Here is a 56298-nt window from a genome sequence, read left to right as displayed (position 1 = left end):
GGCCCGAGGTGCGCGCGGCCACCGTGCTCGTCCCGCTGGGGGCGTTCGAGCAACACGGTCCGCACCTGCCGCTGGACACCGACGCCCGCATCGCCGGGGCCGTCGCCCGCAGGGCCGCCGCCGACGACGCGGAGCTGCTGGTCGCGCCGCCGCTGGTCTACGGCGCGTCGGGCGAGCACGAGGGCTTCCCCGGCACGCTGTCGATCGGGCACGAGGCGCTGCGGGCGGTCCTCGTGGAGCTCGGGCGCTCGGCGTCGCGGTGGGCGTCGCGGCTGGTGTTCGTGAACGGGCACGGTGGCAACCTCCCGACCGTGCCCGACGCCGTCGCGCAGCTGCGCGACGAGGGACGCGACGCCGCCTGGTCCCCGTGCGTGGTGACCGGCGGCGATGCGCACGCCGGGCGCACCGAGACGTCGATCCTGCTCGCGCTCGACCCCGCGGCGGTCCGGCTCGAGGCCGCCGAACCCGGGGCCACGGCGCCGCTCGCCGAGCTGCTCCCGGCCCTGCGCGCCGGCGGGGTCGCGGCGGTGAGCCCCAACGGCGTCCTCGGCGACCCCACCGGCGCGACGGCGCAGGAGGGCGAACACCTCCTGGCCGAGATGACCGAGGCCCTCCGAGCCGGCCTGAACCGCTGGCACCCCGACCGCACGGGCCGCCTGACCTGAGCCCTCCGCCCGCACACCGATAGCTGCGCTCCCACACCGACTGCAGTCGGTGCGTCGGCACCGGATTCGGTGTGTGACCGTCGATCGGCGACTCGCGCAGGCGGCCTCCGGGAGCGAGGGAGGTCCGCCGCCGCGGCCACGCACCGAAAGCTGTGCTCCCACACCGACTGCAGCCGGTGTACGAGACCAGAAGTCGGTGTTTGACCGGTGGCGAACGCGCGGGCGCCACGGTGCGAGGGCCATGGCGTCGGAGAGCTCGCCTCCGCACCCGCGACGCTCACACACCGATTGCTGCGTTCGCACACCGACTGCAGTCGGTGTACGAGACCGGAAGTCGGTGTGCGACGGGTCAGGGGGTGGTCGTGACCTCCGGGGCAGCCGCCGTCCAGGTGCAGGTCGTGCGCGCGCCGTCGGCCCAGGTCACCGCGACCTGCGTGCCGTCGACGCCGACCTGCGGCGCGGCGGGTGCGGGAGCCGAGGTGAGGGTCGAGGCGCTCACCAGCAGCTCCCCGCGCTCGGCCGTGCCACGGAGGGTGGGCACGAGCGCCCAGGCGCCGTAGGCCGTGCCCTGCGGGGCCCGCTCGACGCCCGCCGCGTCGAAACCGTGGCAGCCGACGAGGCGGGTGGCGGTCTCCTCCGTGCTCAGTGCGACGGCGACGCCCTCGACCTGCTCGTCGAGCTCCCGGGGCGTGGCGGCGGCGAGCGCCCATCCCGTCACCGTGACGGGAACGCCGGCCGGCACCGCGCGCAGCCGGTGGACGTGCACCTCCCAGGCGCCGCGGGCCACGACCAGGCTCTCGATGCGCGACTGGGGCAGCACCGGCCCACCCGCGACGGGCGGGCCGCCGGGGAAGGCGGGCGGACCGGGGAACTGCGGTTGGTGCCACGAGGCCACCCAGTCGGGCCCGCTGCCGATCGGGTGGATGCGGCGCCGGACGCTGTCGCGGCCCCGCACGTGCAGGGCGATGTGGTTGTCGGCCGCGTTGCGCACGGCGGTGGGGCCGGTGCGGGTGGAGTAGGCGAGCCGCGCGTAGAGCGGGTCGGGGTGGCCGCCGTCTGCGTCCCACGGGTTCACGTGGTCGCTGCCGTGGTTGTGCACGCGGACGAGGCCGTCGGCCTGCGTGGTCTGCACGAGCCAGCCGACCGATCCGATGGCGAGCGTGCGGTCCGGCCCCGCGGACGGCGGCGGCTCCTCGATCGCGGTCCACAGCGGCGCCGACGCCGGGAGCAGCAGCCCGACGAAGCCCTTGCTCGCCCAGTACGGCGAGGCCGGGCCGGAGTAGTCCTGCAGGCTCGCGTCGTGCGGCCCGTGCCAGCCGCGGGAGAAGATCCCGTCGGTCAGCGCCCCGCGGTCGAGGAAGTAGCGCAGGCCGGCCGAGAGGATCCGCCGGGTCTGCCCGGGCCGCAGCGGCGTCCACCCGACGACCTCGCCGAGCGCGACGGCCGACAGCGTCGCGGTGCGGTAGGTGAGGGAGCGGCCCTGGTACAGCGGGGCGCCGTCGACGTCGAACGTGGCGGCGAACGAGCCGAGGAACTCCCGCAGCCGTGGCCCGAGGTGCTCCAGGCGCACGGTGTCGCCGCGCAGGTGCGCCACCAGCACCGGGTAGAGGTGCATGGCCCAGCCGATGTAGTGGTCGAACGCGCGCCCGTCGCCGTCGCTGTACCAGCCGTCGCCGCGGTACCAGCCCTCCAGCATGTCGGACGCGCGGTCCAGCGCGCGGGCGGTCTCGTCGTCACCGCGGCCGACCTCGTCGAGGAACGCCGCCACCGCCATCGGGAACAGGTACCAGTTGTTCGGCGCCGGCTCGTTCCGCAGCGCCCCGCGCAGCCACTCCTCGAGCCGGTCCTGCGCGTCCCCGTCGAGCCGGTCCCAGGTGTGGGCCCGGGCGGCGAGCATGCCCAGGGCCACCGACGCCGACTCCACCATCGGCTGCCCACCGGGCCCGTGCGAGCCGATCGGCGGCCACGCGTCGGGCCCGTCCGGTCCCGGCCCGCAGGCCAGACCCTCGACGTACGGCGCGAGCGGCGCGGCGTCGTCGTCCCCGGCGGCGCGGAACGCCGCGAGCAGGAACGTGCGGGCGAAGCCCTCCAGCCCGTCGGAGACGACGCCGGCCTTGGCGGGCGCGCCGGGCAGGTCGATGCGCCCACCGCGGGGTGAGCGGTACCGCTGCACCGCGGCGAGCAGGTCGTCGGCCACGGCGGTCCAGTGCTGCCGGGTCCAGCCGGTCTCCGGGCTCAGGGTGCGGTCCTCGGCGGGAATCGGGGCCTCCTCGATCAGGCGGTCAGGGGGAGCAGCTCGCGACGGACGGGGTGGGCGAACGGTCGCCCCGCCGCCCAGCGCTGCACCTCGTCGGCAGCGGCGTCGGCGAGGCGGCGCAGCTCGTTGCCCTTCGAGCCGGCGACGTGCGGGGTGAGCAGGACGGCGTCGCAGTCCCAGAGCGGCGAATCCGGCGGCAACGGTTCCGGTGTCGTCACGTCGAGGATCGCGCGCAGCCGCCCGGACAGCAGCTCGCGCTCCAGCGCGGCGGGCTCGACGATCCCGCCGCGTGCGGTGTTGAGCAGCGTGGCGCCGTCGCGCATCAGCCCGAGCAGCCGGGCGTCGACCATCCCCCGCGTGCTCGGCAGGAGCGGCGCGTGCAGCGACACCACGCCGCCGCGGGCGAACAGCTCGTCCAGGCCCACCGGCGCGGCGCCGAGCGCCCGGACCTCGTCGTCGGCCACGTACGGGTCGTGCAGCAGGACCTCGAGGTCGAACGGCCGCAGCAGGTCGGCGACCCGCCGCCCGATCAGCGAGGCCCCGAGCAGCCCGACGGTGGCGCCGTAGTTGCCGGCGTCGGGGTGGAGAGCGTTCCAGTCGCGTTGCGCCCGCGCGGCCCGGAACTCCCGCGCGATGTCGGGCACCCGCTTGCCGGCGAGCACGATCATCGCGACCGCGTACTCGGCCACCGGCACGGCGTTGGCCGCGGCCGCCGAGCTGACCGCGATCCCGCGCTCCCAGCACGCGTCCGTGACGTGCTGGCGCACGGTCCCCGCGGTGTGCACGATCGCCCGCAGCCGCGGCGCGGCGGCGAGCACGTCCGCGGTGACGGGCGGGCAGCCCCAGCCGGTGATCAGCAGCTCGAGGTCGGCGAGATCGGCGCGGGCGAACCCGTCGAGCACGACGTCCGGGTGGATGTCGACCGCGGCCGCGATGCGCGCGACGGCAGCGGGGTGCAGCACCTGGCGGGCGGTCGCCGCCGCCATGGCGAAGGCCGCGCGCGCCACTACTTCACGCTCCCCGCGGTCAGGCCGGAGCGCCAGTACCGCTGCAGCATCAGGAAGGCCACGACGAGCGGGACCAGCGCGAGCAGCGATCCGATGACGACCAGCGGGTAGTAGTCCGGGAACGTCGTTGCCGCGCTGTTCCAGGTGTAGAGGCCGAGGCTGATCGGATAGAGCTTCTCGTCCGACAGCATCACGAGCGGCAGGAAGAAGTTGTTCCAGATCGCGGTGAGCTGGAACAGGAACACGGTGACGAACCCCGGTCCCAGCATGCGCAGCCCGATGCGGAAGAAGATGTGCAGCTCCGACGCCCCGTCGACGCGCGCGGCCTCCAGCACCTCGCCGGGGACGTAGCCGGTGGCGAACATGCGGGCGAGGTACACGCCGAACGGGTTGAACAGCACCGCGATGAACACGGCCCACATCGTGTTGGCCAGCCCGAGCCGCGACGCGATCAGGTACATCGGCAGCGCCAGCACCGTGCCCGGGATCATCACGCTGATCAGGACGAGCGCGTAGGCCTGCTTCTTGCCGCGGAACTCGTACTTGTCGAACACGTACCCGGCCGCGGTGCTGATCAGCGCTCCGAAGCCGGCGCCGACCACTGCGTACAGCAGGCTGTTGGCGTACCAGCGCAGGTAGATGCCGTCGTCCTCGGCGAGCAGTGCGCGGACGTTGCCGACGAGGTCGAAGTTGCCCAGGTCGAGCAGCCGGCTGCTGAACAGGGCCTGCGTGTCCTTGGTGGCCGCGAGCAGCAGCCACAGCAGCGGCAGCAGCGCGTACAGCGTGGCGGCCGCGACCACCACGTTCGTCGTGATCGAGCCGGCGCGGGTGCCCTGTCGGACCCTGCGGTCGACGGTGGTGGTCATTCCGGCGCTCATGACTTGGCCCCTCGCGAGCTGAAGCGCGCCACCGCGTAGGACAGCAGGCAGCACAGGACGAGCAGCAGCACCGACGCCGCCGAGGCGAGGCCGTAGTTGCTGCGGTTGAAGGCCGCGTCGAAGATGTACATGTTCGGCGTGAACCGGGAGCCGACCAGCGGCGTGGCCTGCGCGAGCAGCATCGGCTCGGTGAACAGCTGCAGCGAGCCCACCAGCGTGAACATCGCGACCGTCACCACCGAGGCGCGCACCATCGGCACCTTCACGCGCAGCGCGGTGCGCACGGCGCCCGCGCCGTCCACCGCGGCGGCCTCCATCACCTCGCGCGGCACGGCCTGCAGCGCCGCGTAGAAGATCACGGTGTTGTAGCCGAGCCCGCCCCAGAGCGCGATGTTCACCAGCGAGGGGATGAGCAGCGTCTGGCCGAGCAGGTCGATCCGGATGTCCAGGCCCGCCAGCGTGGTGAGCACCGGGCTGATGCCGGGCGTGTAGAGGTACAGCCAGATGATCGCGGCGATGATTCCCGGGATCGCGTGCGGCAGGAACAGCACCGTCTGCGCGAACCGCCGTCCCCGGGCGAGCCCGGAGTCCAGCAGCAGCGCCATCAGCAGCGAACCCACGACGATCAGCGGGATGAACACCACGATGTAGGCGAGCGTGACGCCGATGCTGCGCAGGAAGCTCGGGTCGGTGAGCACCACGACGAAGTTGCGGAAGCCCACGAACACCGTGCGCGCGTTGCCGAAGCCGAGCCCGGAATGCGACGTCGAGAAGAAGCTCAGGTAGATCGCGTAGACCGCGGGCACGATGAACACGGCCAGGCAGAGCAGGCCGAACGGGGCGAGGAGCGCGGCTACCGCGCCGCGCTGTCCCGGCACCCGGCCGGCGCGGCGTGGACGGTGCGTCCCCCGCGCGGCGTCCCGGGCGGCGGGCGGGGTCTCGAGGGTGGTGGTCATCGCGAGGCCACCGCCAGTCCGAGCGCACGCATGTCGGGCAACGACTCCTCCTGGGCCTGCGCCAGCGACTCGACGACGGTGCCGTCGTACCGGATCCGGGCCAGCCCTTCCTGGATCAGCTGGTTGGTGGCGGTCATCCGAGGGCCCCAGACCCAGCCCTCGGGCACCTTCGCGGCCTCCTCGCGGAACAGCGCGTAGATGTCCTGCCCGCCGAAGTAGCTGCGGTCGAAGCCCTCGTCGGCGACGCCGACCAGACCGGGAGCGGCCGGGTACTGGCTGCTGGCACCGCTGGACAGGCGCGCCTGGAACGCCGCCGGGTCGGTGACCATCCAACGGATGAACTCCATCGCCTCGTCCGGGTGCGCGCTGCCCGAGCCGACGGTGAACACCGACCCACCCTTGACGCCCACGCGCGGCTGCGCCGGGTCCCACTGGGGCAGCGGCGCCACCGCCCACGTGCCCGCGCCGTCGGGGGCGGACCGCATGAGGGCTGCGGCCGCCCACGCCCCGTCGATGTACGTGGCGACGGACCCGTTGTTGATCGCGGCGTTCCACTGCTGGCTGCTGCCGGGGGCGACCTGCACGAGGTCCTCGTCCGCCAGCCGCTGCCAGTACCCGGCGACGCGCGTGGTCCCCGGGTCGGTGAAGTCGAGGTTCCAGCGGCCGCCCTCGGTGGAGAACCACCGCCCGCCGGCCTGGTCGGCGAGCCCGGCCAGGTGTGGCGCGCTGTTGGTGAAGAACGTGGTGAGCCGGACGTCGGGTGCGGCGGCCTTGAGGTCGCGGGCGGCCTGCTCGAACTCGGCCCAGGTCGTCGGCACCGCGATGCCGTGCTGCTCGAGCAGATCGCGGCGGTAGAACAGGACCATCGGCTCGATGTCGAGCGGGATCGCGTAGACGCGTCCGTCGAACGTGGTCTGGTCCCAGGCCTGCGGCAGCAGGGCCGTGCGGAACTCCTCGTCGACCCGGTCGGTCACGTCGAGCACCGCGCTGTCGAGGGCGAACGCAGGCAGGGCGTTGTACTCCAGCGTGGCGACGTCGGGGGCGTTGCCGGCGCGCGTGGCGTTGCTGAGCTTGGCGTTCGTGCCGCCGGTGCCGGTCGGGGTGACCTCGAGGTCGACCTGGATCTCGGTGTGCGTGGCGTTGAACGCGTCGACGACCGGCTGGGTACCTCGCAGCGAGGACCAGAAGGTGACCACCGTCGGCCCGCCGTCCGCGGGCGCCGGGGCCGCGCTCGAGCACGCGGAGAGCGTGAGCGCGGCGGCGGTCGCCGCGCAGGCCAGCACGCGGGATCTGTGGGGCATGGGTCGTTCCCCTCGTCATCGAGAGAGCGCTTTCCCTCACGATTGCCGAGCGATCGATCCATGTCAAGGTCGAACGATCAAAATGATCGAACGATCAAATTCAGGTGATCTCGCGCGTCGAACCACGATCCACGAGCGCCGGCAGCAGCTCGACGTGCCGCACCGGCCCGCCCCGCTCCACACGGTCCTGCAGCAGCGTGAGCGCCTCCCTCCCGACCTCGCGCTTGGGTGGCGCCACCACCGTCAGCTCGAGTCCGCCCAGGCCCGAGACCATGTCGTCGTAGGCGACCACCGAGAGGTCGTCGGGCACCCGCAGCCCGGCGGCGTGCAGCTGCGTGACGAGGTTGAGCGCGTCGACGTCGCTGTGCGCGACGAGCGCGGTCGCGCCGGTCCTCCGCACGACGTCGGGCAGGTAGGGCATCGGCGTGGCGGGGTCGGGCGCCGCGCCCGGGGCGCTGAGCAGCGGCTCGGCGATCAGCGGCAGCCCGAGCTCGGGCACGAGGCCCAGGTACGCCGACCGGATGGTCCGGCCCGTCGGGCTGTCGTCGCGCGCCGCGAGCAGGATCCGCGTGTGCCCGCGCTCGCGCAGGTGGCGCAGGGCGAGCAGCACCCCGCGGGTGTGGTCGGTCCGTACGGCGTCGAGCTCGGCGAGCACGCTGCCCACCGGCGGGAAGCGCTCGAGGAGCACCGCGTGGACGGACGGCGCCGCGTCGTCGACGGGTTCCGCCTCCTCGGCGGCGACGGTGGTGATCGAACGCCAGCGGGGGATGATCAGAGCCCCGAGCACGTCCGGCACCGCGGCGGCCCGGCGCATCGCCGAGCGCGTGGGTTCCGTCTCCTCGACGCCGAGGAGCTCCCAGCGCAGGCCCTGCTGCTCCGCCGCCTCCCGCGCCCCGGTGAGGATCTGGCCCAGGTAGGTGTTGTGCAGCGGGGCCATCAGCACCACGACGTCCGCGGCGGGTCGCCGGGACCGGTCGGTGCGCCGCGTCGAGGGCAGGCGGACGATCCCGTGCCCGCGCACCACCTGCTCGTCGCGGGCCAGCGCCTCGACGTCGCGACGCATGGTGATCGGCGAGACGTCGAACTCCTGTGCCAATGCGGCGACCCGCGCCTGCCCTCGCGAACGCAGGATCGCGAGGATGCGCTCCTGGCGCGCCGACGGCTTGCTCAACGCACGGCCTCGCTAGCGCTCGGCCGGCGCTTCGCGCGGGCGCTGTGCTGATGATTCGCTCGCTGACGCTCGCTCAACGCACGGCCTCGCTAGCGCTCGGCCGGCGCTTCGCGCGGGCGCTGTGCTGATGATTCGCTCGCTGACGCTCGCTCAACGCACGCCCTCGCCGGCGCTGTGCTGATGACGCTCACCCACCGAGGTCCACCTCCGGCGGGGAACGCTACCGGCGCGCGGCGCCGGGGCCGGTCAGGCCACGAGCTCCAGCCGCCCGGCCGTGGTGACGACGGCCGGCAGCCGCTCGCCGACGGACGCGTCGGAGACGGGGGCGATCAGCCCGGCCCGGACGAGCCGGTGCACGGCGTTCTGGTCGCAGCAGAACCGCCCGTCCAGGTACAGGTCCGGCTCGGAGCCCCAGACGATCTCGGCGCGCCCACCGACCACGGCGCGCAGGATCGACCGGTCACGGGCTGTCAGCTCGACGTCGATGACGAGCTCCATGGCGCATCCCCCCGATTCGAAAGCTTCCCCGACCGAGGGTGGGGGATCCCCGGGCTGCGGGCCAGGGAATTGAGCTACATCTGAGGTTGCGGACAGAGGGGGAAAACCGCGGTGCGTCGGACGGGAGCGGTGGGGCAGGATCATCACAGTGCCTGCCGTACCCGCCGACACTGCCGTGATGCGGCCTCCGCCGCAGATCCGTCGGGCGAGGGCCGCGGTCGCCGCCCTGTTCTTCGCCAACGGGGCGCTGTTCGCCAACGTCGTTCCGCGCTACCCCGACCTGAAGGCCGCGCTCGACCTCTCGAACACCGCGCTCGGCACGGCGGTCGGCGCCGCGGCGCTGGGCGGCCTGCTCGCGGGTCCGGTGGCCGGCGCGCTCGTGGCCCGGTTCGGCTCGGTCCGTGTGGCGCCGATCAGCACGTTCTGCCTGGCCGGGAGCGTGGCGCTGATGGGCGTCGCGCCGTCGTGGGCGGCGCTGGTGGCCGTCCTGTTCCTCATGGGCGCCGTCGATTCCGCCGCCGACCTCGCCGTCAACGCGCACGGCCTGCGGGTCGAGCGACGCTACGGCCGTTCGATCCTGAACTCGATGCACGGGATCTGGAGCGTCGGGGCCGTCCTCGGTGGGGCGACGGGCGCCGCGGCCACCGGGCTCGGGGTGCCGCTGCCGTGGCACCTGGCGGGAGCGGCGGTCGTGTTCGCGCTCCTCGGCTGGGCCGTGGCCCGGTTCCTGCTGCCCGGTCGCGACGACCACGACGCGCCCGCCCGGCCGGACGGGGAGCGCGGACCGCTGCGCTGGCGGAGCTTCGGGCCCGCGGTGCTCGGCATGGGGCTGATCGCCGCGATGGCGCAGTCCATGGAGGACGCCGGTGCCACCTGGTCGTCGCTCTACCTGCGGGAGGACCTGGGCGCCGCGGCGGCCGTCGGGGGGTTGGGGTTCATCGCCCTGCAGGGGTTGCAGACCGTCGGCCGGTTGCTGGGCGACGGGCTGGTCACGCGCTTCGGCGACCGGGCCGTGGCGCTCGCGGGTGCCGCGCTGGCCGCCGGCGCGATGTCCCTCGCGCTGGCCGTGCCGACGGCGGTGGGAACGGTGATCGGGTTCGGCGCGGTGGGCCTGGGCATCGGGACGCTGATCCCGGCGGCGATGCGCGCCGCCGACTCCGTGCCCGGTCTCCCGCGGGGGCTCGGCCTCGCGCTCGTCGGCACGGTGGACCGGGTGGCGCTGCTGGCCGGCCCGCCGCTGATCGGGCTGGTCGCCGACGCGGCCGGCCTGCGGTTCGCGCTGCTGGTCATCCCGGCCGCCGCGCTCGTCGTCCTCGGCCTGTCCCCGGTGCTGTCCGGGCGCCGGGAGCGCGCCGCCGCACGCTGACCCGTCACACCGCTCGCGCCAGCAGGAGCGGGACGAGCTGCTCGTCGGCGGTGAGCGAACCGTGCTGCCCGGGCATGCGCGAGATCAGCGGTTCGGCCGCCGAGCGGATCACGGCCGTGCCACCGCACGCCGCGACCACCACGTCCCCGATCCGGTCGCGGGCGTGCGCCGCCACCGGCCCGAACCACCCTTCGGCGATCGCCTGCTCGCCCGGGACGACCCACGCGCCGTCGCCCAGCTGCGCGGTCCAGGTCGCCAGCACGTCGTCGAGGGCGCCGGGGTGGACGTGGACGTGCCGCGCGCGCGGATCGCCCGTGAGCGCAGCGACGCCGTCGGACAGCACGGGGTCGGTGTCGGCGTCGTGGATCCGGTCCACGGTGACCATGCCGTGGTCCCCGGTGACCGCGAGCACCGCGTCCGGCGGCAGCCGTTCGGCGATCAGCGACGCCAGCCGGTCGACCTGGGCCAGCTGCAGTCGCCAGGGCAGCGAGCCCGGGCCGTGCAGGTGCCCCATCGCGTCGAGGTCGCGGTGGTAGCCGTAGCAGAGCTGCCGCCCGCTGCCGCTGACCGCGGTGAGGACGCCGGCGGCCAGGTCGCCGAGCGCGTGCGTGCCGTGGTAGCGGCCGCCGCGCAGCGCGGCCCGGGTGAGTCCGGAGCCGGCGAACTCGCGCAGCGACACCACGGTGACCTCCACGCCGTCGGCCTCGGCGCGCTCGAACGCGGTCGGCACCGGCTGGACCTGTTCGGGCACCAGCTGCTCCCGCAGGTCCGTGCGGGTGCCCTGCGCCGTCCACGTGAGGGTGTCCAGGATCTCCCCGCCGGCCCGCAGCGCGATCCCGAGCATGCCGTGCGCGCCCGGCGGCACGCCGGTGCCCAGCGTGGCCAGGCTGATCGAGGTGCTCGACGGGAAGCCCGCCGTGAGCGGGCCCGCGTCCGGCAGGCCCGCCAGGAACGGCGCGTCCGCGGCGTGGCGGCGCAGCAGCTCGCTGCCCAGCCCGTCCACGAGCAGCAACGCCGCGGCGCGGACCGGCGGCACGGCGAGTGCGACCGGCGGGCCGGGCACACCGAGCGCGCCCAGCAGCGAGGGCAGCACCGAGGCGAGCGAGCGGGCGTAGGAGGGCAGGAGAGGCGAACTCACAGGACGAGCATCCCCCACACAGCGCCTTCGAGCCGTACTGCTGATTTTTCGGCGTGAGAACAGCAGTACGGCTCCAAGGTGCGGGCTCTAGGCTCGCGAGTGTGGATCTAGCGCTTCCCCACGGCACGCGCGTTGCGCTCGATCGGCAGGCGCTCGTCGTCGACGGCGGCACCGTCCTGTTCGGGGGCGCCCCACCCCGGATGCTGCGACTCTCGGCAGCCGCGGCCGCCCTCCTGAACGGCGGTGAGCTCGAGGTCGGTGACGCGACGTCCGCGGCGCTGGCCCGCAAGCTCCTCGACGCGGGCATCGCCCATCCCGTGGCCGAGCCGGCGTCGGCGGTGCCTGCCGCGTCGGAGGTCACCGTCGTCGTGCCGGTGAAGGACCGCGTCGACGGGCTCGCCCGGCTGCTCGCCGCCCTCCCGGAGGGGCTCGGCGCCACGGTCGTCGTCGACGACGGGTCGGCCGACGCGGCCGGGATCCGGGACGTCGCGCAGCGCGCCGGTGCCGTCCTGCTGCGGCACGAGCGGGCGCGGGGCCCCGCCGCTGCCCGCAACGCCGGGCTCGCCGTCGCGCACACCCGGCTCGTCGCCTTCCTCGACTCCGACGTCGTACCCCAACCCGGATGGCTCGAGCCGCTGCTCGCCCGCTTCGCCGACCCGGTCGTGGCGCTCGCGGCCCCGCGGATCGTCGCGCTGCCCCCCGTCGACGGATGGCTGTCGCGCTACGAGGCGGTGCGGTCCTCACTGGACCAGGGGCCCGACCCCGCACTGGTCGTGCCCAAGAGCCGGGTGGCCTACGTCCCGAGCGCCGCGATGCTCGTGCGCCGCGACGCCGCGGGCGCGGGGTTCGACGAGCGCATGCACGTGGCCGAGGACGTCGACCTCGTGCTGCGCCTGCACGAGGCGGGGTGGCGGATGCGCTACGAGCCTGCGGCCCGGGTCGCGCACGACCACCTCACCACGCTGTCTGCCTGGTGGCTGCGCAAGGCCTACTACGGCACGGGGGCTGCCCCGCTGTCGCTGCGCCACCCCGGTTCGGTGCCGCCGATGGTGCTCAACACCTGGTCGGCCGCGGTGGCGGTGCTGCTGCTGCGCGGCCGTCCCCTGGCGGCGCTGGCAGCGCTCGCCGTGGCCGCGGGCGCCGCCGAGCGGCTCGCGCGACAGCTGCCCGTGCAGAACCCGCGGCCCGTCGCGGCCCGGCTGATCGGTCTGGGCGCGCTCGGCACCGTCGCCCAGACCGCCGACGCCGTCACCCGGCACTACTGGCCGGTCTCGCTCGTCGCGTGCCTGGTGTCGCGGCGGGCCCGGCGCACGGTGGCCGTGATCGCCCTCGCGGAGGGCGTGCTCGACTGGTGGCGCCGTCGGGGAGACGCCGACCGCCCGGGCCTGCCGGCGTACCTGCTCGCCCGCAGGCTCGACGACCTCGCCTACGGCGGCGGCCTGTGGTGGGGCGCGTTGCGGCACCGGACCCTCGGGCCGCTGCGCCCGGTGGGCACCGGCGAAGGCGACCGGAAGGGGTCTTCGGCGGCCCGCCCGGGAGGTTCAGGAAAGCCACATTCATGAACGTGGGGGGCAGCAAGGTGGCTTTCCTGAACTCCGCGGGCACCGGAGCGGCCCCCGGGTGCCTCGGGGAGGCACTCCACCGCGTCATCGGGATTGCTCCAGACAGGTGATCCTGCGCGGCGTCTGGTTCCGCGCATGCGGACACGGGTGCGGCTTAGTTCCGAGTACGCGGTTCCGTTCGACTCGGCTCGGCATGTGCGGGGCCTCCGAGCGGGGAGGTGCTGCCGCGCGCCGTCCGGTCGACCTTGCATGTCCGGAAGATCGGCGGTGTGATTGTGCCCGCCGCCACAGCGTCGTGTGCGGCACCCGGGCGTCGGCTCGGCTGCGTCCGGTGCGTCCAGTGCGGATCCTTCGTGCATCGCGCGAGGGCGGCACCACGCTCGTGGTGAGGAGAGGTCACATGGCACAGGTTCGGGTCACCGTCGACGGCGTGGAGTACGTCGACGACGTCGAGCCCCGCATGCTGTTGGTGTATTACCTGAGGGAGCGGCTGGGCAAGACCGGCACCGTGGTCGGCTGCGACACCAGCAACTGTGGCGCCTGCACGGTGCACCTGAACGGTCAGAGCGTGAAGTCCTGCTCGGTGCTCGCGGTGCAGGCCGACGGTGGTGAGGTCCTCACGATCGAGGGTCTGGCCCGCGACGGCGAGCTGCACCCGGTGCAGAAGGCGTTCAACGAGTGCCACGCGCTGCAGTGCGGGTACTGCACCCCGGGGATGATCATGCAGGCCGTCGACCTGCTCGGGGACAACCCCGACCCCGACGAGCGCGAGGTGCGCGAGGGTCTGGAGGGCAACCTCTGCCGCTGCACCGGTTACCAGAACATCGTGCGCGCCGTGCAGAGCGCCGCGCAGGCGATGAAGCCCGGCGCCACCGCCCGGGCCGACACCCCGACCTCCGTCGCCGGAGGCTGACATGACGACGACCGCCGAACCCACCACAGTTGCCGAGGTCGGCCGTTCCCGCGTCCGCAAGGAGGACGCCCGGCTGATCACCGGCCGCAGCCGCTACACCGACGCGATCACCCCGCAGGGCACCCTGCACATCGCCGTCGTCCGCTCGACCTTCGCGCACGCGCAGATCACCGGCATCGACACGTCCGCCGCGAAGCAGGCGCCGGGCGTCCTCGGCGTCTACACCGCCGCCGACCTGGGCGTCGAGGGCGTGGGCCTGCCGTGCGCCTGGCCGATCACCCCGGACCAGAAGGCGCCGCAGCGCCCGCTCCTGGCCAGCAGCGCCGTGCACTTCGCCGGGGAGGGCGTCGCGGTCGTGGTCGCCCGCACCGCCGCGGAGGCCAAGGACGCCACCGAGCTCGTCGAGGTCGACTACGAGCCGCTCGAGCCCGTGCTCGACATGGAGGCCGCGGTCGGCGAGGGCGCCACCCTCGTGCACCCCGACCTCGGCACCAACGAGAGCGCCACCTGGGTGTTCGACTCCGCAGAGGCCGGCACCGGCACCAGCGTCGCCGCGGCGATCGCCGCGGCCGAGGCGGATTCCGACTCCGTCGTGGTGCGGCGCCGGTTCCGCCAGCAGCGGCTGATCCCGGCGTTCATGGAGCCGCGCTCCGTGGTCGTCGACCCGACCGGGGAGCAGATCACCTTCTACTCCTCCACACAGGTGCCGCACATCCTGCGCACGATGACGACGGTCACCCTCGGCGTCCCGGAGAGCAAGCTGCGGGTCATCGCTCCCGACGTGGGCGGCGGCTTCGGCGGCAAGATCGGCGTCGTGCCCGAGGAGATGCTCTGCGTCGCGTTGGCGCAGAAGCTCGGCAAACCGGTGAAGTGGACCGAGACGCGCTCGGAGTCGCTGCTGGCCGCGCACCACGGGCGCGACCAGATCCAGGACATCACGATCACGGCGAAGAAGGACGGCACCGTCACCGGCCTGGACGTGAAGCTGCTCGCCGACATGGGCGCCTACCTCGGGCTCGTCGGGCCGGGCGTGCCGATCCTCGGCGCGTTCATGTTCAACTCGATCTACAAGTTCCCGGCCTACAAGTTCGCCTGCACAAACGTCTTCACCACGAAGACGCTCACCGACGCCTACCGCGGCGCCGGGCGGCCCGAGGCCACGTTCGCCATCGAGCGGATCATGGACGAGCTGGCCGTCGAGCTCGGGCGCGACCCGATGGAGCTGCGCGAGCAGAACTGGATCAAGCACGAGGAGTTCCCGTTCACCACGGTGTGCGGGCTCACCTACGACAGCGGCAACTACGAGCAGGCCACGCAGCAGGCGATGGAACTGTTCGACTACGCCGGCCTGCGTCGCGAGCAGGAGGAGCGGCGGCGCTCGGGCGACCCCGTCCAGCTCGGCATCGGCATCTCGACGTTCACCGAGATGTGCGGGCTGGCTCCGTCGCGGGTGCTCGGCTCGCTGTCCTACGGCGCGGGCGGCTGGGAGGCCGCGAGCATCCGGATGCTCGCCACCGGCAAGGTGGAGGTCAACACCGGCGCGTCGGCGCACGGTCAGGGCCACGAGACGGCGTTCAGCCAGATCGTCGCGGACCAGCTCGGCGTCCCGTTCGAGGACGTGGAGGTCCTGCACGGCGACACCCAGGTCTCGCCGAAGGGCCTGGACACCTACGGGTCGCGCTCGCTGGTCGTCGGCGGCATCGCGATCGTCAACGCCGCGCAGAAGGTGGTCGAGAAGGCGAAGAAGGTCGCTGCGCACCTCCTCGAGGCCGACGAGAGCGACATCGAGTTCTCCGCCGGCACGTTCTCGGTGCGTGGTACCGACACGGGCAAGTCGATCCAGGAGATCGCGTTCGCCACCTTCATGGCGCACGACCTCCCCGACGGCATGGAGCCCTCGCTCGACGCCGACTCGGTGTTCGACCCGGAGAACTTCTCCTTCCCGCACGGCACGCACCTGGCGGCGATGGAGATCGACACCGACACCGGGCGCGTCCACCTGCGCAAGTACGCGTGCGTGGACGACATCGGCAACGTGGTCAACCCGCTCATCGTCGAGGGCCAGGTGCACGGCGGGCTCGCCCAGGGCATCGCGCAGGCGCTGTTCGAGGAGGCCAACTACGACGAGCAGGGCACGCTGGTCAACGGCACGTTCGTCGACTACACGCTGCCTTCCTCGGCCGACCTGCCCAGCTTCGACACACGCGTGGTGAGCACTCCGGCCACCACGAACCCGCTGGGCGTCAAGGGTGTGGGCGAGGCGGGCACCATCGCCTCCACCCCGGCAATCGTCAACGGTGTGCTCGACGCGCTGCGCCACCTCGGCGTCACCGAGGTGGAGATGCCGTGCACGTCGCAGCGCGTCTGGCGGGCGATCCAGGACGCGAAGGGCCGCGCCACGCAGGAGACACCGGTCGACACCCACTCGCCGGGCGCGGGCCTCGGCTCGATCGACCCCAACAACCCCCAGGGAGAGGTCCAGTGATCCCGGCCAAGTTCGACTACGTCAAGCCGACGTCGGTGGCGGAGGCCGTCTCGGCGCTGCAGCAGGGCGGCGAAGACGCGAAGATCCTCGCGGGTGGCCAGAGCCTGCTCCCGGTCCTGCGGCTGCGCCTGGCGGCGCCGTCGGTGCTCATCGACCTCGGTGGCATCGCCGAGCTGCGCGGGATCCGCGACGACGGCGACCGGATCGTGATCGGCGCGATGACGCCCTACCACGACATCATCCGGGACGAGTCGGTGCAGCAGCACGTCACGCTGCTGGCGCAGGCCACCGAGACCGTGGCCGACAACCAGGTGCGCCACCGCGGCACCCTCGGTGGCTCACTGGCACACGCCGACCCTGCAGGCGACCTCGGCGCCGTCGCGCTGGCGCTGGACGCGGAGCTGGTGATCGCGGGCGCCTCCGGCAGCCGCACGGTGCCCGCGGCCGAGTTCTTCGTCGACTACTTCACCACCGCGCTCGGCGAGGGCGAGATCCTCACCGAGATCCGGTTCCCGAAGTACACGGGCTGGGGCAGCCACTACGAGAAGTTCAACCGCACGGCGCAGGCCTGGTCGATGGTCGCGATCGCGGCGGCGCTGCGCGTCGAGGGCGGCACGATCGCGGAGGCCCGCGTCGGGCTGACCAACATGGGCACCACGCCCATCCGCGCCACGGGCGTCGAGCAGGCGCTCGTGGGGCAGCCGGCCACGGACGACGCGGTGCGCGCGGCCGCCGACCGGGTCACCGAAGGCACTGCGGCTCCGAGTGACGCGGATGCCGCCGCCGACTACCGTGAACACCTGGCCAAGGTGCTCACCGGCCGTGCGGTGCTGGCCGCCGCAGGCTGACGCTCGTTCCTGCAGGACGCCTGCTCTGGTCATCCGGGGCAGGCGTCCTGCGGTTTGTGGAGGAGACTGAGAAGATGCAGCTGGAGAACAAGTTCACGATCGACGCGCCGATCGAGAAGGCGTGGGAGGCCCTGAACACGCCGGAGACGGTGGCTCCCTGCTTCCCGGGCGCCACGTTGACGGAGTACGAGGGCGACTCGTTCACCGGCACGGTGAAGGTCAAGCTCGGCCCGATCTCGCTCACCTACAAGGGCAAGGGCACCTACGTCACCCGCGACGACGAGAACCACAAGGTCGTGATCGAGGCGAACGGGCGCGACTCCCGCGGCAACGGCACGGCCAAGGCCACCGTCACCGGCACGATGGTGGCCGACGGCGCGGACCGCACCGCCGTCACGATGGTCACCGACATGACGATCACCGGTCGGCCCGCCCAGTTCGGCCGCGGTGTCATCTCCGACGTCGCCGACAAGATCATCGGTCAGTTCTCGGCGTGCGTGGCGAGCAAGCTCGCGCCGGAGACCGCCGGTGCCGCCGCATCGTCGAAGCCCGCTCCGGCGTCCGGTGCGGCTGCGGCCACGTCCGCCCCCGCAACCCCCACACCCTCTCCGTCCCCGGCGTCCGGCTCGTCCGGTCCGGCGTCGTCGGGGGAGACCGGTAGCAGCCCGAACGGCTCGCCCTCGGGTGCCGACGTGGCCAAGGGCCCGGTGCTCGCAGCCACCCCGCCGGCCCCGTCGACCACGCCGAAGGCGGCCGGCCCGATGCGCAGCGAGGTCGACGCCATCGACCTGCTCGACACCGCAGGCGCCCCGGTGCTGAAGCGCCTGGTCCCGGTGGCCGGCGGCGTGCTGCTCCTGCTGATCATCCTGCTGATCAAGCGCAGCCGCTCCGGCTCCTGACGCAACGAACGGCACTCTCGTCGGCTAGGTAGCGACGAGAGTGCCGTTCGTCTCGGCTCACTCGGCCTGGAGTTGGCCCTCTGCGATGTAGATGCGTCGCGACACGGGCTTCGTGCTCATGAGGCTCTCCTCGAGGTGGACGAGCATCAGCCGGATGCCTGCCTCAGGCTCTGGGACGTCCGGCCACAGCGAGCTCCCGCCGGAGCGGGCCGTCGCGTACACCGCCGCCTCGAACTGCTCGTCGGAGAAGTCGAGCACGAGGGGTGGGTCGTAGTGCTCGCCCTGGTAGCCGAGGAGGGCGCGGTGGCCGCTGTCGTCCGGGCCGACGACGACCGCGCGGTCGCCCGCCTCGATGGCGCGGACGAACTGATCGAGGTAGGTGGTGCTCACGGCGGCTCCTCGACTCGGGGCGACACCTTCCGCGATACCCGATGTCGATCCGCGGTCGATCGGCGCCGTCGATGCGGCACGACGGTGTGAGTCGGCGAACGCGCTGATCGGGTGAACGGCCTGGAAGCTACTGCGGCTACTCGGCCCAGACCTGACCGTTCGAGAGGTAGAGGCGACGCGTCGGTGTCCTCTCGCCGGACATGCTCTCGTACAGATGGACGGAGAGGAGACGGTATCCGCCTTCCGGAGCGGAGACCCCCGGCCATGCCGACCCGCCACCGCGCGCGGCGGTGTGGACAGCGGCGTCGAACTCCTCTTCGGTGAAGTCGAGCACCAACGGTGGAACGAACCGCTTTCCGCGGTATTCGGCGAGGAGCAGGTGCCCGTCGGCGTCCTGCCCGACGAACAGTCCGCCGTCTTCCTCCTCGATCGCTTTGACGAGCCGGGTCAGGTACGACATGGTCATGATCGATCCTTGTCGAGGGAGTCGGGCAGCGTGGACGGCCTGTGGTCGCAGACGAATTCGACGGTGTACCTGTACTCGATCCTAGCCACCTGATCGCCCGATCGGTCAGCCGGTCGAACCGGCTCGGGTTTCAACATGGCGTCTTTGTGGGGAAGGCAGTGATGACGACGCCATCTTGCGCTCGGACCACCACGTTGGGGTGCATGACATCCACGGTGATTCCTCGAATTTTATGGATGAGTTGGATCTCCCTCGAATAGCAGAAGGTGTTCGCGTCTACTCGATAGGTCACCGACATCGGGCTTCGCAGCACTTCCGCGATCGAGTAGTCGGCGACCTCCCGCCAGTTCTCGGACGTCTTCACTCCCTTGCGTGTCCAGTCGGCACCGTGTCGCGCGGCGATGTGATAGTAGCTGTGCTGCGCATCGCCGCATATGAGATTGCTGGTCCCGGGTGGCATGACTGGTCCCGTCGTGCTGACGCCTGCGGCCCGCTCGAACCTCCGCACTACGCGCTCCCTCGCTTTCTCTCGTCCATTCACGGGGCATGCTCGCCACAGTGTCGGTGAGGGCTTCTCGTGCCGGCTCGGTGTGATCGATGGAGTTTGGGAGTGTGCAGCGCCTGGTGCGGTCACCGCGACTCCTGCGAGCAGTACGATCGCCACCAGGAGCGCTCGGGCGACAGGTCGACAATTGGTCCGCATTCTATCGAGAGGGCTGAGTGGACTCGGAGGCATGGCGGAAACTCATTCGGGTACACGAAGGAATCCGTCGTGCCGAGGTGGACGGCGGACCAGTACGCGAACTGTGCTGCGTGCGGTCGAACGTATCGTGGGTGCTCGCCTTGCCGTGGCGTTTTCGGAGAACCCACCGTGGCTGTCAGCTCAGGCCGGGGACGCGCAGCGTGATGTTCGGGCGTCCGTGTGCAAGGCCTCCTGACGCAACGAACGGCACCCTCGTCGGCTAGGTAGCGACGAGAGTGCCGTTCGTTGCGGTCTTTACACCGGTCACACCGGCTCGGTCCTACCGCGCTTGACGGGCCGCTCGCAGGGGGGCTCCCACGGTGTGCAGGTGCGCCAGAACGTCCCGGTAGGAACGCAGAAGCCCACACTGGTGGTAGGCGATGCCGCGTTCCGCGCAGAAGGCCTCCACCAAGGGCTGCGCTCGGCGCAGGTTCGGGCGGGGCATGCTGGGGAACAGGTGGTGCTCGATCTGGTAGTTCAGCCCGCCCAGCATGAAGTCCACCCACGGGCCGCCGCGGACGTTGCGCGAGGTCAGCACCTGTTTGCGGAGGAAGTCCCAGCTCTGCGCGCCGGTGGCGACGGGCATGCCCTTGTGGTTCGGGGCGAACGAGCAGCCCATGTAGAACCCCCAGAGGCCCTGGTGGACCACGATGAACGCGACCGCCTTGCCGGGCGGGAGCACCAGGAAGACCGCGCCGAGGTAGGCGGCGGCGTGCACGATCAGCTGCGCCTTCTCCAGCCCCCGCAGCTTGATCTTGCCGCGCCACGCGGCGTCGACACTGGACCAGTGCAGGCTCGCGCCCTCGAGGAGCAGGAGCGGGAGGAACAGGAACGCCTGGTACTTCGTGGTCCAGCGCTGGACGCCCTGCTTGGTGCGGCTCTGGCCGGCGGTGAAGGCCAGGATGGGGATGTCGAGGTCGGGGTCGTCGTCCTCGTGGTTGGGGTTGGCGTGGTGGCGGCTGTGCTTGCCGACCCACCAGCCGTAGCTGAGCCCGACCAGGCCGGCGTGCACCAGGCCGACCGCGTCGTTGGCCCGACGACCGGTGAAGATCTGCTTGTGCCCGGCGTCGTGGCCGATGAACGACACGTGCGTCCAGACGGCAGCCAGCACCGCCGCGGTGACCAGTTGCCACCAGGTGTCCCCGAGGAGGACGAACACCGTCCAGGTGGCCGCGAGCACGGTGAGCGTGAGGCCGATTCGCAGCGCGTAGTGACCGGTACGCCGCTGCAAGAGCCCTGCCTGCCGCACGGTGCGGGTCAGCTCGCCGAAGTCGCTCGTGGGCCGGTCGGGCGGGACATCCGTGGCAGGGGTGGGTGGAACCATCGCAGCGCTCCTCATGGCCCCGGCGCGCCGGGGCCGGGCTGTGAGTCGCGTCGCGCCGATCGCGACGAGGCCCAAGCTACCGAAAACCTCGGGTCGTGGGCAGCCGACGATCAACCGCATGCGCCTCGGCGGGTGTAGCATCGCCAGTTGTCGGGTTCATCCCGCACACGGGCATTCGCGCCCCTGTCGTCCTCGGCGAAAGTCCATTCCGGACGGCCGGCTGTCCGGGGACGGAGCACCGACATGACGTCGGCACCCCCCACCTTGCGCACCTCACAACCCCCTGTCGTCGACCACGGGCAGGACCACGAGCACTCCCGGTCGAAGCTGAAGCCGAGCGCGCCGGCCACCGGTCGTGTCGACGGTGGGTGGTGGCCCCGCTCGCGCGATCTCGCGGCGGAGGTGCCCGCCCTGCAGGCCGTGGTCGCGGAGCGGCTGGGAACGGTCGAGAGCGTGAGCTACCACCTCGGCGACTGGGATCCGGCTGCGCGCCGGATCGTCGTCCGCGGCCGCACCGTCCGGCTGGCCGGCTACCGCACGCAGCACCCCGCCACCGTCGACGTCCTCGGCGCCCGCTACCGCCTCACCCTCCTGGTGGTACCCCCCGAGACCGATCCCGCCACGGCCGGCGCCGCGCTGGCGGCCGCCGGGAGCCCTGGCAACACCGAGGAGATCGAGGCTCTGCTGCGCGCCGCGACGGAGCAGCGCTGAGAGCTCGACGGTGGCTCCGGCCTCCGGGTTCCGCCGCCCCCGCGGGCATCCCGCGGACCTGACGCGACGTCCACGATCGCGACACCGACCGCTCACCCCCAGAGAAAGGCCTGCCATGGCCGTCACCACCAGCACCTACGCATCTCTCTACGACCAGCGCGTCGCGCTCGTCGCGCGCGCCCTGACGCAGAACTCGAAACTCGAAGAGAAGGCCGCGATGGACCTGGCCGCACATGTCCTGCACGCCATCGACCACATTCCGGAGAAGGTCCGCTAGATCGAACTCCTGAGTGGAATGGGCCGGGTGCGCGGCGAACTCAGGACAGGGCGTCGGGGACCAGGCGCAATGCGGTCCGCTGTCGGGGCCGTTGCTCGTCGCTGACGACCGAGGAGCGGCGGCGGGCCAGGATCTCATCGATCGCTTCGATATCGGCTTCGTCCGCCGGTTCGGTGGGGTCGAGGGTGAGCAGCACCGCCAGGTCGTCGAACTCGAACGCTCGATCGTCGGTCATGCCCGGCCCGACCCGATCGTCGTGCGCCCGCCCCGGGAGCGTCGGCGCACCCGCCGATCATGGTTGCGCCGCAACCGACCTGCCAGCTTGCCGATCGCTTCGTCGAGCACGGCGTGCACGTCCGCCCCGTCCGCCTCGGCGCGCACGGCCGGGCCCGTGCCATGGCTGGTGATCACCACTCGCTGTGCCGACTCGGACCCTCGCGGGCTCGGTTCGTGCGTCAACTCGACGTCATACCGGATGACGCTGCGGTTCAGATGATCGAGTTTGCTGAGTTTTTCCGAAAGGTACGACCGGTAACGATCGATCCCTGGGACGTCATGGCCGGTGACGACGATCTCGGCGGCGTCCATGTGGACCTCCTGAAGTTTGTCGACCGTCCCCGACAGGGCGATTCTACTCTCGTTTCTCGTTCGATGGTGGCGATGGGGAGTAGGCTGAAGCTCGGCGCCGGCGGCCCGAATTCACGCCGCGGACGGCACATGCGTTGGAGTGCGCGGGAAAAGCCCGACAGCAGCGGTGAGTTCTCCGGAGACGAGGCGCGAGGACGCCGCTCCGGCAGTTCGCGCTGACCGCACGCCACTGGCCAGATCAGACCCAGCCCGCCCTCGGGGCGCGCTCGGCGCAGCCCGGCGAACCGGACGGCCGGCACCCGCCGCAGCGGAGCGGCCCGAGCAGCACCACCTCATCCACCACACGAATCGGGAGAGCCTTGCAGAAGACCGATACCCAGCCCGCCGACACCCCGTCCTCCACCGAGACCGGCACGGGCCGCACCTGTGCCGCGTGCCCGCACGATCACGACGCCCATGACCGGATCGGAACCAGGTACTGCTCCGCGACGATCACCGGCGCGTTGAGCCGCGGATGTGTCTGCGTCGGTGAGGCGCGGGCTTCCGCGCCCCAGCCCCGCTGATCCGTCCGCGCCGCGCCGCCCCGGACCCGGCGGCGCCCCACCCGCGCGTGTCACCGCCGCCCGGCGGAGCGACCGCAGCGGCCGCCAGCAGATCCCCGACGTCAGGAGCACGCGTGCCCACCACCGTTCACCGGCCCACCGCAGGCGCGGACATCTCGCCGGTACCGGCTCCTCGGCGCCCCGATCCGCGGCGGCGTCCGGCAACGCTCGGGATCCTCAGCACCTACCCGCCGACGCAGTGCGGTCTGGCGACGTTCAGCGCGGCACTCACCGAGCACCTGAACCGCTCCGCGGGGGCAGCCGGCGTCGTGCGGATCGTCGACCGGCCCGAGCCGCATCCGGGCGGTGACGTCGTGGCACACGTGGTGAACGGGTCCCGCAGCAGCGTGGATTCCGCCGTTCGCCGGCTGAACGGCTTCGAGGCCGTCGTGGTCCAGCACGAGTACGGGATCTACGGCGGTGCCGATGGCTGCGACGTGATCGACCTCGTCGCCGGCCTCACGGTGCCGACGATCATCGTTCTGCACACCGTGCTCCAGGAGCCCACCCCGAGGCAGCGGCGCATCCTGCGGTGGCTGGTCGAGTCGGCCGACGTCGTCGTGACCATGACCGAGACGGCGCGGCAGCGCCTGGTGGACAGCTACAGCGCGGACCCGGACGCGGTCGTCGTGATCCCGCACGGCGCCATCGACCACGGTCCGTCGGACAGCGGTGCCGCTCGCGCGGCGCGGCGCTCTACCGGCCGACCCCTCGTCCTCACCTGGGGTCTGCTCGGGCCCGGGAAGGGCATCGAGTGGGCGATCGACGCCATGCCGGGCCTGCGGGACCTCCGGCCGCGCTACCTCGTGATCGGCAAGACGCATCCCAAGGTGCTCGACCGCGACGGGGAGTCCTACCGCGACAGCCTGGTGCGGCGGGCGGACATGCGGGGTGTCGCCGACGTCGTCGAGATCGACGACCGGTATCTCGGGGTCGGCGAGCTCGCGGACCTCGTGCAGAGGGCCGATGTCGTGCTCCTGCCCTACGACTCGCGCGAGCAGGTGACGTCGGGCGTGCTCATCGAGGCCGTGGCCGCAGGTCGACCGGTCGTCTCGACTGCGTTCCCGCACGCCGTCGAGCTGCTGGGGGACGGCACGGGGCTCGTGGTGCCCCAGAGGGACCCCGCGGCGCTGGAGGCGGCGCTCCGCCGCGCCCTGGGCGAAACGGGACTCGCCGACGCGCTCGCGGAGCGGGCCGCGCGGAAGGCGCCGGACCTGCTGTGGGGCGCTGTGGCCGCCCGCTACCAGCAGATCGCCGAGACCCTCGTCGCTGCGGCGCTGCCGGCCGCCTCGTGAGCGCGCCCGTGCGGTACGAACACTTCCCGGCCCCGTCCTTCACCCACCTGAGGCGGCTCACCGACGCCGGCGGGCTCTACGAGCACGCCCTCGGCACCACGCCGCGGCGCGAACACGGCTACTGCGTCGACGACGTCGCGCGGGCGCTGGTGGTCGTCTGCCGCGAGGACGGGCCCGCGCAGGACGACCTGCGCGAGCAGTACCTGTCATTCGTGCTCGCGGCTCAGGACGCGGACGGCCGGTTCCGCAACCGTCGGGGCACCGACCTGCGTTTCCTGGACGCGCCCTCGGTCGACGACTGCTGGGGACGGGCCCTGTGGGCCCTCGGCACCGCGAGCGCCGATCCGCGAGCGCTCGCGGCGTTCGAGCGGGGCGCGCGGTGGCGGTCGCCCTCGCCGCGCGCCACCGCCTTCGCGGCGCTCGGTGCCGCAGAGGTGCTCTCCCGGCGCCCGGGGCACGGGATCGCGCTGGATCTGCTCGCCGCCACCCCCGCCGCGGTCGGGCGGCCGGGCGGACCGGAGTGGCCGTGGCCCGAACCGCGTCTCGCGTACGCCAACGCGCTCCTCCCCGAGGCGCTGCTCGCGGCGGGGGCCGCACTGGACGCACCCGCACTCGTCGCCGACGGGCTGCGGCTGCTCGACTGGCTGTTGGACGTGCAGATCCGCGACGGCCACCTGTCGCTGGTGCCCGCGGCGGGACGGGGTCCGTTCGAGAGCGGCCCCGCGTTCGACCAGCAGCCGCTCGAGGCCGCGGCGCTCGCCGACGCCTGTGCACGGGCGCACGAGCTCACCGGGCAGGACCGGTGGCTCACCGGGATCTCGCTGGCCACTGCGTGGTTCCTCGGCGACAACGACGCCGGCACACCGCTGCACGACCCGGAGAGCGGTGGCGGCTGCGACGGCCTGGAGCGCGACGGCCGCAACGAGAACCAGGGCGCGGAGTCGACCCTGGCGCTGGTGTCGACGCTGCAGCAGGCAGCGGCCCGGCTCCCCGCCCGCGCGCTGCGGGCCGCCGGATGACGCCGACGCAACCTGCGGTCGCCGACATGGTCACGCGTCTCGACGCCACGCTGACCGCCGACCCGGCGCGCGTCCTGGCCCGGTTGTTCGTCCCCGGCCACGAGCTGGTCGTGAACACCGAGTCGCGCGCCACCGGCGTCCTGGCCAGGATCCTCGCGCTCCCCGAGGACGAGGTCCGGTCCACGCTGAGAGACGTGCTCGCCCGCTACACGGGGCGGCACCGGGATCTGCCTGCCACGCTCGCCGCCCACTACGAGGAGATCTGCCACCGCGTACCGGACGCCTCCGCGCTGTCCGCGCAGCGGCGCACCCTGATCGGCGCGTGGTTCACCCACGAGTTCGCCATCGAGGCGGCCGCGCTGTTCAACCCCTCGGTCGTGGCGCACCCCGACCAGTCCGGCCTCCCCTCCGGGCACCTGCGGTTCGTCCTGAGCCTGCGTGCGGTCGGCGAGGGCCACCTGTCGTCGGTGGAGTTCCGCACCGGCGTCCTCGGCGGTGGGCGCGAACTGTCCCTGGACGAGCCCGGTCCGCACGTCGAGGCCGGGCGGCCGGCCCCGGCCGTGCACGACAGGGCGCTGTTCGCCGCGGTGCTCGCCGAGGACGGCTCCGATGCGGAGAGTGCGTCGTTCCTGGTCAGCAGCCTCCCCGCGCACTTCGGCGAGGAGGAGCTGGAACGGGCGATCGGCGCGCTGGCCGGTCAGCGCGTCACGCGCCACGGTGGCGTGCGCACCGCGGAGCTGGCCCGGCGCATCGCCCGGTGCAGCTACGAGGTCGAGTTCTCCCCGCGCTCGGCGATCGCCGAGCGCGTGCTCTGGCCGCAAGGCCCGTCGGACGCACGGGGCATGGAGGACGCGCGCTTCGTCCGCACCGTCACCGCGGACGGCGGCTCGATCTACCGGGCGACCTACACGGCGTTCGACGGCGATCACATCATGCCGCAGCTGATCGAGACCCCGGACTTCCGCCGGTTCCGGATCACGCAGCTGGCCGGGCCGGCCGCGAGGAACAAGGGGATGGCCCTGTTCCCCCGCATGGTCGGGGGTCGGCACGTCGCCCTCTCCCGCTGGGACCGGGAGAACAACGCGATCGCCACGTCCGCCGACGGCCTCTGGTGGGGCGATGCGCGCACCCTGCACGTCCCGAGCAGGCCGTGGGAGCTCACCCATACCGGCAACTGCGGCTCGCCGGTGGAGACCGACCAGGGATGGCTCGTCCTGACCCACGGTGTCGGGCCGATGCGCGAGTACTCGATCGGTGCGCTGCTGCTCGATCTGGACGACCCGAGCCGGGTGGTCGGCGCCTTGCGTGAGCCGCTCATGAGTCCGCGCGACGACGAGCGCGACGGGTACGTGCCCAACGTCCTGTACTCGTGCGGGGCACTGCTGCACGGCGACCGGCTGCTGCTGCCCTACGGCGCGAGCGACGCCGCCGTGCGGTTCGCCCTCGTCGACGTCCCGCTCCTGCTCGAGCGGCTGATCGCCGACGGACCCCCGCCGGCGATCCCGGAGAACAGCGCGGCGTAGTCGGCCACCATCCGCTGCGCCGTGAACCGGGCCTCGACGTCGTCGCGGCAGTCACGGCGCGACAGCGAGGAGACCCGTCCGACCGCCTCAACCGCGCCGGCGACGTCGTCGACCAGGAACCCGGTGCGGCCGTGGCGGAGGATCTCGGGCATCGATCCGAGCGGGCGGGCGATCACCGGGGTGCCCGTGGCCAGCGCTTCGACGACGGACAGCCCGAAGGGCTCGGCGAACCCGATCAGGTGCAGGAGCGCGAGCGCTCCTCCCAGCAGCGCGTCGCGCTCCGCAGGTCCCACGGGCCCGGCGTAGCTGATGCCGGAACGTCCCAGGTGGGGCTGCACACAATCGCGGAAGTAGGCCTCGTCCTGCACGATCCCCGCGATCACGAGCGGCAGCCCTGTGCGGTGAGCGACCTCGATCGCCAGGTGTGTCCCCTTGTCCGGGTGGATGCGGCCCAGGAACAGCAGGTGCTCGCCGGGATCGGGGCGGAAGGTGAACCGGGAGGCGTCGATGCCGTGGTGGATCGTCGCCTCGTACCCCAGGTCGGGGTGGCGGTCGGCGTCGCTGATCGCGACGTAGCGGCCGATGTCGTCGTAGGCCCGGTACACCGGCAGGATCGCCTCCGACGAGAAGCCGTGGATGGTCGTCACCACGGGCGTGCGCACCAGGCGGCTGAAGGTCAGCGGCAGGAAGTCGAACTGGTTGGAGATCACGTCGAACTCGGCGGCCCGCTCGAAGGCGGCCGCGATGTGCAGGCCCTCGTGGACCTTCGCGTCGACGCCGGGGTCCTCCTCGTAGCCGGTCGGGGCCTCCGCGTGCAGGCGAGCCGAGGTGATCGAGTCGGCGGTGGCGAACAGGGTGACGTCGTGACCGAGGGCCACCAGACCTTCGGCCAACGTGGAGGCCACCTGCTCCCAGGGCCCGTACCCCCGCGGGGGCGTGCGGTGGGCGATCGAGGCGAGCACCCCGATCCGCAAGCGGGCGTCTCCGGGAGGTGCCGACGTCGGGACGATCGCGATGAGGTGCCTCCGGCATAGGGGGTGGTCGCGCCGCGAGGGCGCAGTACCCCCATCGTGCACCCTGCGGGGCGACGCGCTGCTCAGCCGAGGCCGGAGACCCGCAGCGTGATGTTCAGCCGGCCGTGCGCGAGGCCGACGTCCGGCACGTCGTGCTCGGGTAGCAGCTTCGGCACCCCGTGGTAGGCGAGCCGGCTCTCGTCACCGAAGACGACCAGGTCGCCGGAGAGCAGTTCGACGTCGGCCCACGGGCGCCCGCGGTTCTCGGTGTTCCCCAGCCGGAACAGGCACGCCGCCCCGATGCTGAACGACACCACGGGGTCGAGCGCCTTCTCGTCGCTGTCGCGGTGCAGGCCCATCCGGGCGCCGTCGTCGTAGTGGTTGATCAGCGCGATGTCCGGGCGGTAGCCACGGGCCCGCTCCGGGTCGCCGTAGGCGTCGGCCAGCGCGTCGCGGCCCAGGTCGCCGAGCCACTCCGGGAACGGCGTGACCGGCGATCCGTCCTGGTCGTCGCGGGTGCGGGAGTAGCGGTAGGGGTACCAGTGCCAGCCGAGGCAGACGCTGCGCACGGTCATCCGACCGCCGTTCGGCATGACGGCCGCGCGGATCCCCGGTCCCTCGCTCGCCCACTCCCGGCAGGCCCGGACGAGCTCGCGCTGCCGGTCGAGGTCGAGCCAGTCCGGCACGTGCACCGCGCCCGGCGCGAGCACGCGGCGCTCGCGGGGCAGGAGGGCGGACGTCACGTCGTCCAGTGTGCCGTCATGCCGACCAAGATCTGCAGTATCGGGTGCTCATTGCTGTGATCACGACGATGGGCAACCGATACTCGAGATCTTGCTCGGATCGGCGCTCAGCGCGCGTTGTGGAAGATGATCCCCAGCACGTGCCGGCTCCCGCTGTGCACGGCGCTCACCCCGTGCCGCATCTGCACCCGGTGGAAGCCGCGGGCCCCGCGCGCCGGGCGGTGGCGCACCGGGAACACCACGGCCTCGCCCTGCCGGGGGCGCACCACGACCGGTCGCGACTGCTGGCGCGGCCGCTGCTCCACGAACACGCTCTCGCCGCCGGTGAAGTCCTCGTCCGGGCGGCTGAGCATCACCAGGAACTGCAGCGGGAAGGTCAGGTAGCCGTAGACGTCCTGGTGCAGGCAGTTGTAGCCGCCCGGCCCGTAGCGCAGGACGAGTGGTGTGGGCCGGTGCTGGCCGAGCGCGGCGCACTCCGCCAGCAGCGCGTCGAGGTCGGTCGGGAACGTCGGCTCGCCCAGCCGTTGCGCCCACGCGTTCGCGATCTGCGCCAGCGGCGGGTACAGCTGCTCGCGCAGCTGCTGGACCAGCGGTGGGAGCGGGTCGGCGAAGTAGCGGTAGCTCCCCTCGCCGAACGCATGGCGCGCCATCACCACGGTGCTGCGGAAGCGCGCGTCGTCGTCGAACATCGCGGTGACCTCGGCGCACTGCTCCGGGGTGAGCATCGGCGGGGTGGTCGCGACCCCGTCGGTGTCGAGGCCTTGCTGCAGGGCGGGGACGTCGAGTCGATCGAGCACAGCGGACATGGATCCACCCTCGTACCGGCACCGCCTGCCTGCTGGCGGAATACGGACAACGGGTTCGCGGCCGGTGCCCGGAACACGGCGTACTGCGACATCGACGGGCTCAGCTCGCGCAGACCTCCCTCGCTCAAGCGGCGGAACGTCCGGGCCGCCTGTTGGATGTGTGTCAGGAACCTGACATCGGAGGGTTGATGACCGCCACCACGATCGAGACCGACGCCCCGCTCGCCACGCTGATCAACGTCTTCACCGTCCGGGAGGATCGCCAGCGGGAGCTGGTCGACCTGCTGACCCGCGCCACCGACGAGGTGATGCAGCACCAGCCCGGCTTCGTCTCCGCCAACATCCACGCCAGCAGCGACGGTGTCCGGGTCGTCAACTACGCCCAGTGGCGGTCGGCCGAGGCGTTCCGGTCCATGCTCGGCGACCCGGTTGCCCAGGAGCACATGAAGCAGGCCGCGGACCTCGCCGACAGCTACGACCCGCACCTGTACACCGTGGAGTCGGTGCACCACGGCTGACCGGGGATCATCGGCGCATGTACAGCGGAGCGCACAACGCCCTGACCGACGTCCCCGGCATCCGCGTCGGCCACGCCGCCCTCGACGGCCCCGGCGCCCTCTCCGGCACGACGGTGGTCCTGGCGCCCGAGGGCGGGGCCGTCGCGGGCGTGGACGTCCGGGGTGCCGCACCCGGAACCCGGGAGACCGACCTGCTCCGCCCGGACGCCACGGTCCAGCGGGTGCACGCGGTGGTGCTCAGCGGTGGCAGCGCCTACGGGCTCGCGGCCGCGACCGGGGTGATGAGCCGGCTGGAGGCCGCCGGGGTCGGGTTCCCGATGCCGGGCGGGGTCGTCCCGATCGTGCCGGGCGCCGTGGTGTTCGACCTCGGCCGTGGGGGCGACTTCGCCGCCCGCCCGGACGCGAGCACCGGCGCAGCCGCCTACGACGCGGCGGTCGACGGGCCGGTGCCGCAGGGCGTCGTCGGGGCCGGCACCGGCGCCCAGGCCGGCGGGCTCAAGGGCGGGATCGGCACCGCCAGCGCCGTGCTCGAGGACGGCTCGGTCGTCGCGGCGCTCGCCGTGGTGAACGCGGCCGGCTCGGCCGTCGACCCGGCCACCGGGCAGCTGTACGGGGTGCGCGCCGGGCTGCCCGGCGAGTTCCCGCCGGTCGACGTGAGCGCCACAGCCCTCGAGGAGCTGCGTGCCGCGCCGCGACCGCTGCTGAACCTCGGTACGGCGACGACCCTGGCCGTCGTCGCCACGGACGTCACCCTGGACAAGGCGGGGTGCGGGCGGCTGGCCACCATGGGCCACGACGGGCTGGCGCGCGCCGTCGTGCCGGCCCACACCGCGAGCGACGGCGACGCCGTGTTCGCGCTGTCGACGGCCGCCCGACCGGCGCCGGACGTCCCCGGGCTCGTCGCCCTGCACGCCGCGGCGGCCGACGTCGTGAGCCGGGCGATCGCGCACGGCATGCTCGCGGCGCAGACGGTGACCACGCCGGTGCGCACCTGGCGCAGTTACCGCGACGTCGTCGGCTGAGCGCTCTCTTGCGGGAAGCGCTCGCGGTCGGGTGAGGTGCACGGAGACCGAGGAGGCCACGATGCGGTTCCGGACCACGATCGAGCTCGGGGGCAAGACCGCGACCGGCTTCGCGGTGCCCGCCGACGTCGTCGCCCAGCTGGGCAGGGGCAAGCGGCCCGCCGTGACCGTGTCGATCGGCGGCCACACCTACCGCAGCACGGTCGCCGTCATGGGCGGGCGGTTCCTGGTGCCGCTCAGCGCCGAGAACCGGGCCGCGGCGGGCGTCGCAGCGGGCGACGAGGTGGACGTGACGCTCGAGCCGGACAACCGTCCCCGCGAGGTGGAGCTGCCGGCCGACTTCGCCGCAGCCCTCGAGCACGAACCGGGCGCCGCGACGTTCTTCGCCGGCATCTCCTACAGCGACAAGCGCTGGCACGTGCTGTCGATCGAGGGCGCGAAGAAGGCGGAGACGCGGCAGCGGCGGATCGAGAAGTCGGTGGCGATGCTGCGCGACGGTCGCGCCCGGTGACGGCGGCTGCGACGCCCGCCGTCCGGTGGTGTACTGCCCCATGGCCAAGGAGATCTTCGTAGCGTTCGGGATCGATGTCGACGCCGTGGGTGGCTGGCTGGGGTCGTACGGCGGGGAGGACTCGCCGGGCGACATCTCACGCGGCATCTTCGCCGGCGAGGTCGGCGTGCCGCGCATCAACCGCATGCTCGCGCGCTACGACCTACCGTCCACGTGGTTCTGGCCCGGGCACTCGATCGAGACGTTCCCGCAGCAGTTCGACGAGATCGTCGCCGCAGGGCACGAGATCGGCGTGCACGGCTACAGCCACGAGAACCCGATCGCGATGACCCGCGGGCAGGAGTCCGACATCCTCGACCACTGCATCGAGCTCATCACGCAGCGATCGGGCCGCCGCCCCACCGGCTACGTCGCACCGTGGTGGGAGTTCTCGCGCGTGACCAACGAGCTGCTGGTCGAGCGGGGGATCACCTACGACCACTCGCTGATGCACCGCGACTTCGAGCCCTACTACGTGCGCGTCGGGGACTCGTGGACGCCGATCGACTACGACAAGCCGGCGCGGGAGTGGATGAAGCCGCTGGTGCGCGGCGAGGAGACCGACCTCGTGGAGATCCCGGCGAGCTGGTACCTCGACGACCTGCCGCCGATGATGTTCATCAAGACCAGCCCGAACAGCCACGGCTTCGTGAACCCCCGCCACATCGAGGAGATGTGGCGCGACCAGTTCGACTGGGTGTACCGCGAGAGCGACTACGCGGTGTTCACGTTCACGATCCACCCCGACGTGTCCGGGCGCCCGCAGGTGCTGCTCATGCTGGAACGGCTGATCGAGCACATCTCCGGGCACGAGGGCGTGCGGTGGTCGACGTTCGACGGTATCGCGCAGGACTTCCTGCAGCGCCGCCCGCGCTGATGTGCGGGGCGTGCGGCGGCCCGCCGCCGGATCCCGCCGGAGCGCTCGTGGCCGGGCCGCGCCGGCGGGCGGCCGTCGCCCGGGCGGTCGCGTCGGCCTGCCCGGGGTTGACGGTCCGCGCAGTCCCGGGCGCCTGGACGGTCTCGACCCGCACCGGGCGGACGACTGTGTGCCGCACGCTCGACGCCCTCGTCACGACGGCCGCGCCCTACACGGGTGCGATCTCGCCGGCGGAGGGCGCAGGCCCGGAGGCCGCCCTGTTGCTCACCGCCCTGAGGGCGGCGGCGGGCCGGGGCGACGCGATCTCGCGGCAGCCGTAGGCGCTCACACACCGAATTCGTAGCTCACGCACCGACTGCAACCGATGTGTGAGCGCAGCAATCGGTGTGTGAGCTGCGACGGAGGCGCCGCACTGTGCCCGGCGGCGGGCCGCTGCCGGCACACCGACTTCGTCGCCGGCCACCGACTTCGTCGCTGACACACCGACTGCAGTCGGTGTGTCAGCACCACAATCGGTGTGCGAGCGCCTCGCGGGAGTTGGCTCAGCCTCCGGCGAAGGGTGGCAGCACGTCCACGGTGGCGCCCGCGGGCACGACCGTCGCGCGGTCGCGCACCGCGACCTCGTCGAGCAGGAAGCTGCAGCGGCCGAGCACGCGGGACAGCTCGGACCCGTGGCGCGTGCGCACCGCGTCGAGGACGTCGTCGACGGTGGCGCCGTCGGGCAGCTCCATCGGCTCGACCTCGACCCCGGCGGCGGCCCGCGCGGCGGCGAAGTAGCGGATCGTCACGGTGGCGGTGCTGGTCGTCATTCCTCAGCCTCCGATCGCGCTCATCGGACGGTCCGGCTGCAGGAAGCCCGGGTCGTCGATGCCGTGGCCTGCCAGCTTGCCCCACATCGCGTGGCGCCAGGTGTCGGCGATCTCCTCGTCGGAGGAGCCGCCGCGCAGCATCGCGCGCAGGTCGGTCTCGGTGCGTGCGAACAGGCAGGAACGGATCTGCCCGTCGGCCGTGAGGCGGGTGCGGTCGCACGCGCCGCAGAACGGACGCGTGACGGAGGCGATCACGCCGACCACGGCGGGACCGCCGTCGACGAGCCAGCGTTCGGCGGGTGCGCCGCCGCGCTCGGTGGGGTCGGGCGTGAGCGTGAAGCTCTCGCGCAGCTTCTCCATCACCTCGCCCGCGGTGATCATCTCCGAGCGTTCCCAGCCGTGCTGGGCGTCGAGCGGCATCTGCTCGATGAAGCGCAGCTCGTAGCCGTGGTCGAGGGCGAACTGCAGGAGCGGCACGGCCTCGTCGTCGTTCATGCCGCGCAGCAGCACGCTGTTGATCTTCACGGGGCCCAGGCCTGCGGCCCGGGCGGCGGCGAGGCCGTCCAGGACGTCGGAGAGCCGGTCGCGCCGGGTGATCGTGGCGAAGCGCTCCTGCTGGAGCGTGTCCATCGAGACGTTCAGCCGGTTGACGCCGGCCGCGGCCAGCGCCTCGGCCCGCCGGGCGAGCCCGATGCCGTTGGTGGTGAGCGAGATGTCGGGGCGGGGCTCGAGCGCGGCCGACGCGGCGACCAGCCCTTCCAGGCCGCGCCGCAGCAGCGGCTCCCCGCCGGTGAAGCGCAGCTCTTCCACGCCGAGGTCGCGCACCGCGATGGTGATCAGCCGCATCAGCTCGTCGTCGGTGAGCTGCTCCTCGCGCGGCATCCAGTCCAGGCCCTCGGCGGGCATGCAGTAGGAGCAGCGCAGGTTGCAGCGGTCGGTGAGGGAGATCCTCAGGTCGGTGGCGACCCGTCCGAAGGAGTCGACGAGCCGCGCGTCGGCGGGGCGGGCCGGATCGCGGGGTGCCGCCCGGCGCACTGCCGGGAGGCCGAGCTCGGTTGCCGTCACGATACGAGCGTAACCGGCGTAACCGGGTCTGAAGCGTGCTCCGTTTCGATCTCCGCAACTGCGTGTCCACGGGGCGATCAGGGCCGCATATGCCGGTCGGTCGAGCTCCTCGAAAGGTCGGGCGCCCGCTGCTCCACCGTAGATCGCGGGCATTTCGGCGTGACACGTGCGCACCAGCCCCCGACTCGCGGAGGTGGTGGGTTGGTGCATCCGCGTGTCGGGGTGTGGGGGCGTCAGTGTCGCGGCATCTGGCGCCGGGGCCGTCAGTCGTGGCGGCCCAGCTCCTGGCGGGCGACGGTGCGCAGGTGGACCTCGTCGGGGCCGTCGGCGAGGCGCAGGGCGCGGGCCCAGACGTAGAAGTAGGCCAGCGGCGTGTCGTCGCTCATGCCGGCGCCGCCGTGGACCTGGAGGGCCCGGTCGATCACGGCGCACGCCATGCGGGGGCAGATGACCTTGATGGCGGCGATCTCGCTGGCGGCGCCCTTCGACCCGTAGCTGTCGATGAGCCAGGCCGTCTTGAGGACCAGCAGCCGGGCCTGCTCCACCTCGATCCGGGACTGGGCGATCTGCTCGCGCACGACGCCCTGGTCGGCGAGCGGGCGTCCGAAGGCGGTGCGGGCCTTGGCGCGGCGGACCATGAGGTCGATGGCGCGTTCGGCCATGCCGATCAGGCGCATGCAGTGGTGGATGCGGCCGGGGCCGAGCCGGGCCTGGGCGATCGTGAACCCGCCGCCCTCCTCGCCCAGCAGGTTCGCCACCGGCACGCGCACGTCGTGGAACGCCAGCTCGGAGTGCCCGTGCTGGTCCTGGTAGCCGAACGTCGGCAGGTGCCGGGTGATCTCCAGGCCGGGGGTGTCGCGTGGCACGAGCACCATCGACTGCTGCCGGTGCTTCGCCGCGTCCGGGTCGGTCTTGCCCATGAGGATGAAGATCTTGCAACGCGGGTCGGCGCTGCCGGAGATCCACCACTTCCGTCCGGAGATCACGTATTCGTCGCCCTCGCGGCGGATGCGGGTCTGCACGTTCGTGGCGTCGGACGAGGCGACGTCCGGCTCCGTCATGGCGAACGCCGACCGGATCTCGCCGTCCAGCAGCGGTTCGAGCCACTCCTGCTTCTGCTCGGGCGTGCCGAACAGGTGCAGGGTCTCCATGTTGCCGGTGTCGGGGGCCTGGCAGTTGATCGCCTCGGGCGCGATCACCGGCGACCAGCCGGACACCTCGGCGACCGGGGCGTACTCGAGGTTGGACAGCCCGGACGCACTCGGCAGGAACAGGTTCCACAGCCCCCGGGCTCGGGCCTTCGCCTTCAGCTCCTCGACCACCGGGGGCAGGTCCCACTCCTGCGGCGTGCCCCGCCGCTCGGCGCGGAACGCGTCGTACGCGGCCTCGGCGGGCAGCACCTCCTCGTCGAGGAAGGCGCGCATGCGCTCGGTGTGGTCGGCAGCTGCGGCGCTGGGTGCGAAGTCCACGGCTGCACCCAACCACAGGACGGGGTGCGGCTGGCCGTAGTCGCATCCGCGGAACTATTGTCTCGATCGTGCCGCAGTTCAGGATTGCCGAGGCAGCTCGGCTACTCGGAGTCAGTGACGACACGGTGCGTCGCTGGGTCGACGCCGGGGCGTTGCCCGTGCAGGCCGACGCCTCGAACCGCAAGGTCGTGGACGGGGCCGCGCTCGCCGCGTTCGCCCGGGAGCACGCCAACGCCGCCCCCGACCCGTCGGACGTGCAGAGCTCGGCGCGCAACCGGCTGGTCGGGCTCGTCACCGCGGTCGTCACCGACCGGGTGATGGCGCAGGTCGAGCTGCAGTGCGGCCCGCACCGGATCGTCTCGCTGATGTCGAGCGAGGCCGTGCGGGAGATGGGTCTGGAGCCCGGCGCGCTCGCCGTGGCCGTCATCAAGTCGACCACCGTGGTCGTCGAGACGCCGGGGGTGAACTCGTGAGGACGAAGGTACTGGCCGCAGCCGCCGCGGCGCTGGTCGTGTCCGCGTGCGGGAGCGGGGCGGGCGACGGGGGGTCGGCCGGCCCGCCGGAGGAACGGACGCTCACCGTGTACGCCGCGGCCTCGCTCACCGAGGTGTTCACCGCGTTGGAGCCGCGGTTCGAGCAGGCCCGTCCCGGCGTCGACGTGGTCTTCAACTTCGGCGCCTCCTCCGACCTGGCCCAGCAGATCGTCAACGGCGGACCCGCCGACGTGTTCGCCTCGGCCAACACCCCGACCATGCAGACGGTGGCGGACGCCGGTCTCGTCGACGGCGAGCCCGCGGTGTTCGCCACCAACGTCCTGGAGATCGTCACGCCGCCCGGCAACCCGGCCGGGGTCACGTCCTTCGCCGACCTGGCCCGTCCGGACCTGCTGGTGGTCGTCTGCGCGCCCCAGGTGCCCTGCGGCTCGGCCGCCGACAAGATCGAGCAGGCCACCGGTGTGACGCTCACCCCGGTGAGCGAGGAACCGGACGTCAAGTCCACCCTCGCGAAGGTGACCAGCGGCAACGCCGACGCCGGGCTGGTCTACGCCACCGACGTCCGCTCAGCGGGCGACGACGTGCAGGGCATCGAGTTCCCCGAGGCGGCGCAGGCGGTCAACGACTACCCGATCGCCGTGATCGCCGACGCGCCTTCGGCCGACCTGGCCCGGCAGTTCCAGGAGTTCGTGGCGAGCGCGGAGGGGCGGGAGGTCCTGGCGTCGGCCGGCTTCGGCACGCCGTGATGCCGCACAACGCGCGGGTCACCGACGACCACGACACGGGCGTCGGGCTGCCCAGGCTGCTCTGGGTGCCGGCCGCGGTGGCCTTCGCACTGATCGCGTTGCCGGTGGTGGGGCTCGCGCTGCGCGCCGACTGGCCCCGGCTGCCCGCCCTGCTGCTCAGCGAGTCCGCGCTCGACGCCCTGCGGCTCTCCCTGCTGACGGCCGCGATCTCCACGCTGCTGTGCGTCGTGTTCGGCGGGCCGCTCGCCGTCGTGCTGGCCAGGGGGCGCGTGCGGGGTCTGCGGCTGCTGCGGTCGGTCGTGCTGCTGCCGCTGGTGCTTCCCCCGGTCGTCGGCGGGCTCGCGCTGCTGTTCCTGCTGGGGCGCACCGGGCTGGTCGGGCGCGGCCTCGACCTCGCCTTCGGGATCACGATCCCGTTCACCACCGCGTCGGTCGTGCTCGCGCAGACGTTCGTCGCGCTGCCGTTCCTCGTGGTGAGCCTGGAGGGCGCCCTGCGCACGGCGGGACGGCGCTACGAGGCGGTGGCGGCCACGCTCGGCGCGGCGCCCTGGCTGGCTTTCCGCCGCGTGACCGTGCCACTGGTGCTGCCGGGTCTCGCGTCGGGTGCGGTGCTGGCGTTCGCCCGCTGCCTGGGGGAGTTCGGCGCCACGATCGCGTTCGCCGGCAGCCTGCAGGGCACCACGCGCACATTGCCGCTGCTGGTCTACCTGGAGCGCGAGACCGACGTGGACGCCGCGGTGGCGCTGTCGCTGCTGCTGGTCGTGGTGGCGGTCGTGGTGATCGCGGTCGCCCGGCCGCGCACGCTCGAGGGGGGCCGATGACCGCGTTGGACGCGCACGTCGTCGTGCGCCGCCCGGGCTTCAGCCTCGACGTGGCGCTGCAGACCGCGCCGGGCGAGGTGCTGGCGGTGCTCGGGCCGAACGGCGCCGGCAAGTCGACGCTGCTGGGCGTCCTCGCCGGGCTGCTGCGCCCCGACGAGGGGTACGTACGGCTCGGCGGGACCACGGTGGTGGCGCCGGACGTCCACGTGCCGCCGCACCGGCGCGGCGTCGGCCTGCTCGCGCAGCAGGCGCTGCTGTTCCCGCACCTCACGGCGCTGGGCAACGTCGCGTTCGGCCCGCGGGCGCACGGCGTGCCCCGTCAGGAAGCCGAGCGGCGGGCACGCGAGCTGCTCGCCGCCGTCGACGCGGAGGAGCTGGCCGACCGCCGCCCCGCGCGGATGTCGGGTGGCCAGCAGCAGCGGGTGGCGCTGGCCCGGGCCCTCGCCCCCACGCCGGACCTGCTCCTGCTCGACGAACCGCTGGCCGCCCTGGACGTCGACGCCACACCGGCGATGCGCTCGCTGCTGCGCCGCGTGGTCCGGTCGGCCGGGCAGACCGCCGTGCTCGTCACGCACTCGGCACTGGACGCGCTGGTGCTCTCCGACCGGGTCGTCGTGCTCACCGACGGCCGCGTGGTGGAGCAGGGGCCGACGCGGGAGGTGCTGTCGCGACCGCGCAGCCCGTTCACGGCGCGGATCGCGGGGCTCGACCTCGTGCCGGGCACCGCCTGCGCCGACGGCCTGCGTACCGCGGACGGCATCGTCGTCACCGGACGGGACGGCGGCGCGGCGGAGGGCGAGCCGGCGGTGGCCGTGTTCCCGCCGTCGGCGGTGGCGGTGTTCGCCGAGCGGCCGCACGGCAGCCCGCGCAACGTGCTGCCGGTGCTGCTGGCTGCGATCGAGCCGCACGGGGACGTGGTGCGGCTGCGCGCCGCCCCGGTGCCGGACGGGCCGGCCTGGGTGGACGGTCTGGCCGCCGACGTCACCCCGGCGGCCGTGGCCGACCTCGGTGCCGAGCCGGGCGCGCAGCTGTGGTTCGCGGTGAAGGCCACGGAGGTGGCGATCCACCCGGCCGGGGGCCAGGCCGGCCGTGGTCGATCGAACTCGACGCACCCCCGTCCATGATCAGCAAGTCGGCGCGAACGCGGGTTGATTCCGCCCGTTAAGGCGCCGACTCGCCGATCATGGTTGATGTGATCCGGGCCAGCCGGCGTTCGAGGTCGGTCGCGTCCGCGCCCCGCCACAGCAGGTGCCCGTCCGGCCGGACGAGCAGGGCGTGCGGGTGCCGCCATGCGGGGTCCGTCACCCGCGACACCGATCCCGGCAGGTGGCGTTCCAGGACGGCCACCAGTGGGTCGGCCGCCTCCGCGTTCCCGCTCAGCAGGCCCCAGCCCGGACCCAGCTCTCCGGTGAGGGTGGTCCGCGTCCCGTCGCGCAGGAGCACCGGGCGGTCCCGGACGCGGTCCCCGGGCCGCGGCCTCGCCCCGCGGCCACCGAGCGGCCCGCGGCGGTAGGTCAGCCCCAGCTGGGAGGCCTCGCGGGTCGCCTGCCGCTGCACGGCGGGCAGGGCCAGGAACCGGACGAGGAGGTGGTCGCGCACCCAGCGCGCCACGGGGCCGTCGGCCACCAGGGCACGGGTGTTGGTCGTCGTGCGCCGCAGGACGTCGGCGGCGGCCGGACGGCGCTCGGCCGCGTAGGTGTCGAGGAGGGCATCGGGCGCGAGACCGCGCACGACGAGCGCGAGCTTCCACGCCAGGTTCTCGGCGTCACCGATCCCGGTGTTCATCCCCTGCCCGCCGAAGGGGGAGTGGATGTGTGCGGCGTCGCCGGCGAGCAGCACGCGACCGCTGCGGTAGTCCGCCGCCAGCCGGCGGTGGATCCGGAAGACCGACGTCCAGACCGCGTCGCGGACGTGCGCTCCCGTGATGCCGGCGCGCTCGGGGAGCAGCTCCTCGAGTCGGCGGACGACCTCGGAGCCGTCGAGACGCCTCCCGTCGTCGGGCACGTTCGCCATGAGCCGCCACAGGTTGCCCGCGGCGTCCCGCATCGGCATCGCCATCAGGATCCCGTCGCGGTGGTACCAGCCCGCGGAGTGCTCGCGGTCGGCGATGCCGTCCGCGTGCACGTCGGCGAGGAGGAACCGCTCCACCACCGGAACACCGGGGAAGTCGATCCCGGCGAGCGATCGGACCAGGCTGTGCGCCCCGTCGCAGCCGACGAGCCACGCCGCCCGCACCCGGTCGCCGCCGGACAGCTCGACGGTCACCCCGTCGCGGTCCTGCGCGAGCTCCTCGACGCCGTGCCCCCACTCGACGTCGACGCCCAGCTCGGCGAGGCGGTCGCGGAGCCGCTGCTCGACGGCCGCCTGGGACACGAACATTGCCTGCACGGCCTCCCGCTCGTCCGGGGCGAAGGCCAGGGTCGTGAGCAGCTCGCCCCGCACGTGCATGCGGATCCCCACCGGCGCCACGGCCTGCTCCCGCAGGTCGGCGAGGGCGTCCAGCCGGGCCAGCACCTCGGCCCCGCGGGCGTGCAGGATGTTCGCGCGGGACGTGCGGGCGGGGCCGTCGGCGCGGTCCACCACCCGCACCCGGACGCCGGCGGCTGCCAGCGCGCAGGACAGCGCGAGCCCGGTGGGGCCGGCCCCTGCCACGACGACGTCGCTGCGCTCCGGGTTCACGCCGGCCTCCCGGGGATGTCGGTCTGCGTCGTCAGGCCGTGCCCGGTGCGGGCAGCACCAGGTCGGCGAATGCGGCCACCGCCGCGTCGGCCTGCGCGAACTCGCCCGTGACCAGGGCGTCGTGCAGCAGCCCCCGGGCCACCGCGAGGCTGATCCGGGCCCGGACCGGGGCGTCCTCGGGGCTCACCCCCGCCCGGCGCATGAGGTCGGTGAGCGGCTCGAGCCACGGCCCGACCAGGGTCTCCCGCCGCTGCACGGCGTGCGGCTGGCCCTGCATGGCGTGCGCCGACAGTTCGTAGAACAACGGGCCGTACCGGCGTGCCGCCGCCGAGACGCTCGTCCAGAACTGTAGGACGACCTCGCGCGGCTCTCCGTGCCGCTGCGCCGTCAGCGCGGCCAGCGCCTCCCGCTGCTGCGCCTCCACGGCGGCCACCACCTCGGCGAGCAGCCCGTCCCGGGAGCCGAAGTGGTAGATCAGCATGCGGTGGCTGGTGCCGATCGCGGCGGCGATCGACCGGAGGCTGCGGTCCCCGACCCCGTTCTCGGCGAAGTACTCGAGTGCGGCGTGCATCAGCTGGTCCCGACCCGAGGACGTCATGTACCAGATGGTACGGCCGTGGAGTGGTCATCCTGCCTCGAAGTCCCTCCGTGTCGATGTACCATCTGGCACGACACTTGTACCAGATGGTACAGGCCGTGGGGAGGGGCGATGGAGTTGTTCGTCGAACGGGACGTCCGGGCGAGCGCCGAGCGGGTGTGGGCAGTGCTCGCCGATCCCGAGTCGTGGCCGCGATGGACCGAGTCGATGCGCGAGGTCCGGCTGCTCGACGGCGGTCTCGCGCTCGGGAGCCGGGTGCGGATCGTCCAGCCGAAGCTCATGCCGATGGAGTGGACGGTCACCGAGCTCGAGCCCGGCGCGGTGCTCACGTGGATGGCGGCGGCGCCCGGGGTGCGCACGACCGGCACGCACGAGGTCTGGTCGCGGGCCGACGGCACGGCCCGGTTGCGGCTCGTGCTCACCCAGCGGGGCCTGCTCGCACCCTTCGTGGCCGGGCTGTACGGCCGGCGCAGCCGCCGGTACGTGGAGCTCGAGGCGGAAGGCCTGCGAGCGGCCGCCGAAGCAGCCTGAGGGCGGCGCCGGCTCGGGGGAACGACACGTCCACACGGGCTACCCGGGCCTGCGCCGATCGGAAACGGTCGGTCACCCCATCGATCACAAGTGTCACTCCAGCCCCTATCGTGTCTCTGGTCCCGCTGGTCCATGATCCGTAGCGTCGCCGACCGTGACGCGGTTCCTCCTGCGTGCCGCCCCCCTGGTGGTCGCGCTGCACCTGCTCGTCGCGCTCACCGTGCCCGCGAGCGCTGCCGCCGCGGTGGACGCCGCCGCGAGCTACGTCGTGCACGCGCGTACGGCGTCGGACGCGACGGCGGCGGCGGCCGAGCTCGGCGTGCAACCGACAGCGACCTACGGCCACGCGTTCGCCGGCTTCGCCGCGCGTCTCACCGCGAGCCAGGTCGACCGGCTGCGGGCGCGGGACGGGGTGCTCGGCGTCGAGGAGGACCGCGAGTTCACCCCGCTCGACCCGAACCGGCGCCAGGAGATGACCGAGGGCACCCAGCCGGATCCGCAGAACTGGGGCCTCGACCGCATCGACCAGCGCAACCTTCCGCTCGACGGCAGCTACACGACCACCGCGACCGGGGCCGGCGTGACGGTGTTCGTGCTCGACACCGGGGTCGACGCCTCCCACCCGCAGTTCGAGGGACGTGCGCAGCTCGTCCTCAACACCGTCGACGACGTGGACGAGGACTGCGACGGGCACGGCACCGTCGTCGCCGGCATCGCCGCCTCCCGCGACTTCGGCGTGGCCAAGGACGCGCAGGTCCGGTCGGTCAAGGTCCTCGACTGCACCGGGGCGGGCACGCTGTCGTCGCTGCTGAGCGGGATCGACTACGTCGCGACCCACCAGCAGGGCCCGTCCGTCGCGGTCATGTCGTGGAGCTACGGGCCGTCCGAGGTGCTGCTCTCCGCGGTGTCGGGGCTCGTCGAGCGGGGCGTGTTCGTGGCCTCGTCGGCCGGCAACTCCGGGGCCGACGACTGCACGGCGGCTCCCCGTGCGATCCCCGGGGTGCTCGTCGTCGCCAACTCGACGATCGACGACCAGCGCGCGCCCAGCTCGTCCACCGGCGGCTGCGTGGACGTCTACGCACCCGGTACGAGCATCCGGTCGACGGTGCCGGGCGGTGAGACGGCCTCGTACACGGGCACGTCGATGGCCGCCCCGCACGCGGTGGGTGTCGCCGCGCTCTACAAGCAGACCTACGGCGAGACCCCGAGCGGTGTGATCGAGCAGTGGATCGTCGACCACGCGACACCCGACGTCATCGAGGGTGGCGACACCGGCGGCAGCCCCAACCTCCTGCTCAACACCGGCGGCCTCTAGTGAGCTGACCGCGGGCGGCCGAGTTGTACGCCAGGGTCCTCGCGACCGCGCTCACGTGCGTCTCGCAGGCGGGCTGGCTGTCATGATCGCCAGGAGTGGTGTGAGGGCGTCACATCTGTCGCTCTCACACCACTTTCGCTGATCAAGCCGCCTTCTCCATGACGACGTAGACGTGAGCGGGGTTCGGGGAAGATCCAACCCCGCTCACGTCTACGTCGTCGTGGGATCTCCTGTGGGCGGGCCGTTCCCGGCTCGCGACCACTGCCCCACGCCCCGGCCCTGGTCTCCCGTGCAGTCGGCCGGGTTTCCCCTGCTCCTGCCTGTCAGCGGGGTGGCCGGGTTGGCAGAACTGCCGAATATCGGAGACGGCTGCCCGGACGACCACGATATTCGTGGGTTGTGCCCAACCCGGTCGCTCTCGGCGCGGAGGGTGAGCTCGGCGCCGGACCGACTGCGAGTGAGGCCCCGGGCGGGGTTGGGCAGGAGGTGACGAGCCGGGAACGGCGCGCCCCCCCCCGCAACCCGGGCTGCGAGGCAGGGCCACGGGGAGGACCGCCGGCGGTCCCGGTCGAGGTGTGCTCGCGCACCCCGTGCCCGGTCATCGCCCCCGAGCTCGCCCCGCGCACCCCGTCGACGGGGCGCGTGAGAGGAGGGGGGCGGACCGGCCGCTGTGACCCGGTGGACGTTCGGGGCACCGGAGGCTCTGGCCCACCCATCCGCAACGGAACCGCGACTCAGCTGCGGTGAGACCCCGACTCGCGGGTTCGGGGGTCTCAGGCCGGGTCGAGCGTCTCGAAGCCCGTGTACGGCACCAGGGCCTCGGGGAGGCGGACCGAGCCGTCGGCCTGCTGCCCCTGTTCCAACACCGCGACGAGGGTGCGCCCGATCGGCAGGCCCGAGCCGTTGAGGGTGGCCGCGAAGCCGCGCTTGCCGTCCTTGCTCTTGGTGCGGATGGAGGCGCGGCGGGCCTGGAACGTGCCGAAGTCGGACACCGAGCTGATCTCCCGGTAGGCCTCCTGGCCGGGCAGCCAGACCTCGATGTCGTAGGTGAACTCGGCCGAGAACCCGATGTCGCCCGCAGCCAGCTTGACCACGCGGTACGCGAGCCCGAGCCCCTGCATCGCGGCCTCGGCGTGCCCGACCAGCACTTCCAGCTCCTCGCGCGAACGTTCCGCGTCGACGATGCGCACGAGCTCCACCTTCGAGAACTCGTGCAGCCGGATCAGGCCGCGGGTGTCGCGGCCGTACGACCCGGCCTCCGAGCGGAAGCACGGCGTGTGGGCGGTGTAGGCGAGCGGGAGCTGCTCGAGCTCGAGCGTCTCCTTGGCGTGCAGGTTGGTGAGCGGCACCTCGGCGGTGGGGATGAGGAACAGCTCCCGCTCGGCCACGCCCGTCTTGAACAGGTCCTGCTCGAACTTCGGCAGCTGGCCCGTTCCCGTCATCGTGACGCGGTTGACGAGCGTGGGCACCGAGAACTCGGTGTAGCCGTGTGTGCCGGTCTGCAGGTCGAGCAGGTAGCGCGCGATCGCCCGCTCCAGCGCCGCGCCCTTGCCCTTCAGCACGGCGAACCGCGGGCCGGCGAGCTTGGTGGCGCGCGGCAGGTCGAGGATGCCGAGCTTCTCCCCGAGGTCGACGTGGTCGAGCGGGGTGAAGTCGAACCGCGGCGGCTCGCCCCACGTGCGGACGAGCTCGGCGTCGGCGTCGGTGGCGCCGTCGGGCAGCTCGTCGGCGGGCAGGTTGGGGATGCCGAGCAGGAGGTCCTGCAGCTCGGCCTCGGCGGCGCGGTGCTCCTCCTCGGCCGCCGCGACCACGCCCTTGAGCTCACGCGCGCGGGTGACGAGCCCTTCGCGCTCCTCGGGCGCGGCGCCCTTCACCGAGGTGGCGACCCGCTTCGACTCGGCCCGCGCCTCGTCGCCGCGCTGGATCGCGGAGTTGCGGGTGCTCAGCAGCTTCTCGAGGGACGCGACGTCCAGCGCGTAGCCCCGCCGGGCGAGCTTGCGGACGGCGTCGGTGGCTGGGTCGAGAAGCACCCGCGGATCGTGCATCGTCCGAGGGTATCGGCCCGCCGCGAACGGGTTTCCTGGCCCGCCCTCCCCATCCGGAGGTGGCGGGCGGGCACCGATCGTCGCAGGATGAGCGGCACCTGCCGCCGGTGATGTCGAAAGGACCCTGCGCCGTGTCCGCTGCTGCGCCACTCGTTCCCTCCTACGCCTCGGGGACGTCCGACGTCCCGCTGCTCGGCGACACCATCGGCGACAACTTCGACCGCGTCGCCGCCGCTCAGCCCGACGCGGAGGCCCTCGTCGAGGTGCCCACCGGGCGCCGCTGGACCTACGGCTCCCTGCGCGAGGACGTCGACACCGTCGCGCTCGGCTTGCTGGCCGCCGGCCTGGGGAAGGGCGACCGCATCGGGATCTGGGCGCCGAACGTGGCCGAGTGGACGCTGGTGCAGTACGCCACGTCGAAGATCGGCGCGGTCCTCGTCACCATCAACCCGGCCTACCGCACCCACGAGCTGGAGTTCGTGCTCAACCAGGCCGGCATCTCGGTGCTGGTGGCGGCCACGAGCTTCAAGACGTCGGACTACGCGGCGATGATCGAGCAGGTCCGCCCCAGGTGCGAGGCGCTGCGCAAGGTCATCCTCATCGGCACGCCCGACTGGGACGAGGTGGTGGCGGCCGGCCGGCAGGGCGACCGCGCAGAGCTCGCCCGGCTGCAGGCGCAGCTCAGCCCGGACGACCCGATCAACATCCAGTACACGTCGGGCACCACGGGGTTCCCGAAGGGCGCGACCCTGTCGCACCACAACATCCTCAACAACGGCTACTTCGTGGGCCGGCTCTGCGGCTACACACCTGATGACCGCGTCTGCATCCCGGTGCCCTTCTACCACTGCTTCGGCATGGTGATGGGCAACCTCGGCTGCACCACCAACGGGGCCACCATGGTGATCCCCGGGCCGGGGTTCGACCCGAAGGCGACGCTGACGGCGGTCGCGCAGGAGCGCTGCACCTCGCTGTACGGGGTGCCGACGATGTTCATCGCCGAGCTGAACGACCCGGAGTTCGAGACCTACGACCTGTCCTCGCTGCGGACCGGGATCATGGCCGGCTCGCCGTGCCCGGTGGAGGTGATGAAGCAGGTCGTCGACCGGATGGGCATGACGGAGGTGACGATCTGCTACGGCATGACCGAGACGTCGCCGGTGTCGATCCAGACCCGGGCCGACGACTCCCTCGAGCGGCGCGTGTCGACCGTCGGGAGGGTGCACCCGCACGTCGAGGTCAAGATCGTCGACCCGGACACCGGCCTGACCCTGCCCCGCGGCGAGCCCGGCGAGCTGTGCACCCGCGGCTACTCGGTGATGCTCGGCTACTGGGACGAGCCGGAGAAGACCGCGGAGTCGATCGACCGGGCCCGCTGGATGCACACCGGTGACATCGGCGTGATGGACGGCGACGGCTACGTGAACATCACCGGCCGGATCAAGGACATGGTGATCCGCGGTGGGGAGAACGTGTACCCGCGGGAGATCGAGGAGTTCCTCTACACCCACCCCGACGTCCTCGACGCGCAGGTGATCGGTGTGCCCGACGCCCGCCACGGCGAGGAGCTGTGCGCCTGGGTGACGCTGCGCGAGGGCGCCCCCGAGCTGACGGCCGAGGGCGTGCGCGAGTTCGCCACCGGCAAGCTGGCGCACTACAAGATCCCGCGTTACGTGCTGGTGGTCGAGGAGTTCCCGATGACGGTCACCGGCAAGGTGCGCAAGGTCGAGATGCGCGAGCGGAGCGTGGACCTGCTGGACCTGGGCGACGCGGCGGCGATCCGCAACGCGTGATCCGGTACCGGCGATCATGGCCGCTCCGCGCCCAGAACGGGTGGGCAGCGGAGCGCTCGCCGACTAGGGTGGTGAGCACGCGTTCCGGTGTCGCGCCCGACCAAGCGGCGGCCAGGCATCCGGGGCGCGTTCGTCATGCGGTCCACCGTGGCGCCGCAGGACGTCGGATCGATCGAGGAACGGGTGAACAGGGTGCCGACCGGCAGGGTCAAGTGGTACGACGCCGAAAAGGGCTTCGGGTTCCTCGCTCAGGACGGCGGCGAGGACGTCTACGTCCGCAAAGCTGCGCTGCCGGCCGGGGTGGAGGGGTTGAAGGCGGGGCAGCGCGTCGAGTTCGGGATGGCCGAGGGCCGGCGCGGCCCGCAGGCGCTGTCGGTGCGCCTGGTCGACAAGCCGCCGTCCGTCGTCGAGTCCACCCGTCGCCCGGCGGAGGACCTGCACAGCCTCATCGAGGACATGATCCGCGTGCTCGAGACGCGCGTGCAGCCCGACCTGCGCCGCGGCCGCTACCCGGACCGCAAGACCAGCAAGCTCGCCGCCGACGTCGTGCGGGCGGTCGCCCGTGACCTCGACGGCTGACACCGGCCTCGCCGTCAGCTCGTGGCGGTGAGCACCCAGCTCGCCCGGATCGGGAAGTCGATCTCGCCCGTCTCGGGGTTCGCCTGCGGCGGCGGCCCGTACTGCTGCACCTCGGCGGTCACCAGCTGGGCATCCGGGGTCGGGAGCTGCAGGGTCCAGTAGCGGCTCTGCTCGTCGGGTGCGAGTTCGAGGCCCGGAGCGTTCGGCGGGAACACGGGGCTGCGCTGGTCGACCTGGGCGCCGGTGGTGTCGCGGTAGCTGAACACCACCTGCCACGGTGTCTCCGCGATCTCCGGCGGCACCGTGACCACCACGGGGGTGTCGGGCGGCACCGGGAGCGCGACGGGCGCGGCGGGGTCGGCGGTGCAGTCGGTGAGCCGCAGGTCGCAGTACTGCGTGGGGCGGGCCACGGCGCTGGTCCCGCCGACCGCGAACGTCACCTGCGGGGGCGTCGTGTCCGGAGCCGGCGGCGGCGCTTCCTGGCCTGCGCAACCGGCGAGGATCAGCGCGGCGACGGGCAGGGCGAGCAGGCGGCGCGGCACGCCACCACCGTACGGAAGGGCCGGGCGGCGCCCGGGGAGTACCGGCTCACCCGACGCGCGGGTCCCGTGCGCGCTCGGCCCGGCCCCGCGGCCCCATGAAGGGAAGCAGGCTGCGCCCGCGCGCGAGCAGCGCCGACTGCGCGCCTGCGAGCGCGACGACCACGGAGACCACGGTGAACCCCAGCCAGAAGGTGTCGTGGGGCAGCAGCACGCCCAGTGCCCCGCCGAACACCCAGGCGAGCGCGAGCACGGTCTCCGAGCGCCCGAACGCCGACGCGCGGGACTCGTCGGGCAGTTCGCGCTGGATCACCGCGTCGAGGCAGACCTTGGCCAGCGCGCTCGCCGCGGCGCCGACCAGGCCGACGAGCGCGGCGGTGGCGATACCCGGCAACACCGCGGCCACCGTGCTGACGACGACCGCGGCGGTGATGCAGGAGACGATCACGGCGTCGGACTTGCCGAAGCTGCGGTGCGCCCCCGCGGCGTTGCCGGTGAACGAGCCGATCCCGGCGGCGGCGCCGACGATGCCGATCAGGAGCAGCTGGCGCGTCGGATCGGCTTCGGACTGCCCGCGCACCACGAACGCGACGAACAGCGTGAGGAACCCGGTGAGCACCCGGATCGCGCCGCTGCCCCACAGCGCGACGGTGACGCGCATGCCCATCGGCGTGCGCCTGCCCCGTGCCGTGCTGCGCAAGGTGGCGGCCACCTCGCCTGCCGTCGACTCGACCCAACGCGGGATGCGCAGGCACAGGACCGTGCCGAGCACCCCGACCGCCGCCGTGTAGAACAGCGCGCCGGGCGAGCCCCACAGGGCGGCGACGCCGGCGGCGATCCCCCCGGACACCCCGCCCGCGACGAGACCGAACGTGGTGAGCCGCGAGTTGGTGGTGACCAGGGTGATCGCTCGTGGCAGCACCCTCGGGGTGACGGCCGCCTTGAGCACGGAGAACGACTTGCTCAGCACCATCGCGCCGAGCGCGGCGGGGTAGAGCATCCAGTTGTCGTAGTTGAAGGCCATCACGAGCGCGAGCACCGCCCGCCCCGCGAACGAGATGGCCAGCGCGGCCCGACGTCCGCGTTGCAGGCGGTCGAGCATCGGCCCGATGACCGGTGCCACCAGCGCGAACGGAGCCACCGTGATGATCAGGTAGAGCGCGACGTTGGTCTTGCTCTCGGCCGTTGCCGCAGCGAAGAACAGGGTGTTGGCCAGCGCGACGGCCACCGCGGCGTCCATCGCGTAGGTGACCATCGTGGCGTAGGTGAGGGCCGTGAGCCCGGAGCGGTCGGCGCCGTCGGCCGTGGTGGCGCGGTGGAACGCGCGGATCCCGCCCTCGGTCAGCTCGCGGCTGCGCAGCGCCGCCACACGCGTGACGGTGAGCTTGCGCGGCATGCGCCGGGTGGGCGGCTCCTCCCCGGGCGGGGACGCGGTCGGGGCGGTGTCCTCCTGGGGGAGGGCGCGGGTCGGCTCCTCGTGCGGCCGGGAGCCCGGTTCGAGGGGGGCCGCGTCGGCGGGAGGAGGCGTCCACGGGCGCGTCTGCGGGGTGCGCCGGTGGGCTGCCGGGTCGTAGTCCGGGTCGTCGTGCCAGGGGTAGCGCCTGCGCGGCTCGTACCGGGCGTCGTGCTGGGCGCCGTCGTGCTGGGCGCCGGCGGGCGCCTCCTCCGGCGCGGTCGGGCCGCCGACGGGCCGCGCGGTGTCGTCCACGCCTACCCAGCCGCGACGGCCACGGCGGCCGCGGCGGGACTGGGAGGAGTCGAACCGGGCCACGCCGTCCATTCTTGCTCATCGCACCCGCGTCCGGACGCGTTCGGGTGTCTCACGCCGGGGTGAAGCGCACCCGGAACGTGACCGGCCAGAGCTTGCCCGTGAGCAGGTACTCGCCGTCTCCCGCAGCCGCGATCCCGTTCAGGACGTCGGTGTCCGCGCGGCGGTCGGCGTCGAGCAGCCCGGCGGCGTCCACCTCGGCGGTGACGCGGCCGTCACCCGGGTCGATGCGCACGATCCGGTCGGTCTGCCAGACGTTCGCCCACACCTGGCCGTCGACGCACTCCAGCTCGTTGAGTTCGGTGACCGGCTCCCCGTGGAGCGTCACCTGGACGGAACCGGTCTCGGCGAACGTGTCGGGGTCGTGGAAGCGCAGCCGGTCGGTGCCGTCGCTGCGGACGAGGCGGTCGCCGTCGCGGCAGAGGCCCCACCCCTCGCCCTCGATCGGCACCTCGCGCCGCAGCGTGAACCCGGCGCGGTCCCACTCGAGGGCGACGCCGTCGGTCCAGGTGAGCTGCCAGATCCTGTCGTCGACGACGGTGATCCCCTCGCCGAACAGCTCGCCGGGCAGCGGCACCGACCGCAGGACCTCCCCGGTGGCCGGGTCCAGCTCGCGCAGCTGCGAGCGCCCGGCCCGGCCGGTGCCTTCGTACAGCGCGCCGTCCGGGGCGAACTCGAGGCCCTGGGTGAACGCATCGGGGTCGTGCGGCAGCTCGGCGAGCACCTCCGGACGCAGCTGTTCCACCTGGTCGACCGGGGCAGGCGCCGCGGCAGCACACCCGCCGACCACCAGCACCAGCGCCCCGAGCAGTGCACGCCCGAAGGTCATGTCGGAGAGGGTGGCACAATCCCTTCGGTGAACGCCCTACCGACCCTCGACCCGCCCGCCCGGCTCGTGGACGCGGTGGAGCAGGCCCGGTCCGCAGCGGTCGAGGAGGCCGCGGCGGATCTCGGCCGGCAGGCCGCCCACGGGGCCGTCGGTGCGCACCTGGAGGCCGTCGCCGAAGGCGCCGACGCGGTCACCCACCACTTCGCGGCCACCCAGGGCGGCTACCGCGGCTGGCGCTGGTCGGTCACGCTCGCCGCGGCGGGCGCCGACGAGCCCGTCACCGTCAGCGAGGTCGTCCTGCTGCCCGGCCCCGACGCGCTGGTGGCGCCGAGCTGGGTGCCGTGGCACGAGCGCGTCCGGCCCGGCGACCTCGGCATCGGCGACCTGCTGCCCGCGCCGGAGGACGACCCGCGGCTGGTGCCCGGTTACGTCGCGTCCGACGACCCGGCCGTCGAGGAGGTCGCCCGCGAGGTGGGCCTCGGCCGGCGCAGCGTCCTGTCGCGCCACGGGCGCGAGCAGGCGGCGCGCCGCTGGCACGACGGCCCGCACGGCCCGGCCTCCGACATGGCCCGTGCCGCCCCCGGCACGTGTGGCACCTGCGGTTTCTTCCTCCCGCTCGCGGGCTCGCTGCGCGCGGCCTTCGGTGCGTGCGGCAACGAGTACGCCCCCGCCGACGGCGCTGTCGTCGAGGTCGGTTTCGGCTGCGGCGCACACTCGGACGTGCAGCCGGAGTCGACGTCACCGGTGGCCGTCGCCGAGCTCGTCTACGACGACGGGGTCGACCTGGAGATCACCGGCTCGCGGGAGTGACCGACCCCTTCGGCACGGCGGCGTTGCGCGCCGCCGTCCTCGCCTCCTGGGCGGGCTCGCCCACCCGGTTCCGCGAGGACGCCAACGCCGAGGAGGACCTGCGCCTCGGCGGCTACGCGGATGCGTGGTTCGTCGAGCTCGCGCAGAACGCCGCTGACGCCGCCCGAGCGGCGGGCGTCCCGGGGCGGCTACGGGTGGCGCTGCAGGGCGGCGAACTCGCCGTCGCCAACAACGGCGCCCCGCTCGACGCGTCCGGGGTGGCCGCGCTCGCCTCGCTGCGCGCCTCGGCCAAGCGCGACGACCCGGGCTCGGTCGGGCGCTTCGGGGTCGGGTTCGCCGCCGTACTGGCGGTGTCGGACGCGCCGCGGGTGCTGAGCACCTCCGGCGGGATCACGTTCTCCGCCGTGCGCACGGCCGAGGAGGTCGCGACGCTGCCCGCCGTCGCCGCGGAGCTGGCACGCCGCGACGGTCCGCCGGTCCTGCGCCTGGCCTGGCCCGTGGACGAGCAGCCACCGCAGGGCTACGACACCGAGGTCCGGCTGCCGCTGCGGTCCGGCACCGACGGCGCCGCCCTCCTCGCCGCGGCCCGCGAGACCGCCGCCGACCTGCTGCTCGCGCTGCCCGATCTCGTCGAGATCGCCGTCGGCGACGACGTCCTCGTGCGGGCGGACGGTCCCGGCCCGGGGGAGGTGACGATCGACGGCCGCCGCTGGCTGCTCGCGCGCCGCGCCGGCCGGCTCGACGACGCCGAGGCCCGGACGGAGGCGGTGGAGCACCGCGGGCGGCGGGACTGGTCGGTCTGCTGGGCGTTGCCGCTCGACGTGGACGGCGCTCCGGAGCCGCTGCGCGCCGACGTCCTGCACGCCCCCACGGCCACCGGCGAGCGGCTCTCCCTGCCGGCCCGCCTGATCGCCACCGTGCCGCTCGAGCCCGACCGCAGGCGGGCGCGCACCGGTCCGGCCACCGACGCCGTGCTCGCCGGTGCCGCGCAGTCCTACGTCGAGCTGGTGCGGGCCGCTGCTCCTGGCGCGCGGCTCACCCTCGTCCCCGAGCCGGGGTTCCCCCGCTCCGAGCTGGACGGGCGGCTGCGCGGCCTGCTGGGTGACGCCCTGCGCGCGGCCGCGTGGCTGCCCGCCGCCACCGGTGCCGAGCTGACGCCCGGGCGGGCCGAGTGGCTCGACGTCCCGGCGCTCGACGGGCCTGCGGCGGCCTTGCCCGCGCTGCTGGTCGAGGCCGGGTTCGACCGGCTCGTGGCGCCGGTGGCCCCCGGAACCGCCCCGGTGCTCGCCGAGCTCGCCGTGCACCGGATGCCGCTCGCCGAGCTGGTGAGCAGGCTGTTCGGGGTCGATCGGAAACCGCCGTGGTGGCGGGCGCTGTACGCGGCCCTCGAGCCGCTCGCCGACACCGTGCCCGGTGCCGTGGACGAGCTGCGCGCACTGCCCGTGCCGCTCGCCGACGGCCGTACCGCCGCCGGCCCCGCCACCGTCCTGGTCTCCCCCGACCAGGCCGTGAGTGGCAACGAGTGCTCCAGCACCGATATCCACTCACGGCCTGGTGACCGGCTCGCCGCACTGGGGTTGCCGGGCCTGCACGTCGCGCACCCCGACGCCGTGCATCCCCTGCTCGACCGGCTGGGAGCCGGTGTCGCGGAACCTGCGGCGCTGCTGGAGCACCCCGCGCTCGTCGAGGCCGTCGCGCGGTCGGTGGACGACGCCGAGGCCGGACTCGACATGCGACCGCTGGCCGAGGCCGTGCTCGCACTGGTGGCCGAGACCGGGAGCGCTCCCGAGTCGCTGGCCGCGCTGGCCCTCCCGGACGCCGAGGGCCGACCGGCCCGGGCCGACGAGCTGATGCTCCCCGACGCCGCGTTGCGCCCCCTGCTCGCCGACGACGTCCCGCTCGACGCCCTCGACGCGGAGTTCGCCGCGCAGGTGCCGGTGGCGGCGCTGCGGGCCGTCGGCGTCGTGGACGGGTTCGCGGTGCTGGTGGACGAGGAGCCGCAGGCCCCCGACCACGACCTCGACGACGAGGAGCGCTGGTGGGACTCGCTTCCCGCCCCGCCCACCCGGCTGGTGGCGCTGCGCGACCTGGACCTGGTCGCCGACGACGCGTGGCCCGCGGCTCTCGCGCTGCTGGCGGGCGATCGCGACACCCGCGCGGCGATCACCGAGCCCGGCTCCTACGCCGCGTGGTGGCTCTCCCGCCACGCCCGTCTCGGCGGGAGCCGTCCCACGCACTGGCGCCTGGAGTCGGCCACCGCGCTCGCGGCGCTGTACGACCCCGCGCCCGCAGGGCCGGACGAGGCGGTGCTGGCCGCGATCGGGGTGCGCGCCGACCTGCACGTGAGCGACACCGCCGCGGCCGCCGACCTGCTCGCCCGCCTCGCCGATCCCGCGCGTCGGCCCGACGTGGCGCTCGCGGCGCAGGCCTACGCCGAGCTCGCCGACGCCGTGGCCGACGGTCACGTCGACCCCGATGACCTCGCGCTGCCGGAGCAGGTCCGGGCGCTGGACGGCACCGTCGCGGACGTCGACGTCGCGATGGTGCTGGACCGGCCGTGGCTCGCCGCCGTGCTGCCGGCCGGCGAGCTGGTGACGGGCGGTGATCCGGGCCCGCTGGCCGAGCTGCTCGACCTCCCGCTCGCCTCCGACATCACCGAGGCCGTGGTCGACGGCGACGGTGAGCGCGTCCGGTGGGCGGAGCTGCCCGGCGTCGTCGTGGCGTGCCACACCCTCGGGATCGCCGTGCCGCCGGGCGAGCTCACCGTCCACGACGCACTGCACGTGACGCTGCGACGGCCGCACACCGGCCGGTTCCCGGTGCCCACCTGGCGCGATGCGGCCGGGCACTGGCACGCGAGCGATCCGGTGCACGCCTTGCTGGGCCTGATCGACGAGGACGACACGTCCGGGTGAAGTCCCCGTTCGCGTGCTAGACAGGGTCGTGACCTCCGCCAGCGCGGGCGTGCCGCGGCGACCTCGCCGGGTCTGCCTGCTGTCCGTCCACACCTCGCCGCTCGAGCAACCGGGCACCGGCGACGCGGGTGGCATGAACGTCTACATCGTGGAGACGGCCACCCGCATGGCCCGTCGCGGCGTCGCCGTCGAGGTCTTCACCCGCGCCACCTCGTCGGAGCAGCCGCCGGTGGCGGAGCTGGCGCCCGGCGTGCTCGTGCGCCACGTCGTCGCCGGGCCGTTCGAGGGCCTCGGCAAGCACGACCTGCCCAGCCAGCTCTGCGCGTTCACCGCGGGCGTGCTGCGCACCGAGGCGCGCCACGAGCCCGGCCACTACGACGTCGTGCACTCGCACTACTGGCTTTCCGGTCAGGTCGGATGGCTCGCGCGCGACCGGTGGGGCGTGCCGCTGGTGCACAGCGCCCACACGCTCGCCAAGGTCAAGAACGCGGCGCTCGCCCACGGTGACGCGCCCGAGCCGATGGCCCGGCTGATCGGCGAGGACCAGGTGGTGGCCGAGGCCGACCGGCTGATCAGCAACACCGACGAGGAGACGCGCCAGCTCGTCGAGCTCTACGGCGCCGACCCGGGGCGCACGGTGGCCATCCCGCCCGGCGTCGACCTCGCCCGGTTCACCCCCGGCGACCGCGTCGCCGCCCGCCGGGCCCTCGGGATCGCCCCGGACGCCGTGGTGCTGGCGTTCGCCGGGCGGATCCAGCCGCTCAAGGCCCCGCACGTGCTGCTGCGCGCGGCAGCCGAGATGCTGCGCCGCGACCCGGGCCTGCGGGCCCGGCTCGTCGTCCTCGTGGCGGGCGGCCCCTCGGGCAGCGGACTCGCCGAGCCGGCCGCGCTGCAGGGCCTCGCCGCGGCGCTGGGGATCACCGACGTGGTGCGCTTCCTGCCGCCCCAGACCCGCGACGGGCTGGTGGACGTCTACCGCGCCGCGGACGTGGTCGCGGTGCCGAGCCACAACGAGTCCTTCGGGCTCGTGGCGCTGGAGGCGCAGGCCTGCGGCACCCCGGTGGTGGCCGCGCGCGTCGGCGGGCTCCCGGTCGCCGTGGCCGACGGCCGATCCGGCCTGCTCGTCGACGGGCACGGCGACGCGCAGTGGGCCGACGCGCTGGCCGCCGCCGCCCTCGCACCGCGGCGCCGCGACGAGCTTGGCGCCGCTGCGGTTCCCCACGCCCGCTGCTTCTCCTGGGACCGCACCACGGACGCCCTGCTCGACACCTACGCCGGTGCGGCCGCGGAGTTCGCGGACCGGCAGCGGCAGGCCATGCGGGCGCGGCTGGCGGCCGGGATGATCGAGCCGTGACCGACCCGCAGACCGTCGACGCCACCACGGCGGACGCGCTCGCCGAGCTGGGCGTCGAGCACCACCGCCGCGAGCCGGGGCAGTTCCTCGTGACGCTGCCCGGCACCAACCGGCTGCAGACCCACTGCTGGCTGGTGGTGCGCGAGCACGCACTCTTCGTCCAGGCGTTCGTCTGCCGGCAGCCCGACGAGGACCACGAGGCCGTCTACCGGTTCCTACTGCAACGCAACGCCCGCCTCTACGGCGTCCACTACGCGCTGGACCGGATCGGCGACATCCACCTGATCGGCAGGGTCGGCCTGCACGCGGTCACCTCCGACGAGCTCGACCGCGTGCTGGGTCAGGTCCTGGAAGCCGCGGACGGCGATTTCAACACCCTGCTCGAGCTGGGCTTCGCCACGTCGATCCGCCGCGAGCACGCCTGGCGCCAGGACCGCGGCGAGAGCCTGGCCAACCTCCGCGCCTTCGAGCACCTCTTCAGCGACACCTCCACGTAGCCCGCGAGACAGCCACACCCAGCCCGCGACTCGCGGGCTGAGGACCCCGACTCGCGCGTCGGGGACCGCGACTCGCGCGCGGGGGACCGCGACTCGCGGAAGGGCAGCGCACCCGCGTACCCCCTCTCCCGATGCTCCTATGGAAGTCAACCCGTGATCTGAAGATCTTGGTGGCTGTGGGTTAGGGCGGTGTAGACCTCGCGGGCGACGTAGCGTTTGAGGCATCGGATGA

General features: G+C 73.3%; 56 protein-coding genes (1 of these 56 only partly in view). 30 read left to right on the top strand and 26 right to left on the bottom strand.

The genetic code is table 11. The features are described 5' to 3' along the window. Positions 1-665, top strand: the 3' portion of a protein-coding gene (mftE, locus tag CFP66_RS07580) for a mycofactocin biosynthesis peptidyl-dipeptidase MftE (protein ID WP_094921740.1). Its footprint begins 22 nt before the window's first position; 665 of the gene's 687 nt are visible here — the last part of the coding sequence; the start codon falls outside the window, past its left edge; it ends in the stop codon at positions 663-665. Between the two features lie 349 nt (positions 666-1014). Here the strand turns inward: mftE and CFP66_RS07575 are convergent, their stop codons facing one another. The 7 genes from CFP66_RS07575 to CFP66_RS07545 form a co-directional block, all read right to left on the bottom strand. After that, positions 1015-2904 carry a DUF2264 domain-containing protein gene (locus CFP66_RS07575; RefSeq protein ID WP_255413836.1) on the bottom strand — a complete coding sequence of 630 codons (1890 nt, stop codon included), beginning with the start codon at positions 2902-2904 and terminating at the stop codon, positions 1015-1017. Positions 2905-2939: 35 nt separating this feature from the next. After that, on the bottom strand, positions 2940-3929 hold the full coding sequence (locus CFP66_RS07570) for a hydroxyacid dehydrogenase (RefSeq protein ID WP_233159228.1): 990 nt from the start codon (positions 3927-3929) through the stop codon (positions 2940-2942). Continuing rightward, complete coding sequence (locus tag CFP66_RS07565; protein ID WP_094921738.1) at positions 3929-4807, bottom strand: carbohydrate ABC transporter permease; 879 nt, start codon at positions 4805-4807, stop codon at positions 3929-3931. Before CFP66_RS07565 ends, CFP66_RS07570 begins: the two co-directional genes overlap by 1 nt. Next, positions 4804-5763, bottom strand: a complete 960-nt coding sequence (locus CFP66_RS07560) for a carbohydrate ABC transporter permease (protein ID WP_094921737.1) — start codon at positions 5761-5763, stop codon at positions 4804-4806. The genes CFP66_RS07565 and CFP66_RS07560 overlap by 4 nt, the downstream gene beginning before the upstream one ends. Continuing rightward, positions 5760-7064 (bottom strand): sugar ABC transporter substrate-binding protein, encoded by a 1305-nt coding sequence (locus tag CFP66_RS07555; protein WP_094921735.1) that lies wholly within the window; start codon positions 7062-7064, stop codon positions 5760-5762. Before CFP66_RS07555 ends, CFP66_RS07560 begins: the two co-directional genes overlap by 4 nt. Before the next feature lie 100 nt (positions 7065-7164). Further along, positions 7165-8235, bottom strand: a complete 1071-nt coding sequence (locus tag CFP66_RS07550; protein ID WP_094921734.1) for a substrate-binding domain-containing protein — start codon at positions 8233-8235, stop codon at positions 7165-7167. Positions 8236-8481: 246 nt separating this feature from the next. Next, the gene (locus tag CFP66_RS07545; RefSeq protein ID WP_094921732.1) at positions 8482-8733 is read right to left on the bottom strand and encodes a hypothetical protein; all 252 of its coding nucleotides are present in this window, start codon (positions 8731-8733) and stop codon (positions 8482-8484) included. Between the two features lie 178 nt (positions 8734-8911). Between CFP66_RS07545 and CFP66_RS07540 the strand changes: the two genes are divergently transcribed. Beyond that, positions 8912-10099 carry an MFS transporter gene (locus CFP66_RS07540; RefSeq protein WP_094922320.1) on the top strand — a complete coding sequence of 396 codons (1188 nt, stop codon included), beginning with the start codon at positions 8912-8914 and terminating at the stop codon, positions 10097-10099. A gap of 4 nt (positions 10100-10103) precedes the next feature. Here the strand turns inward: CFP66_RS07540 and CFP66_RS07535 are convergent, their stop codons facing one another. Then, entirely contained in the window at positions 10104-11237 is a 1134-nt protein-coding gene (locus tag CFP66_RS07535) for an alkaline phosphatase family protein (protein WP_094921730.1), read from the bottom strand. Positions 11238-11338: 101 nt separating this feature from the next. Between CFP66_RS07535 and mftF the strand changes: the two genes are divergently transcribed. From mftF to CFP66_RS07510, 5 genes are all read left to right on the top strand, one after another. Then, entirely contained in the window at positions 11339-12799 is a 1461-nt protein-coding gene (mftF, locus tag CFP66_RS07530) for a mycofactocin biosynthesis glycosyltransferase MftF (RefSeq protein ID WP_094921729.1), read from the top strand. Between the two features lie 400 nt (positions 12800-13199). Further along, the gene (locus CFP66_RS07525; protein WP_094921727.1) at positions 13200-13712 is read left to right on the top strand and encodes a (2Fe-2S)-binding protein; all 513 of its coding nucleotides are present in this window, start codon (positions 13200-13202) and stop codon (positions 13710-13712) included. A 1-nt stretch (position 13713) separates the two neighbouring features. Beyond that, entirely contained in the window at positions 13714-16197 is a 2484-nt protein-coding gene (locus CFP66_RS07520) for a xanthine dehydrogenase family protein molybdopterin-binding subunit (protein ID WP_094921726.1), read from the top strand. Further along, positions 16194-17045: a xanthine dehydrogenase family protein subunit M gene (locus tag CFP66_RS07515; protein WP_094921724.1), complete on the top strand. Its 852-nt coding sequence runs from the start codon at positions 16194-16196 to the stop codon at positions 17043-17045. Before CFP66_RS07520 ends, CFP66_RS07515 begins: the two co-directional genes overlap by 4 nt. 74 nt (positions 17046-17119) lie before the next feature. After that, complete coding sequence (locus tag CFP66_RS07510; protein WP_094921723.1) at positions 17120-17944, top strand: SRPBCC family protein; 825 nt, start codon at positions 17120-17122, stop codon at positions 17942-17944. A 57-nt stretch (positions 17945-18001) separates the two neighbouring features. Here CFP66_RS07510 and CFP66_RS07505 read toward each other — a convergent pair whose 3' ends face one another. From CFP66_RS07505 to CFP66_RS07495, 4 genes are all read right to left on the bottom strand, one after another. Beyond that, positions 18002-18334 carry a hypothetical protein gene (locus CFP66_RS07505; RefSeq protein WP_094921721.1) on the bottom strand — a complete coding sequence of 111 codons (333 nt, stop codon included), beginning with the start codon at positions 18332-18334 and terminating at the stop codon, positions 18002-18004. Positions 18335-18470: 136 nt separating this feature from the next. Beyond that, positions 18471-18800, bottom strand: coding sequence for a hypothetical protein (locus CFP66_RS07500; protein WP_094921720.1), 330 nt, complete (start codon positions 18798-18800; stop codon positions 18471-18473). A gap of 130 nt (positions 18801-18930) precedes the next feature. Next, on the bottom strand, positions 18931-19308 hold the full coding sequence (locus CFP66_RS47045) for a hypothetical protein (protein WP_143517163.1): 378 nt from the start codon (positions 19306-19308) through the stop codon (positions 18931-18933). 514 nt (positions 19309-19822) lie between these two features. Beyond that, positions 19823-20866: an acyl-CoA desaturase gene (locus CFP66_RS07495; protein WP_233159227.1), complete on the bottom strand. Its 1044-nt coding sequence runs from the start codon at positions 20864-20866 to the stop codon at positions 19823-19825. Between the two features lie 243 nt (positions 20867-21109). Between CFP66_RS07495 and CFP66_RS07490 the strand changes: the two genes are divergently transcribed. Together CFP66_RS07490 and CFP66_RS48475 are read left to right on the top strand one after the other, a co-directional pair. Further along, positions 21110-21577, top strand: coding sequence for a DUF5994 family protein (locus CFP66_RS07490; RefSeq protein WP_233159225.1), 468 nt, complete (start codon positions 21110-21112; stop codon positions 21575-21577). 115 nt (positions 21578-21692) lie between these two features. After that, on the top strand, positions 21693-21854 hold the full coding sequence (locus CFP66_RS48475) for a DUF6307 family protein (RefSeq protein ID WP_198961308.1): 162 nt from the start codon (positions 21693-21695) through the stop codon (positions 21852-21854). A gap of 40 nt (positions 21855-21894) precedes the next feature. Here CFP66_RS48475 and CFP66_RS07485 read toward each other — a convergent pair whose 3' ends face one another. Together CFP66_RS07485 and hpf are read right to left on the bottom strand one after the other, a co-directional pair. Then, positions 21895-22089: a hypothetical protein gene (locus CFP66_RS07485; RefSeq protein ID WP_094921718.1), complete on the bottom strand. Its 195-nt coding sequence runs from the start codon at positions 22087-22089 to the stop codon at positions 21895-21897. Beyond that, positions 22086-22442 carry a ribosome hibernation-promoting factor, HPF/YfiA family gene (hpf, locus tag CFP66_RS07480; RefSeq protein ID WP_094921717.1) on the bottom strand — a complete coding sequence of 119 codons (357 nt, stop codon included), beginning with the start codon at positions 22440-22442 and terminating at the stop codon, positions 22086-22088. Before hpf ends, CFP66_RS07485 begins: the two co-directional genes overlap by 4 nt. Positions 22443-22801: 359 nt before the next feature. Here hpf and CFP66_RS48470 point away from each other — a divergent pair, with 359 nt between their 5' ends. The 4 genes from CFP66_RS48470 (at position 22802) to CFP66_RS07465 (ending at position 26881) form a co-directional block, all read left to right on the top strand. After that, on the top strand, positions 22802-23005 hold the full coding sequence (locus CFP66_RS48470; RefSeq protein WP_143517162.1) for an RGCVC family protein: 204 nt from the start codon (positions 22802-22804) through the stop codon (positions 23003-23005). A gap of 113 nt (positions 23006-23118) precedes the next feature. Further along, complete coding sequence (locus CFP66_RS07475; protein ID WP_198961307.1) at positions 23119-24339, top strand: glycosyltransferase; 1221 nt, start codon at positions 23119-23121, stop codon at positions 24337-24339. A gap of 8 nt (positions 24340-24347) precedes the next feature. Beyond that, positions 24348-25358 carry a glycosyltransferase gene (locus CFP66_RS07470; protein WP_094922316.1) on the top strand — a complete coding sequence of 337 codons (1011 nt, stop codon included), beginning with the start codon at positions 24348-24350 and terminating at the stop codon, positions 25356-25358. A 26-nt stretch (positions 25359-25384) separates the two neighbouring features. Beyond that, positions 25385-26881 carry a glycoside hydrolase family 130 protein gene (locus tag CFP66_RS07465; RefSeq protein ID WP_094921715.1) on the top strand — a complete coding sequence of 499 codons (1497 nt, stop codon included), beginning with the start codon at positions 25385-25387 and terminating at the stop codon, positions 26879-26881. Here CFP66_RS07465 and CFP66_RS07460 read toward each other — a convergent pair. The 3 genes from CFP66_RS07460 to CFP66_RS07450 form a co-directional block, all read right to left on the bottom strand. Then, positions 26767-27855 carry a glycosyltransferase family 4 protein gene (locus tag CFP66_RS07460; RefSeq protein ID WP_094921713.1) on the bottom strand — a complete coding sequence of 363 codons (1089 nt, stop codon included), beginning with the start codon at positions 27853-27855 and terminating at the stop codon, positions 26767-26769. The genes CFP66_RS07465 and CFP66_RS07460 overlap by 115 nt on opposite strands. Before the next feature lie 122 nt (positions 27856-27977). Next, positions 27978-28637 carry an alpha-ketoglutarate-dependent dioxygenase AlkB gene (locus CFP66_RS07455; RefSeq protein WP_094921712.1) on the bottom strand — a complete coding sequence of 220 codons (660 nt, stop codon included), beginning with the start codon at positions 28635-28637 and terminating at the stop codon, positions 27978-27980. 107 nt (positions 28638-28744) lie between these two features. Further along, positions 28745-29443: a 2OG-Fe(II) oxygenase gene (locus CFP66_RS07450; RefSeq protein ID WP_094921710.1), complete on the bottom strand. Its 699-nt coding sequence runs from the start codon at positions 29441-29443 to the stop codon at positions 28745-28747. 188 nt (positions 29444-29631) lie between these two features. Here CFP66_RS07450 and CFP66_RS07445 point away from each other — a divergent pair, with 188 nt between their 5' ends. The 5 genes from CFP66_RS07445 (at position 29632) to CFP66_RS07425 (ending at position 32730) form a co-directional block, all read left to right on the top strand. Continuing rightward, positions 29632-29961 carry an antibiotic biosynthesis monooxygenase gene (locus CFP66_RS07445; protein WP_094921709.1) on the top strand — a complete coding sequence of 110 codons (330 nt, stop codon included), beginning with the start codon at positions 29632-29634 and terminating at the stop codon, positions 29959-29961. 17 nt (positions 29962-29978) lie between these two features. Then, positions 29979-30983, top strand: a complete 1005-nt coding sequence (locus CFP66_RS07440; RefSeq protein ID WP_094921707.1) for a P1 family peptidase — start codon at positions 29979-29981, stop codon at positions 30981-30983. Between the two features lie 61 nt (positions 30984-31044). Further along, positions 31045-31494 (top strand): YdeI/OmpD-associated family protein, encoded by a 450-nt coding sequence (locus CFP66_RS07435; RefSeq protein WP_094921706.1) that lies wholly within the window; start codon positions 31045-31047, stop codon positions 31492-31494. Between the two features lie 40 nt (positions 31495-31534). After that, positions 31535-32410 carry a polysaccharide deacetylase gene (locus CFP66_RS07430; RefSeq protein ID WP_094921704.1) on the top strand — a complete coding sequence of 292 codons (876 nt, stop codon included), beginning with the start codon at positions 31535-31537 and terminating at the stop codon, positions 32408-32410. Between the two features lie 47 nt (positions 32411-32457). Beyond that, a complete protein-coding gene (locus CFP66_RS07425) occupies positions 32458-32730 on the top strand; it encodes a hypothetical protein (protein WP_143517161.1) in 273 nt (90 codons plus the stop codon). Between the two features lie 222 nt (positions 32731-32952). On the opposite strand, the gene CFP66_RS07420 is transcribed toward CFP66_RS07425, so the two are convergent. The 3 genes from CFP66_RS07420 to CFP66_RS07410 form a co-directional block, all read right to left on the bottom strand. Continuing rightward, a complete protein-coding gene (locus tag CFP66_RS07420) occupies positions 32953-33219 on the bottom strand; it encodes a MoaD/ThiS family protein (RefSeq protein WP_094921701.1) in 267 nt (88 codons plus the stop codon). A gap of 3 nt (positions 33220-33222) precedes the next feature. Then, positions 33223-34284 carry a GTP 3',8-cyclase MoaA gene (gene moaA / locus CFP66_RS07415; protein WP_094921700.1) on the bottom strand — a complete coding sequence of 354 codons (1062 nt, stop codon included), beginning with the start codon at positions 34282-34284 and terminating at the stop codon, positions 33223-33225. 263 nt (positions 34285-34547) lie between these two features. Then, positions 34548-35753 carry an acyl-CoA dehydrogenase family protein gene (locus CFP66_RS07410; RefSeq protein WP_233159224.1) on the bottom strand — a complete coding sequence of 402 codons (1206 nt, stop codon included), beginning with the start codon at positions 35751-35753 and terminating at the stop codon, positions 34548-34550. Positions 35754-35821: 68 nt separating this feature from the next. On the opposite strand from CFP66_RS07410, the gene CFP66_RS07405 reads away from it, so the two are divergent. The 4 genes from CFP66_RS07405 to CFP66_RS07390 are packed head-to-tail and all read left to right on the top strand — an operon-like array spanning position 35822 to position 38938. Beyond that, positions 35822-36226: a molybdopterin-binding protein gene (locus CFP66_RS07405; RefSeq protein WP_094921698.1), complete on the top strand. Its 405-nt coding sequence runs from the start codon at positions 35822-35824 to the stop codon at positions 36224-36226. Continuing rightward, positions 36223-36993 carry a molybdate ABC transporter substrate-binding protein gene (modA, locus tag CFP66_RS07400; RefSeq protein ID WP_094921697.1) on the top strand — a complete coding sequence of 257 codons (771 nt, stop codon included), beginning with the start codon at positions 36223-36225 and terminating at the stop codon, positions 36991-36993. Before CFP66_RS07405 ends, modA begins: the two co-directional genes overlap by 4 nt. Next, the gene (locus CFP66_RS07395) at positions 36993-37814 is read left to right on the top strand and encodes an ABC transporter permease (protein ID WP_094921695.1); all 822 of its coding nucleotides are present in this window, start codon (positions 36993-36995) and stop codon (positions 37812-37814) included. Before modA ends, CFP66_RS07395 begins: the two co-directional genes overlap by 1 nt. Further along, positions 37811-38938 carry a sulfate/molybdate ABC transporter ATP-binding protein gene (locus CFP66_RS07390; protein ID WP_094921693.1) on the top strand — a complete coding sequence of 376 codons (1128 nt, stop codon included), beginning with the start codon at positions 37811-37813 and terminating at the stop codon, positions 38936-38938. Before CFP66_RS07395 ends, CFP66_RS07390 begins: the two co-directional genes overlap by 4 nt. Positions 38939-38975: 37 nt before the next feature. Here CFP66_RS07390 and CFP66_RS07385 read toward each other — a convergent pair whose 3' ends face one another. Both CFP66_RS07385 and CFP66_RS07380 read right to left on the bottom strand, forming a co-directional pair. Further along, the gene (locus CFP66_RS07385; protein WP_198961306.1) at positions 38976-40493 is read right to left on the bottom strand and encodes an FAD-dependent monooxygenase; all 1518 of its coding nucleotides are present in this window, start codon (positions 40491-40493) and stop codon (positions 38976-38978) included. A 31-nt stretch (positions 40494-40524) separates the two neighbouring features. Then, positions 40525-41091 (bottom strand): TetR/AcrR family transcriptional regulator, encoded by a 567-nt coding sequence (locus CFP66_RS07380; RefSeq protein ID WP_198961305.1) that lies wholly within the window; start codon positions 41089-41091, stop codon positions 40525-40527. Between the two features lie 111 nt (positions 41092-41202). Between CFP66_RS07380 and CFP66_RS07375 the strand changes: the two genes are divergently transcribed. Further along, complete coding sequence (locus CFP66_RS07375) at positions 41203-41622, top strand: SRPBCC family protein (RefSeq protein WP_094921692.1); 420 nt, start codon at positions 41203-41205, stop codon at positions 41620-41622. A gap of 154 nt (positions 41623-41776) precedes the next feature. Next, positions 41777-42937 carry a S8 family peptidase gene (locus CFP66_RS07370; RefSeq protein WP_094921690.1) on the top strand — a complete coding sequence of 387 codons (1161 nt, stop codon included), beginning with the start codon at positions 41777-41779 and terminating at the stop codon, positions 42935-42937. A gap of 773 nt (positions 42938-43710) precedes the next feature. Here the strand turns inward: CFP66_RS07370 and serS are convergent. Then, positions 43711-44982 carry a serine--tRNA ligase gene (gene serS / locus CFP66_RS07365; protein ID WP_094921689.1) on the bottom strand — a complete coding sequence of 424 codons (1272 nt, stop codon included), beginning with the start codon at positions 44980-44982 and terminating at the stop codon, positions 43711-43713. Positions 44983-45113: 131 nt separating this feature from the next. On the opposite strand from serS, the gene CFP66_RS07360 reads away from it, so the two are divergent. Further along, positions 45114-46775: an AMP-binding protein gene (locus CFP66_RS07360; protein ID WP_198961304.1), complete on the top strand. Its 1662-nt coding sequence runs from the start codon at positions 45114-45116 to the stop codon at positions 46773-46775. A gap of 192 nt (positions 46776-46967) precedes the next feature. Continuing rightward, complete coding sequence (locus CFP66_RS07355; RefSeq protein ID WP_094922306.1) at positions 46968-47354, top strand: cold-shock protein; 387 nt, start codon at positions 46968-46970, stop codon at positions 47352-47354. A gap of 14 nt (positions 47355-47368) precedes the next feature. On the opposite strand, the gene CFP66_RS07350 is transcribed toward CFP66_RS07355, so the two are convergent. Genes CFP66_RS07350 through CFP66_RS07340 form a run of 3 tightly spaced genes read right to left on the bottom strand, consistent with a single transcriptional unit; the run spans position 47369 to position 50490 of the window. Next, positions 47369-47896 (bottom strand): DUF2771 family protein, encoded by a 528-nt coding sequence (locus CFP66_RS07350; protein WP_094921687.1) that lies wholly within the window; start codon positions 47894-47896, stop codon positions 47369-47371. Between the two features lie 46 nt (positions 47897-47942). After that, positions 47943-49673, bottom strand: coding sequence for an MFS transporter (locus tag CFP66_RS07345; protein WP_094921685.1), 1731 nt, complete (start codon positions 49671-49673; stop codon positions 47943-47945). 40 nt (positions 49674-49713) lie between these two features. Then, positions 49714-50490 carry a glutaminyl-peptide cyclotransferase gene (locus tag CFP66_RS07340; protein WP_094921683.1) on the bottom strand — a complete coding sequence of 259 codons (777 nt, stop codon included), beginning with the start codon at positions 50488-50490 and terminating at the stop codon, positions 49714-49716. Positions 50491-50517: 27 nt separating this feature from the next. Here CFP66_RS07340 and CFP66_RS07335 point away from each other — a divergent pair, with 27 nt between their 5' ends. The 4 genes from CFP66_RS07335 to CFP66_RS07320 are packed head-to-tail and all read left to right on the top strand — an operon-like array spanning position 50518 to position 56066. Continuing rightward, positions 50518-51300 carry a DUF3027 domain-containing protein gene (locus CFP66_RS07335; protein ID WP_369804977.1) on the top strand — a complete coding sequence of 261 codons (783 nt, stop codon included), beginning with the start codon at positions 50518-50520 and terminating at the stop codon, positions 51298-51300. After that, positions 51297-54215 (top strand): sacsin N-terminal ATP-binding-like domain-containing protein, encoded by a 2919-nt coding sequence (locus CFP66_RS07330; protein WP_094921679.1) that lies wholly within the window; start codon positions 51297-51299, stop codon positions 54213-54215. Before CFP66_RS07335 ends, CFP66_RS07330 begins: the two co-directional genes overlap by 4 nt. 28 nt (positions 54216-54243) lie before the next feature. Further along, complete coding sequence (gene mshA / locus CFP66_RS07325; protein WP_094921677.1) at positions 54244-55569, top strand: D-inositol-3-phosphate glycosyltransferase; 1326 nt, start codon at positions 54244-54246, stop codon at positions 55567-55569. After that, complete coding sequence (locus CFP66_RS07320) at positions 55566-56066, top strand: YbjN domain-containing protein (protein ID WP_094921675.1); 501 nt, start codon at positions 55566-55568, stop codon at positions 56064-56066. Before mshA ends, CFP66_RS07320 begins: the two co-directional genes overlap by 4 nt. Positions 56067-56298 lie beyond the last annotated feature (232 nt).

Origin of the sequence: Pseudonocardia sp. MH-G8 (assembly GCF_002262885.1) — a bacterium.
Taxonomy (GTDB): Bacteria; Actinomycetota; Actinomycetes; order Mycobacteriales; family Pseudonocardiaceae; genus Pseudonocardia.
Note: the sequence above shows the minus strand (reverse complement) of the source record. Positions and strands in the feature narration are given on the sequence as shown.

Coding starts and splice junctions, on each gene's coding strand:
- CFP66_RS07565 (WP_094921738.1), bottom strand. CDS start 4,807: ATGAGCGCCGGAATGACCACCACCGTCGACCGCAGGGTCCGACAGGGC.
- CFP66_RS07560 (WP_094921737.1), bottom strand. CDS start 5,763: ATGACCACCACCCTCGAGACCCCGCCCGCCGCCCGGGACGCCGCGCGG.
- CFP66_RS07555 (WP_094921735.1), bottom strand. CDS start 7,064: ATGCCCCACAGATCCCGCGTGCTGGCCTGCGCGGCGACCGCCGCCGCG.
- CFP66_RS07545 (WP_094921732.1), bottom strand. CDS start 8,733: ATGGAGCTCGTCATCGACGTCGAGCTGACAGCCCGTGACCGGTCGATC.
- CFP66_RS07540 (WP_094922320.1), top strand. CDS start 8,912: ATGCGGCCTCCGCCGCAGATCCGTCGGGCGAGGGCCGCGGTCGCCGCC.
- CFP66_RS07525 (WP_094921727.1), top strand. CDS start 13,200: ATGGCACAGGTTCGGGTCACCGTCGACGGCGTGGAGTACGTCGACGAC.
- CFP66_RS07520 (WP_094921726.1), top strand. CDS start 13,714: ATGACGACGACCGCCGAACCCACCACAGTTGCCGAGGTCGGCCGTTCC.
- CFP66_RS07510 (WP_094921723.1), top strand. CDS start 17,120: ATGCAGCTGGAGAACAAGTTCACGATCGACGCGCCGATCGAGAAGGCG.
- CFP66_RS07500 (WP_094921720.1), bottom strand. CDS start 18,800: ATGACCATGTCGTACCTGACCCGGCTCGTCAAAGCGATCGAGGAGGAA.
- CFP66_RS07495 (WP_233159227.1), bottom strand. CDS start 20,866: ATGGTTCCACCCACCCCTGCCACGGATGTCCCGCCCGACCGGCCCACG.
- CFP66_RS07490 (WP_233159225.1), top strand. CDS start 21,110: ATGACGTCGGCACCCCCCACCTTGCGCACCTCACAACCCCCTGTCGTC.
- CFP66_RS48475 (WP_198961308.1), top strand. CDS start 21,693: ATGGCCGTCACCACCAGCACCTACGCATCTCTCTACGACCAGCGCGTC.
- CFP66_RS07485 (WP_094921718.1), bottom strand. CDS start 22,089: ATGACCGACGATCGAGCGTTCGAGTTCGACGACCTGGCGGTGCTGCTC.
- hpf (WP_094921717.1), bottom strand. CDS start 22,442: ATGGACGCCGCCGAGATCGTCGTCACCGGCCATGACGTCCCAGGGATC.
- CFP66_RS07465 (WP_094921715.1), top strand. CDS start 25,385: ATGGTCACGCGTCTCGACGCCACGCTGACCGCCGACCCGGCGCGCGTC.
- CFP66_RS07450 (WP_094921710.1), bottom strand. CDS start 29,443: ATGTCCGCTGTGCTCGATCGACTCGACGTCCCCGCCCTGCAGCAAGGC.
- CFP66_RS07445 (WP_094921709.1), top strand. CDS start 29,632: ATGACCGCCACCACGATCGAGACCGACGCCCCGCTCGCCACGCTGATC.
- CFP66_RS07440 (WP_094921707.1), top strand. CDS start 29,979: ATGTACAGCGGAGCGCACAACGCCCTGACCGACGTCCCCGGCATCCGC.
- CFP66_RS07435 (WP_094921706.1), top strand. CDS start 31,045: ATGCGGTTCCGGACCACGATCGAGCTCGGGGGCAAGACCGCGACCGGC.
- CFP66_RS07430 (WP_094921704.1), top strand. CDS start 31,535: ATGGCCAAGGAGATCTTCGTAGCGTTCGGGATCGATGTCGACGCCGTG.
- CFP66_RS07420 (WP_094921701.1), bottom strand. CDS start 33,219: ATGACGACCAGCACCGCCACCGTGACGATCCGCTACTTCGCCGCCGCG.
- CFP66_RS07395 (WP_094921695.1), top strand. CDS start 36,993: ATGCCGCACAACGCGCGGGTCACCGACGACCACGACACGGGCGTCGGG.
- CFP66_RS07390 (WP_094921693.1), top strand. CDS start 37,811: ATGACCGCGTTGGACGCGCACGTCGTCGTGCGCCGCCCGGGCTTCAGC.
- CFP66_RS07380 (WP_198961305.1), bottom strand. CDS start 41,091: ATGACGTCCTCGGGTCGGGACCAGCTGATGCACGCCGCACTCGAGTAC.
- CFP66_RS07375 (WP_094921692.1), top strand. CDS start 41,203: ATGGAGTTGTTCGTCGAACGGGACGTCCGGGCGAGCGCCGAGCGGGTG.
- serS (WP_094921689.1), bottom strand. CDS start 44,982: ATGCACGATCCGCGGGTGCTTCTCGACCCAGCCACCGACGCCGTCCGC.
- CFP66_RS07345 (WP_094921685.1), bottom strand. CDS start 49,673: ATGGACGGCGTGGCCCGGTTCGACTCCTCCCAGTCCCGCCGCGGCCGC.
- CFP66_RS07340 (WP_094921683.1), bottom strand. CDS start 50,490: ATGACCTTCGGGCGTGCACTGCTCGGGGCGCTGGTGCTGGTGGTCGGC.